This window comes from Thermotoga sp. 2812B (genome assembly GCF_000789335.1).
GTDB classification, from domain to species: domain Bacteria; phylum Thermotogota; class Thermotogae; order Thermotogales; family Thermotogaceae; genus Thermotoga; species Thermotoga maritima.
The window spans coordinates 1544965-1602635 of sequence record NZ_CP003408.1 but is presented as its reverse complement, the minus strand read 5'-3'; the positions used below and the strand labels follow the sequence as shown (position 1 = coordinate 1602635).

At 47.0% G+C, this 57671-nt stretch carries 47 protein-coding genes, 1 tRNA gene and 2 pseudogenes (2 of these 50 only partly in view); 15 read left to right on the top strand and 35 right to left on the bottom strand.

From position 1 onward, the window contains the following. Window positions 1-514: the 3' portion of an acyltransferase family protein gene (locus T2812B_RS08255; RefSeq protein WP_038051082.1), read on the top strand. 497 nt of this gene lie to the left of the window's left edge; the window shows 514 of its 1011 coding nt (coding positions 498-1011); its start codon lies beyond the left edge, outside the window; it ends in the stop codon at window positions 512-514. Between the two features lie 90 nt (window positions 515-604). Continuing rightward, window positions 605-680, top strand: a tRNA-Asn gene (locus tag T2812B_RS08250). A 5-nt stretch (window positions 681-685) separates the two neighbouring features. On the opposite strand, the pseudogene T2812B_RS08245 reads toward T2812B_RS08250, so the two are convergent. The 12 genes and pseudogenes from T2812B_RS08245 to malE all read right to left on the bottom strand — a co-directional run bounded on the left by T2812B_RS08245 (window position 686) and on the right by malE (window position 19749). Beyond that, a pseudogene (locus T2812B_RS08245) lies at window positions 686-1026 on the bottom strand (GGDEF domain-containing protein). 39 nt (window positions 1027-1065) lie between these two features. Next, window positions 1066-2273 (bottom strand): annotated as a pseudogene (locus tag T2812B_RS08240) (RNA-guided endonuclease TnpB family protein). A 221-nt stretch (window positions 2274-2494) separates the two neighbouring features. Next, entirely contained in the window at window positions 2495-3547 is a 1053-nt protein-coding gene (locus tag T2812B_RS08235) for a galactokinase (RefSeq protein WP_008195537.1), read from the bottom strand. Further along, window positions 3544-4500: a galactose-1-phosphate uridylyltransferase gene (gene galT / locus T2812B_RS08230; RefSeq protein WP_008195534.1), complete on the bottom strand. Its 957-nt coding sequence runs from the start codon at window positions 4498-4500 to the stop codon at window positions 3544-3546. The genes T2812B_RS08235 and galT overlap by 4 nt, the downstream gene beginning before the upstream one ends. Continuing rightward, window positions 4497-6155: an alpha-galactosidase gene (gene galA / locus T2812B_RS08225; RefSeq protein ID WP_008195532.1), complete on the bottom strand. Its 1659-nt coding sequence runs from the start codon at window positions 6153-6155 to the stop codon at window positions 4497-4499. The genes galT and galA overlap by 4 nt, the downstream gene beginning before the upstream one ends. Before the next feature lie 5 nt (window positions 6156-6160). Next, window positions 6161-9415: a beta-galactosidase LacZ gene (lacZ, locus tag T2812B_RS08220; protein WP_039454662.1), complete on the bottom strand. Its 3255-nt coding sequence runs from the start codon at window positions 9413-9415 to the stop codon at window positions 6161-6163. Window positions 9416-9454: 39 nt separating this feature from the next. Further along, on the bottom strand, window positions 9455-11398 hold the full coding sequence (locus tag T2812B_RS08215) for a beta-galactosidase (protein ID WP_008195484.1): 1944 nt from the start codon (window positions 11396-11398) through the stop codon (window positions 9455-9457). A 57-nt stretch (window positions 11399-11455) separates the two neighbouring features. Continuing rightward, the gene (locus T2812B_RS08210; RefSeq protein WP_008195481.1) at window positions 11456-12457 is read right to left on the bottom strand and encodes a LacI family DNA-binding transcriptional regulator; all 1002 of its coding nucleotides are present in this window, start codon (window positions 12455-12457) and stop codon (window positions 11456-11458) included. A gap of 15 nt (window positions 12458-12472) precedes the next feature. Beyond that, window positions 12473-14284, bottom strand: a complete 1812-nt coding sequence (locus T2812B_RS08205) for a glycosyl hydrolase 53 family protein (protein WP_227738447.1) — start codon at window positions 14282-14284, stop codon at window positions 12473-12475. A 24-nt stretch (window positions 14285-14308) separates the two neighbouring features. Next, the gene (locus tag T2812B_RS08200) at window positions 14309-16780 is read right to left on the bottom strand and encodes an ABC transporter permease subunit (RefSeq protein ID WP_004080111.1); all 2472 of its coding nucleotides are present in this window, start codon (window positions 16778-16780) and stop codon (window positions 14309-14311) included. Further along, window positions 16780-18513, bottom strand: coding sequence for a DUF4896 domain-containing protein (locus T2812B_RS08195; protein ID WP_004080110.1), 1734 nt, complete (start codon window positions 18511-18513; stop codon window positions 16780-16782). Before T2812B_RS08195 ends, T2812B_RS08200 begins: the two co-directional genes overlap by 1 nt. A gap of 60 nt (window positions 18514-18573) precedes the next feature. Next, window positions 18574-19749, bottom strand: coding sequence for a maltose/maltodextrin ABC transporter substrate-binding protein MalE (gene malE, locus T2812B_RS08190; protein WP_008195479.1), 1176 nt, complete (start codon window positions 19747-19749; stop codon window positions 18574-18576). Between the two features lie 350 nt (window positions 19750-20099). Between malE and T2812B_RS08185 the strand changes: the two genes are divergently transcribed. Genes T2812B_RS08185 through T2812B_RS08125 form a run of 13 tightly spaced genes read left to right on the top strand, consistent with a single transcriptional unit; the run spans window position 20100 to window position 30658 of the window. Then, the gene (locus T2812B_RS08185; protein WP_008195476.1) at window positions 20100-20567 is read left to right on the top strand and encodes a Na+/H+ antiporter subunit E; all 468 of its coding nucleotides are present in this window, start codon (window positions 20100-20102) and stop codon (window positions 20565-20567) included. Further along, window positions 20564-20812, top strand: coding sequence for a cation:proton antiporter (locus T2812B_RS08180; protein WP_008195474.1), 249 nt, complete (start codon window positions 20564-20566; stop codon window positions 20810-20812). Before T2812B_RS08185 ends, T2812B_RS08180 begins: the two co-directional genes overlap by 4 nt. Then, window positions 20809-21132 (top strand): monovalent cation/H(+) antiporter subunit G, encoded by a 324-nt coding sequence (gene mnhG, locus T2812B_RS08175; RefSeq protein ID WP_008195471.1) that lies wholly within the window; start codon window positions 20809-20811, stop codon window positions 21130-21132. Before T2812B_RS08180 ends, mnhG begins: the two co-directional genes overlap by 4 nt. Then, window positions 21129-21371 (top strand): Na(+)/H(+) antiporter subunit B, encoded by a 243-nt coding sequence (locus T2812B_RS08170; protein ID WP_008195468.1) that lies wholly within the window; start codon window positions 21129-21131, stop codon window positions 21369-21371. The genes mnhG and T2812B_RS08170 overlap by 4 nt, the downstream gene beginning before the upstream one ends. Further along, window positions 21368-22132, top strand: coding sequence for a Na(+)/H(+) antiporter subunit B (locus T2812B_RS08165; RefSeq protein ID WP_008195466.1), 765 nt, complete (start codon window positions 21368-21370; stop codon window positions 22130-22132). Before T2812B_RS08170 ends, T2812B_RS08165 begins: the two co-directional genes overlap by 4 nt. Window positions 22133-22138: 6 nt before the next feature. Continuing rightward, window positions 22139-22477, top strand: a complete 339-nt coding sequence (locus T2812B_RS08160; protein ID WP_004080098.1) for a sodium:proton antiporter — start codon at window positions 22139-22141, stop codon at window positions 22475-22477. Beyond that, on the top strand, window positions 22474-23874 hold the full coding sequence (locus T2812B_RS08155; protein WP_008195463.1) for a complex I subunit 5 family protein: 1401 nt from the start codon (window positions 22474-22476) through the stop codon (window positions 23872-23874). Before T2812B_RS08160 ends, T2812B_RS08155 begins: the two co-directional genes overlap by 4 nt. 1 nt (window position 23875) lies before the next feature. Next, window positions 23876-25756, top strand: coding sequence for a proton-conducting transporter membrane subunit (locus T2812B_RS08150; protein ID WP_008195460.1), 1881 nt, complete (start codon window positions 23876-23878; stop codon window positions 25754-25756). A 4-nt stretch (window positions 25757-25760) separates the two neighbouring features. Beyond that, window positions 25761-26642 (top strand): respiratory chain complex I subunit 1 family protein, encoded by an 882-nt coding sequence (locus T2812B_RS08145; RefSeq protein ID WP_008195458.1) that lies wholly within the window; start codon window positions 25761-25763, stop codon window positions 26640-26642. Between the two features lie 12 nt (window positions 26643-26654). Continuing rightward, a complete protein-coding gene (locus tag T2812B_RS08140) occupies window positions 26655-27191 on the top strand; it encodes an NADH-quinone oxidoreductase subunit B family protein (RefSeq protein ID WP_008195456.1) in 537 nt (178 codons plus the stop codon). After that, window positions 27172-27699 carry an NADH-quinone oxidoreductase subunit C gene (locus T2812B_RS08135; RefSeq protein WP_008195453.1) on the top strand — a complete coding sequence of 176 codons (528 nt, stop codon included), beginning with the start codon at window positions 27172-27174 and terminating at the stop codon, window positions 27697-27699. Before T2812B_RS08140 ends, T2812B_RS08135 begins: the two co-directional genes overlap by 20 nt. Further along, window positions 27692-28798 (top strand): NADH-quinone oxidoreductase subunit D, encoded by a 1107-nt coding sequence (locus T2812B_RS08130; protein ID WP_008195451.1) that lies wholly within the window; start codon window positions 27692-27694, stop codon window positions 28796-28798. Before T2812B_RS08135 ends, T2812B_RS08130 begins: the two co-directional genes overlap by 8 nt. Before the next feature lie 12 nt (window positions 28799-28810). Further along, window positions 28811-30658 (top strand): FAD-dependent oxidoreductase, encoded by a 1848-nt coding sequence (locus T2812B_RS08125; protein ID WP_008195450.1) that lies wholly within the window; start codon window positions 28811-28813, stop codon window positions 30656-30658. Between the two features lie 24 nt (window positions 30659-30682). Here the strand turns inward: T2812B_RS08125 and T2812B_RS08120 are convergent, their stop codons facing one another. From T2812B_RS08120 to T2812B_RS08010, 23 genes are all read right to left on the bottom strand, one after another. Continuing rightward, window positions 30683-31669, bottom strand: a complete 987-nt coding sequence (locus T2812B_RS08120) for a LacI family DNA-binding transcriptional regulator (RefSeq protein WP_008195448.1) — start codon at window positions 31667-31669, stop codon at window positions 30683-30685. A 1-nt stretch (window position 31670) separates the two neighbouring features. After that, window positions 31671-32618 carry an ABC transporter ATP-binding protein gene (locus tag T2812B_RS08115; protein ID WP_008195446.1) on the bottom strand — a complete coding sequence of 316 codons (948 nt, stop codon included), beginning with the start codon at window positions 32616-32618 and terminating at the stop codon, window positions 31671-31673. Continuing rightward, window positions 32615-33595, bottom strand: coding sequence for an ABC transporter ATP-binding protein (locus tag T2812B_RS08110; protein ID WP_008195444.1), 981 nt, complete (start codon window positions 33593-33595; stop codon window positions 32615-32617). The genes T2812B_RS08115 and T2812B_RS08110 overlap by 4 nt, the downstream gene beginning before the upstream one ends. Continuing rightward, window positions 33592-34440: an ABC transporter permease gene (locus T2812B_RS08105; protein WP_008195442.1), complete on the bottom strand. Its 849-nt coding sequence runs from the start codon at window positions 34438-34440 to the stop codon at window positions 33592-33594. Before T2812B_RS08105 ends, T2812B_RS08110 begins: the two co-directional genes overlap by 4 nt. A 5-nt stretch (window positions 34441-34445) precedes the next feature. Continuing rightward, the gene (locus tag T2812B_RS08100) at window positions 34446-35435 is read right to left on the bottom strand and encodes an ABC transporter permease (protein ID WP_008195440.1); all 990 of its coding nucleotides are present in this window, start codon (window positions 35433-35435) and stop codon (window positions 34446-34448) included. 57 nt (window positions 35436-35492) lie between these two features. Beyond that, entirely contained in the window at window positions 35493-37172 is a 1680-nt protein-coding gene (locus tag T2812B_RS08095) for an ABC transporter substrate-binding protein (protein ID WP_008195438.1), read from the bottom strand. A 131-nt stretch (window positions 37173-37303) separates the two neighbouring features. Then, a complete protein-coding gene (locus T2812B_RS08090) occupies window positions 37304-38410 on the bottom strand; it encodes an ROK family transcriptional regulator (protein ID WP_008195437.1) in 1107 nt (368 codons plus the stop codon). A gap of 13 nt (window positions 38411-38423) precedes the next feature. Next, on the bottom strand, window positions 38424-39404 hold the full coding sequence (locus T2812B_RS08085; RefSeq protein ID WP_008195435.1) for a glycoside hydrolase family 130 protein: 981 nt from the start codon (window positions 39402-39404) through the stop codon (window positions 38424-38426). 52 nt (window positions 39405-39456) lie between these two features. Next, window positions 39457-41139: an ABC transporter substrate-binding protein gene (locus T2812B_RS08080; protein WP_008195433.1), complete on the bottom strand. Its 1683-nt coding sequence runs from the start codon at window positions 41137-41139 to the stop codon at window positions 39457-39459. A 2-nt stretch (window positions 41140-41141) separates the two neighbouring features. Next, window positions 41142-43151 carry a cellulase family glycosylhydrolase gene (locus tag T2812B_RS08075; RefSeq protein ID WP_008195430.1) on the bottom strand — a complete coding sequence of 670 codons (2010 nt, stop codon included), beginning with the start codon at window positions 43149-43151 and terminating at the stop codon, window positions 41142-41144. Window positions 43152-43309: 158 nt separating this feature from the next. After that, window positions 43310-44110 carry a MurR/RpiR family transcriptional regulator gene (locus T2812B_RS08070; protein ID WP_008195429.1) on the bottom strand — a complete coding sequence of 267 codons (801 nt, stop codon included), beginning with the start codon at window positions 44108-44110 and terminating at the stop codon, window positions 43310-43312. Then, window positions 44094-45236, bottom strand: coding sequence for a glycosyltransferase (locus T2812B_RS08065; RefSeq protein WP_008195427.1), 1143 nt, complete (start codon window positions 45234-45236; stop codon window positions 44094-44096). Before T2812B_RS08065 ends, T2812B_RS08070 begins: the two co-directional genes overlap by 17 nt. Continuing rightward, on the bottom strand, window positions 45233-46516 hold the full coding sequence (gene mggS / locus T2812B_RS08060; RefSeq protein WP_008195425.1) for a mannosylglucosylglycerate synthase: 1284 nt from the start codon (window positions 46514-46516) through the stop codon (window positions 45233-45235). Before mggS ends, T2812B_RS08065 begins: the two co-directional genes overlap by 4 nt. Then, a complete protein-coding gene (locus T2812B_RS08055; RefSeq protein WP_008195423.1) occupies window positions 46513-49011 on the bottom strand; it encodes an alpha-mannosidase in 2499 nt (832 codons plus the stop codon). The genes mggS and T2812B_RS08055 overlap by 4 nt, the downstream gene beginning before the upstream one ends. After that, window positions 49008-50075: an ABC transporter ATP-binding protein gene (locus tag T2812B_RS08050; RefSeq protein ID WP_008195421.1), complete on the bottom strand. Its 1068-nt coding sequence runs from the start codon at window positions 50073-50075 to the stop codon at window positions 49008-49010. Before T2812B_RS08050 ends, T2812B_RS08055 begins: the two co-directional genes overlap by 4 nt. A gap of 13 nt (window positions 50076-50088) precedes the next feature. Next, the gene (locus T2812B_RS08045) at window positions 50089-50886 is read right to left on the bottom strand and encodes a carbohydrate ABC transporter permease (RefSeq protein ID WP_029683028.1); all 798 of its coding nucleotides are present in this window, start codon (window positions 50884-50886) and stop codon (window positions 50089-50091) included. Beyond that, complete coding sequence (locus tag T2812B_RS08040) at window positions 50883-51728, bottom strand: carbohydrate ABC transporter permease (protein ID WP_008195417.1); 846 nt, start codon at window positions 51726-51728, stop codon at window positions 50883-50885. The genes T2812B_RS08045 and T2812B_RS08040 overlap by 4 nt, the downstream gene beginning before the upstream one ends. A gap of 42 nt (window positions 51729-51770) precedes the next feature. Then, complete coding sequence (locus T2812B_RS08035; protein WP_008195415.1) at window positions 51771-53033, bottom strand: ABC transporter substrate-binding protein; 1263 nt, start codon at window positions 53031-53033, stop codon at window positions 51771-51773. A 123-nt stretch (window positions 53034-53156) separates the two neighbouring features. After that, window positions 53157-53930, bottom strand: a complete 774-nt coding sequence (locus T2812B_RS08030; protein WP_008195413.1) for a hypothetical protein — start codon at window positions 53928-53930, stop codon at window positions 53157-53159. A 7-nt stretch (window positions 53931-53937) separates the two neighbouring features. After that, complete coding sequence (locus tag T2812B_RS08025; RefSeq protein ID WP_008195412.1) at window positions 53938-55884, bottom strand: ATP-dependent helicase; 1947 nt, start codon at window positions 55882-55884, stop codon at window positions 53938-53940. Between the two features lie 9 nt (window positions 55885-55893). Next, on the bottom strand, window positions 55894-56262 hold the full coding sequence (locus tag T2812B_RS08020) for a divergent PAP2 family protein (protein ID WP_004080035.1): 369 nt from the start codon (window positions 56260-56262) through the stop codon (window positions 55894-55896). Then, entirely contained in the window at window positions 56255-57337 is a 1083-nt protein-coding gene (ychF, locus tag T2812B_RS08015) for a redox-regulated ATPase YchF (RefSeq protein WP_004080033.1), read from the bottom strand. Before ychF ends, T2812B_RS08020 begins: the two co-directional genes overlap by 8 nt. Before the next feature lie 9 nt (window positions 57338-57346). Further along, window positions 57347-57671: the 3' portion of a hypothetical protein gene (locus tag T2812B_RS08010; protein WP_008195408.1), read on the bottom strand. 113 nt of this gene lie beyond the right edge of the window; the window shows 325 of its 438 coding nt (coding positions 114-438); the start codon falls outside the window, past its right edge; its stop codon occupies window positions 57347-57349.

Sequence of the window (57671 nt, the reverse complement as noted above, 5' to 3'; positions counted from 1 at the left end):
GGACAGACTCCTTCCTCCCATAGAAGGTGCGTTGATCACTTATCTCAATCCTGTTCACTGGCTTTTTCCATTTCTGATGGGATACAAAGACGCTGTCGAGAGAAAGAAGAGAGAACCACGAAAGCTATCTTTGTTCCTATACGTCTTTCTCTTTGCGATCGGATCTCTGGAGTACTGGAACGCGTACGGAAAGTTCCACACACTTTTGGGAGTCGATCAATTTTCCCTCACAGGAGTGCTTCTGGGAATCTACAGTATAGAGGTGTTCACCTGGCTGGCTGAAAAAGTTAATCTGCCTTTTTTGAAAAGGATGGGAAGGTATTCTTTCCTTCTTTTCATGATTCACATGCCGTTTCAATGGATGTTCTACGTGTTTCTCGACTCTTTTGTTGATCTTCCCAAGTGGTGCTGGGTGACTATCATGGTGATGTTTTCTTTAATGTTCATGGAAATTTTGCTGAAACTGGCACGGATCCTTCCAAAACCGGTAAGAAAAATAGTCATTGGGGCCTGATATCAACCTTTTTTTCAATTTTTTCATTCATTTTACCATCAATCCCACTTGAAATTCGAGAGAGTATGTAGTACAATTATCCTTGGAGGTTCCGGCGTAGCTCAATCGGTAGAGCGCCTGGCTGTTAACCAGGTGGTTGCAGGTTCGAGTCCTGCCGCCGGAGCCATTTTTTTATTTCAATGTCCCCTTCTTAACATCCTTCATCCTGTACATCAATTCATCGGCTTCTCTCAGTGTTTTTTCAAGAGTTTCTTTAAAGAGAACCACACCGTAGGAAAACTCCGGCTGAAGAGGATGGCTGTTTTTGAATTCAATCAGTATCTTCTGGAAGATTTCCTGCGCTTTCTCCGGCTTGCATCCTCTCAATATCACGAGAAATTCATCTCCTCCCATTCTCACCACGATATCGGACTGTCTCACGTTCTTCCTTATTGTTTGAACGAGGGCAAAATTTCATCACCGGTTTCGTGTCCATAGGTATCGTTGATCTTTTTGAAATTGTCCAGATCCACGTGAACTACCCCACCTTACAGAAGATGTGGTTTCCCGCTTCAACCCGTGGTGGCTCGTAGACCCCTTTCGGGTTCCGCCGCCAGAGCACGGTCCACGGGCATGAACTCGGACGGTTCCCGCCCTACTGAAAGCATCAAGCCGTACCTGGCAAGATTCTTCGCAGCGTTCACGTCTCTATCGTGATGCGCTCCACATACAGGACACGTCCATTCTCTGACGCTCAGGTCTTTGACTTCTTTGTTTATGTACCCGCATTCACTGCACATCTGACTCGAGGGATAGTATCTGTTTGCTTTTACCACTTCGATCCCACAGCGCTTTGCCTTGTACTCGAGAAGTTCTAAGAATCTCCTCCACGACTGCATGTGGATGTGTTTGGAAAGTCTGTGGTTTTGAACCATACCTTTGATGTTGAGATCTTCCACCACGATCTTTCCAGCTTGGCTTTCGCTGACAAGATCGTGTGTGATCTTGTGAAGCCAGTCGCTTTTTATGTTGACTATTTTCTCGTACAGCTTTGCAAGACGCAAACGTGCTTTCTCCCAGTTCTTTGAACCTCTCTGCTTCCTGGATAATCGTCTGTGAAGTCTTTTGATCTGTCTCTCGTATTTTGAAAGGTCTGGCATTTTATATTTCTTCCATCGCTCAATGTGATCGTGTCCTTGATTCCAAGGTCTATTCCCAAAGCATCTGTTGACTTGTCCTCCACTTCAACGTCTTGGACTTCAAAGACTATCGCAACGTAGTATTTGTTCGTTGGTGTTTTGATGAACGTTGCTTGTTTTATCTTTCCGTCTTTCGGAAGCTTTCTATGCAACCGAACTTTTATGCCTTCTTTGAACTTGGGAACGAATATGTAGCCGTATTTTGGATTGTCTTCTTTGATATACAGCTGAATGTGTTGTGGAATACGAAAGGTTTGGCGGGAGAATTTCTTTTTCTTGAACTTTGGATAGCTGGCTTGCTTTTTGAAGAAATTCTTGAATGCACGTTCTAAATCTTTCAGCGATTGCTGGAGTGCTTGAGAGTTCACTTCGTTGAGCCATGAATATTTGTTTGTCTTTTTGAGTTTTACCAAAACAGATGCCCATTCGTTGTAGTATGTAGGACGTTCCATTACTCTGTAGATGATGTTGGCGTAGTTCAGAAAGAAGTTGTACACGAATCTGGTGTGACCGAAATGTTTGGCCAGTTTTTCTTCTTGTTCCTTCGTAGGGTAAATACGAAATTTGTAGGTTATGAGCATGCTTATCCTTCCTTTGAGATTACTCCTTGAGATTCAAGAACCTTCTTTTTCACTTCTATATGATATATTAACATTTTGGCACAAATTAAATTGCAAATTCATCCCCACCTTATAGAAAATGGTGTCTTCTTTGCACTTTGTTCGATAAACAAAGATCGCAGATCCCCCCGAATCTGGAAATACCAACTTCATTTTAACAAAAAAGGGAGCTCAAGGCTCCCTTAGATTTTTTGAACACCGTCTGAACTCTCTATCTCGTGGAAGGTGAGATCTATCCCGAAACGCTTCTTATAAGACTCCACCAGCTCTTCTTTTATCTTCCCAAAAGCCCCCTTCTTTGAAAGAACGATCACTCCTCCTCCGAATCCACCACCGACCATCCTCGCACCGAGAATACCTTCCTTTTCTCTCAAATAATCCACGATGAAATCCGTTTCCTCGCAGGAAACTTCGTACAGGTCTCTGAGACTCTCGTGAGAAGAAAAGAGCAGTTTTCCAAGGGTTTCAAAATCTCCTTCTTTCAAAGCCTGAACACTTTTCAGGACTCTTTCGTTTTCTTCGAGCACGTGCTGGGCACGTTTTCTCAGGGTGCCTGAGAGTCTTTCGAGATCTTCTTTTGTCACTTCTCGAAAGCTCTTTTTCCCAAGCGTTTTCAGTACCTCTTCGCACTCCTGTCTTCTTCTGTTGTACTCCGAAGAGGAGAGCTCATGTTTCACGTTCGAGTCGACGAGGTTGATCTCGTAACCCTCCAATTTCAGAGGAACGTACTCGTACTCGAGCGTCATCGTGTCCAGAAAGATCGCGTGGTCTTTCTTTCCAAAAACGGCCGTGAACTGGTCCATGATGCCACACCTGACCCCCACGAACTCCACTTCGGCTTCACGGGCGATCTTCACGAGTTCGAGTTTCGGAACGTTGAAACCGAAATATTCTGAAATCGCGTAAGCGGTCGCCACCTCGAGAGCGGCGGAACTGGAAAGACCCGCTCCCATGGGAAGATTGGAAGAAACGGAGATTTTAACAGGAGACACCCTGTAGCCCCTTTTTTCAAAAGAAGCGATGACTCCTGAGATGTAATCCGTCCATTTGTTGAGTTTCTCTATCTTTTCCATCTCCACCGTTTCGTTTACGTTTTCTGAGTGGAAGATGAATCTCTCTGAACCTTCCATCGAGAGAAACACGTATCTGTTCACCGCAAACGGCAGAACGTAACCGTCGTTGTAGTCGGTGTGCTCCCCGATGATGTTTATTCTTCCTGGTGCCTTCACTCTCATATTTCCACCTCCGTCTCTCTGAGCTGTCTCGCTGCTTCTTCGGGAACAACGGGGTTTATGAACGTCCATGTACCCGTCTCGACACTCGCCATCCACTTCAGTTTATCTCTGTCTCGCTTCGGTGGGTTGAACTCCACGTGGAAGTGGAAGAAGTGAGACACGTCCTCTTCGTTGAACGGTGCCTGAAAGAACATCATCATGTAGGGAAACTCCTGATCGAAGAGTTTGTCGTACTTTGCAGTCACCACCTTGAGAACTTTCGCGAACTCTTTCTTTTCTTCTTTCGAAAACTCCAGGAGAGTACTCACGTGTCTCTTCGGATAGATGTGCACTTCGTACGGAAAGCGCGCATAGAAAGGAACGAGAGCAAGGAAATGCTCCGTCTCGTAAACTTTTCTCTCCTCTCCTTCGCTCTCCAGGACCTCGCAGATGGGACACTTCCTTTTCTCTTCGTACCATTTCCTCATCGCGTTTATCTTCACTTCTATTCTCTTTGGAAGGAAAGGAAACGCGTATATCTGACCGTGCGGGTGTGGAAGGGAAGCGCCGACTTCCTTTCCGCGGTTTTCGAAGATAAAGATATATTTCACAAAGTTGTGCTGAGAAAGGTCCCTTGTTCTGTCCACCCACATCTCAACGAGCTTTTCTATCTGCTTCAAAGGCATTCCTGGAAGTGCTGTGTTGTGATCCGAGGTGTAGACGACCACCTCGCAGACACCGCGGGACTCTTCTTTCCTGAAAGGTCCCTTCTCTTTCCAGTCCACAGGAGGTAGATCTTTTTTCAGAGAAGGATACCTGTTCTCGAAGGTGACAAGATCGTACTCCTCGGGAAGTTCGAGGCCTCCAACACAGATGGGACACTCCGTCTTCGATGGCTGTACCGGTCTTTTCTGTGTGGCCGCCGAAACGATCACCCATTCATCTGTGAGTGGATTGTACCTGAGTTCCATCATTCCCTTTCACCCTCTTCGTAAAAGTAGAAGTTTCTTCCGTCTTCTCTTTTGACGACTTTTTTTCTCAGGGAGGACTTTCCTTCTTTTTCCAGGTGGTACTCTCTGCTGTTCAGATCGACTGCGATCTTGACGTTTCCTGAGAGAGTGCCAGACGAGACGATCTCGTACCTCAGACCCTCCGACATGATGTTTTGAACCCGTGGTCTTCCACCGAGAAGTTCGAGCGTTTCTTTCAGAACCTTTCTTCCATGATCCCTGACGAGCGAGAGATCATCGCTTTCTATGATCATGTTGTCGAGCACTCCACACGTGTACGAGTAGAGCTCCTTTTCCTTCTGTGTGAGATCCGTTTTCTCCTCTCTCAGCATCAGACAGTCGGGATCGTTCAGCCAGAACCTGTCGTGCATGAAGTACCTCGTTATGGCGTTTCTCAGCGCCCATCTTGCAGCGGGAGCTCCGTTGTCTTCTATATGTTCTCCCCAGAACGGTGTGGTGTCCGGGCCTATCCTCATGCCGTCGACGTATCCCACCGCGGGAAGAAGGGGAGAGCCGCATCCGAGGATGAAAGAATCTTCTCCCACCGCTTTTCTGATCGTCTCAATCCCTTTTCTGAACGCCTGAATCGGTGTTATGTTCTTTTTTCTCTCCCCCGGAACGGCACCCGCGAAGAGAAAGTCGATCTTGAAATACCTGTAGCCCATCTTTCTCAGAGATGAGAAGAGATCGAAGAGCCAGTTCAGAACCTCATCTTTCGAAAGATCGAGGGCGTATATCTTTTTGTTCCAGTTTCTGTAAGCCATTTTCGGCTCCCCGTTTTCCTTCACTACCCAGTCCGGATGTTCGTTGAATACATCGGAGGTTTCAGAAACACTGAACGGGGCGGTCCATATGCCCGGGATGAAACCGTTTTCCGCTATAACTTTTGCCATCTCTTCCACCGATGGAAAGTCTCCTCTTGTCACGAGCCAGTCACCTATGTCCTTTTCGTAGGCGTCGTCTATCTGGAAGACCTCGAACGGGAAATTCTTCGCGAGCTTCAGGTTCTTGAGGGTCTCTTCCCAGGTGAGATCAAGGAAGTAATGGTACCAGCTGCACCATCCAGTGGGTGTGTGTTTTGGAACTCTCGCGTTGTTTTCCATTCCGACGAGTTCCGCGTATTTCTCCAGAAGAAGGGGTGTGTTGGGATCCTCGAGTACAACGAGAGGTTCAAGAGGAACAAAGTCGTCGAACTCGACATCGAAATATTCGAGGTATGCCACAAGTTCCCCATCTTCCACAGCGAAGAAAGGATGTGCGATTTTCGAACTCAGAAAACCGTACACTTTTCCTTCTTCAGCCACGAAATAGTCGCTCTGGAGGTTCCTTTCAAGTACATCGGGCACCACCGAAGCGGTGTATCTCCAGTTCGGATCTATTTCAGGTGGTTTGAAAGAAAAGGCATCGACCACCCTGCACGGTCCCCAGGACTGCCAGTTGTTCACAAGTACCTTTTCCGGTGCTTTCGTTCGAAGAACCTTGAGCCTTCCCGGACTTCCCTTCACCCTGCCGGAGATCTTCCAGCCAAGGTGTATCTTCTCCACCGCAAACTCAACTGTGAAATTTTTCTCTTCAAGAACGAATCTTCCCTCTCTGAAGGTTTTTCCGAATATTTCCACACAGATCACCTCACATAGATGGTTTTTCTCGTGTTCAGATTAGTATGTATCAGATGTTCTCCCTTCTTCAATCCTTCTACTTTGAACACCAGCTCTTCCTTCTTGAAGGGTGGAATCACCACTCGCCTCACCGAGTATTCGTTTCCATCAACAAAGAGAACCACCTGTTCTTCCTTGCTCAGTGGAGTGTCGTTCAGAAGGGAAAATTTCACTCTCAGGGTGTCTCCTTCGCGTATCATGTCTTCTGAGGACATCTCAACATGGAGCGTTTCAGGGATCGCCGCAAGAACCCTCCAGGATGGAATCTCTTCGCTAATCCTCATTCTGAAAGAAAAGCGATACGGCTTTGGTAGAAGCCTGTATTCCAGATGAGGCATCGCACCCCAGCTGTCGTCTCCTCCAAGGCCCATCTGTCTGAAGTCCACGTTCACGGTGACGAAGTCCCTCTCCGGGAGTTCGCTTATGTGCTGAGCCCTCTCGAGATCCTCCATGGAAAAGGGCCAGACGCTGAAGTCTATCTGCGGCATGCCCGACACAAAGAGTTTTGTTTCACCATCGGAAAGTGCGAACCATCTCACATCCGATCTGTTCCCCGTTTCCTGTGGTCTGACACACCTGTGTATCATCTCACCGACAGCTTTTCTGTACCTTGCGAAAAGACCACTTTCTTTTCTATCCCAGTAAGTCTCGTGCGGTCCCCTTCCGTACCACTCCACGGTGCCGAACTCTTCAGGAACCGTGAACTGAAAGCCAATCCTTGGAATCTCCGGTACATCCTCAGCGGGAATCAGAGAAAGGTCCACAAGGACGTCTCCATTTCCGAAAACGGTGTATGTTGTGTACACCCAGCTGTTTCCCGGAAGCTGAAAAACACTATGGACAGAAACACGATTTTCTTCCTTTTTCCAGTGCATTTTGAAGAGTTTTCTCTCTTTCGATGCCCTCTTCCAGATGGCGAGCCTCTGTGGCATTCTGTTTCCGATGTCGTTGTCGGTTGGAACCCTCCAGAAATTGGGAACAACGGGACTTTTCAGGATCTTTTTTCTTCTGTGAAGGATCTGCTCCAGAAGGCCTGTGAGTTTTGAGAAGACGTACACCGTGTCTTTTGCTTCAACGGTGAGATGTTTCCCATCCTCCCTGAGTGACACTCCATCTGAAATGGATTTTTTCTCAAATGCCGGTGCTTTCAGAAGGAACTGCTCCCACGCCACAACGTGGCCTTTTTCTGCCCAGGGGGTATCCTCAGAAAGGGAGAAACTGATCTCGAGGAAATACTCAGAATCGTCCATTTCTGGGAGTGGTATCTTCAAGAGACGCTTTTCTCCAGGTTCAGCGAAGATCTTGAAGGTTTTTTCTTCGATGACTTCTCCGTCTTTTCTGATTTTCCAGGCGCCATCGAACATCTCAAGGTTCGTGAATAGATACCTGTTTTCCACCTCATAAGTGTCTTTCGATACCTGTCTTATTTTGACGTTCTGATAGACCTTCTTCACCTCGTAAAGTTCCGGCTCAGGTGTTCTATCGGGCAGTACCACACCGTTTATACAGAAGTTTCCGTCATTCGGTGTGTCACCGAAGTCACCACCGTACGCCCAGAATTCTCTTCCGTTCTCGTCTTTCTTTCTTATTCCCTGATCCACCCAGTCCCAGATGCAACCTCCATGAAGGTACGGATACTTTTCTATCACGTCCCAGTAGTCCTTCAGATTTCCCACACTGTTTCCCATCGCGTGGGCATACTCACACATGATGAAGGGCTTTTCCCTCTTCTTTGAAGCGTACTCAAGAAGAACGTCCATCTTCGGATACATGAGAGAGAAAACATCGACGTAGTACGATTCTCCCCTCCTTGTTGTTCCCTCGTAATGGATAAGTCGCGTGTTGTCCCTTTTCTTTATCCAGAGAGCGGCTTTTTCGAAATTCACTCCATCTCCCGCTTCGTTCCCGAGAGACCAGAAGATGATACTGGGATGATTCTTGTCGCGCTCGACCATCCTTTTGATTCTGTCGAAATGTGCCTTCTCCCATTCCCATCTGTTCGCAAGGGTCACTTCAGGATCCCAGTCTATACCGTGGGATTCGATGTTTGCCTCGTCTATCACGTAGAGTCCAAAGTAGTCACACAGATCGTACCACTTCGTCTGGTTCGGATAGTGTGATGTGCGAACCGTGTTTATGTTGTGCTGCTTCATGAGCTTTATGTCCTGAATCATTCTCTCCACTGTCACCGCATGACCCCTGTCGGGATCGAACTCGTGTCTGTTCACTCCCTTTATGTAGAGAGGTTTCCCGTTGAAAAGAAGCGTTCCGTCTTTTATCTCTATCTTCCTGAATCCGAAGTTGACCTTCTTTTCGTCTTCTCTCAGTTTCAGTTTCAAAACGTACAGATGCGGCGTCTCCGCGGACCACTTCTTCGGATCTTTCACGTCAAAGGCAAAGGAAAGGACTCTGTCCTCCGGCTTTACTGTCTCTTTCACGAGTGTTTTTTCGTCTCCATCCGGTGTGATGAGTGTTACTTCAAGGTCTTTTTCTTCTTCCTCACCGAGATTTCTCATCTCTACGTCCAGAAAGATCTTTCCGTTTCTGTAATTTTCATCCAGATCCGTTCTCACGAACACGTCTCTGATGTGAAACTTCGGCAGCGCGTACAGATAAACGTCCCTGTATATCCCCGCAAACCACCACATGTCCTGATCTTCGAGATAGCTTCCATCGCTCCACTTCAGAACCTCAACGGTGATCAGATTCTTCCCTGGTCTTAGAACATCGGTGAGTCTGAATTCAGCGGGCGTGCAGCTGTCTTTGCTGAAACCGATCTTCTTCCCGTTCACCCACAAATAGAAGAAGGATCGAACACCTTCAAAATGCAGAAAGATCTCCTTTTTAAACCAATCCTCAGGTATCTCGATCCACCTTCTGTACACCCCGGTCGGATTGTCGTCTTTTGGAACAAAAGGAGGGTTCGGTTCAAATGGATAAACCACGTTCGTGTAGATGGGCTTTCCATATCCTTTCATCTCCCAGTTGCTTGGAACTTCTATCTCATCCCAGTTCGAGTCGTCGAAGTTCTCCGAAAAGAAATCCTCCGGCACCTCGAAGGGATTTTTCGCGAAGAGAAACCTCCAGTTCCCGTTCAAAGAGATGAATTCCTCAGGGTACTCCCATTCCCCGCTGAACGGGTCCAGATAGGGTATGAAGGAAGCGTGTGACTTCTCCGTTCCTTCACTCACAAGCTGTGGGTTTTCCCATTCGTAGGACATGAACTTAATACCTCCTAATAGGACAGGAATTGAAATGTTTCATTGTTCCATCCATATGACAAAACTATAAGGATCTATTTTCTGATTTCCTAAAACAAATCGAACATCTTCTGGTGTGTCTATTTCCACTACTTGTGGCAAGAAATTGAAAGCGAAAACGTACTTTCCCCTTCTCTGAACCCGAATCCCCTCTGGTAATCTTTTCGTTGCAATTCTCATTTCTTTTGAGAGGTTCTCGAAGAAATCTACAAGAAATTCTCTGTCGGGCCAGAAAGAAAGGTAAAACACGTTGTCTTTCCGGAATACGGCTCCAAAACCATCTTTGAATCTTGCGATCACTTCCGTGATGGTGGGGTCTACATCCTCTCTCCATATCGAGACAGGGTATTCCTTACCGTTCCAAACAAGTGTCTCAACATTATCTCCAAGGCTTTCAACCTGTCTCACTTCAACGGGTATGAGCTCCTTGAGAAGACCTGGGGGCATTTCTGGTGGTATCTGGAATGTCTCTGTTTTGCTTCCGCTTCTTGGGCCAAGTACGAGAAGACCGTCGTATTTTTTGAACGTGTCCAGAACCTCTTCTCTCACGATGGCAAGACTTGGAACAACGACCATTTTGTATCCGTCCAGTGAAGATCCAGGGGATACTATATCCACGTTCAAGCCAAGGCTTCTGAGGGCACTGTAGAATCTGAAGACAAGATCGAGGTAGTTCACCCTCTCGCCGTGCGGTTGTATAGAGAAGACCCACGCCGTTTCATAATCGAAGACAAGTGCCACTTCGCTTTCCACGGGCTCATTGATATCGATGTTTTTGAGCTCCTCGAAAACCTGCTTTACCTCGTGGTATCCGGAAGAAGGAACTGAATCCGGTGCCAGAAGTCCAGAGTGCATTTGTTCCTGTGCGAAGGGGACCTGCCTCCATCTGAAGTAAGAGACCACCTCCGCACCATGTGCGAACGCCTGCCACGTCCAGAGTCTCACTGCTCCTTTGGCGGGCCAGAGATTGTAAGGAGCCCAGTTCACAGGTCCTGCTTGCTGTTCCATCACCCAGAATCTTCCTCTGCCCACTCCCCGGTACAGATCGTGCGAGAATGAGATGATGTCCGGGTGTCCCACTCTGTCGAACGGATTTTTTGTCTCACCCTTCATTCTCAGAAAAACGAGGGTGTGTCCAAGCGGATAGTTGTCCCAGGATGCAAAATCCAAGTCCTTTGAGAGTTTGTAATGGTCAAAATCCGTGAAACCAGACATGAAATTGTGAGTGATGAATCTTCCAGGAGAATACTCCCTTATGATTTCCACCTGAAGCTTGTTGAACTCCACCACCTGGTCGGAAGCGAACCTGTAGTAATCGAGAAGATGCGACGGATTCGGGTCGGCAGGGGTGAGATTCGGAAGCTCTATTTCGTTGAAGGATCGATACTCCTGGCTCCAGAACACTGTTCCCCACGCTTCATTCAATTTCTTTATGTCGCCCTCGTACTTTCTTTCCAGCCATTTTTGGAAGGCTTTTTTGCACCTCGGACAGTAGCACCTCACTGTATCGTGACAGCCGTACTCGTTGTCCGTCTGCCAGCCTGCGACTGCCGGGTGTTTTCCGTACCTTTTCGCTATGATGGTGACGATTCTTTTCACTTCCTCTCTATAAACAGGGCTGGAGAAGCAGTAATGTCTTCTGGAACCAAAATTTTTCACCCTGCCATCTTTATCAACGGGAAGGATCTCCGGGTGTTCATCGATGAGCCATTTCGGAGGTGTGGCGGTGGGAGTTCCCAGCACGATCTTGAGCCCCATCTTCTCTGCCAGCTCAAGCGTTTTGTCGAGCCAGTCCCAGTTGAACTTTCCACGCTTCGGCTCTATCCTGCTCCAGGCGAACTCTCCAATCCTCACGTACTCTATCCCGAGCTCTTTCATCCTTCTGAAGTCTTCTTCCACTCTCTCTATTCCCCAGTGTTCAGGGTAGTAACAGACTCCGAGCATACATATCACCCCTCGTGAACGTTCACGGAAAGATAAAGAAAAAAAATCGATCAAGCATCAGCCACTTTCCCTCACAACGAGCTCCACGTCCAATATCACTCGCTTTCTTTTCTTTCTTCGTCCTTTCAATCTTTGAAGAAGCATCCTGAAGGCCTCAAAACCCATTTCGAACTTCTTTATCCTCACCGTTGACAGAGACGGGCAGACAAAGGAGGAGTAAACAATGTCATCATAACCAACAACAGCCACATCTTCTGGTATACGATATCCACGCTCTTTCAACGCTTTCATCACACCGAAAGCGAGCAGATCATTGTAGCAGAAGACCGCATCGAATTCAAGTCCCTTTTCAATTGCTTCCCGCATCGCTCGATATCCACTCTCTATATCGATGTCTGTTTCAATGATCATTTTTTCACTGAATGGAATTCCGTACTCTTTCAAAGCCTTTCTGTATCCTTCAAGTCGCATGTAGGCAGCCGATTTGAACAGATATCCGCTGATCATAATGATGTTTTTTCTTCCTCTTTCTATGAGATGTCTGGTTGCAAGATACCCTCCTTTTACCTCATCACTGTGGATCTCATCCACTTCTAACTCTTCGAAGTGTCTGCCGACTATGACAAAGGGAACTTTTCTTTCGATCAAAGCTTTTATGTCGTCTGATCTGTCCTGAACAGGTGTTATGAGAAGACCATCGACTCTCCTCTGGAGAAGTACCTCTATAGCCTTCTCTTCATTTTCGTAGATTCTTTCGGTGTTCATGAGCATGATCTGATAGCCGTACTTTCTCGAAGCGGCTTCTATTCCCTTCAAGACCTCCGCGTAGAACGGGTTGGCACTGTCGGCTATGATGACTCCCACGATGTTCGTTTGCTTGCTCCTCAAAGAGGAAGCGGTGGCATTTTTAACATATCCCAGTTCTTGTGCAATTTTCAGTATCTTTCTTCTGGTTTCTTCACTGATGTCGGGCTTGTTGTTGAGTGCCCTTGAGACTGTGTTTATGGAAACACCCGCTTTCTCTGCTATGTCTCTGATCGTAACGTACTTTTTCTTCATGTTCTAACCCTCCGGTTACTCTTCCCTGAAAAGATAGAAATCATCAATGAACCCCCAGTCACCTGCCCTTCCCTCGACAGAAACGGTGATCTTTATTCTTCCTGTTTCAACTTTTATGTTCCTTATCTCCGGGTTCTTCCATTCGAGCCAGCCCGTTGTTTCAACTTCTACAGATCGCTCATTCCCTCCGTAATCACTTACCTTCAAAGCAATCTTTACACCTTTTTCTCCATGGGTCCAGAACCCTACTCTGTACACACCTGCTGGAAGTTCCACTTCTTGTGACAGTTCGAAACTGAAGGATTCATCGAGCCAGAAATTCACTGCGTACTCTCCCTGGTGCGCATTGCTTGAAGGATTGGCTTTCACAACTTTCACCGCTTTTTTGTCTCCCGAGACCCGCCAAGGCGAAAATTCTCCTGTTTCAAAGCCCGGATTTTTCAGATAGTTTCTGCTACCCTTCACGGTGAGTGTCGCGAAAATTTTCCGGTCAATGTCTTTAATGTAGCCTTCCACTTTGTAAACACCGGATTCTTCAACAAGGGCAGAATCAAAGTTCCATTCGACGGGTAAAGATCTGATGGAATCGTCGCTGAACAGAACTTTCACAGCATCTGGAAATTTTGGAACCTCTCCCAGGTTGGTTGTAACCTCCACAGGAAGGATCTCTTTTATCGCAATCTCCACTGGCGACGATGTTTTCACCAGTTTGAAAACATTCAGTGATGGGAGAGCGTTCCCACTGAAATCGAACATAGCCTGGTTGTCCCAGGGGTTTCCTTCCCCGGTTTTCCATCCAGCCCCCCTCACAGGGATCCAGTCTCCTTCCCAGTAGAAAATCCCGAGTCCATGGCCGTTGGGAACGCTGTTTACCACTTCTATGAGATCTCTCAGAAATGTTGCCTGTCCTTGAACGGTTGCCTTGTAGCCACCTGTTAGTTCCATCTCTTCACCATTGAAGATGTTGGGATAACCATCTCCATCCTCGAGTGTCCAGGCGTAAGCTGTTTCAACAACGAGCACATCCTTGTTATATCTTGTGGCTATGTCGTAGAGGTTGTTTTTCAGATCCTCGAGGGTTCCGTGCCAGTACGGGTAGTAAGATACACCTATTACATCGAAGTCCACGTTTCTTCTTGTGATCTCGTCGAAGAACCATCTGAAGAGAGAGTTGTTTCCACCTTCCGCCAGATGAATAACGATCTTTATATCCGGATCAACCTCTCTAACGGCCTTGATGGCAGCTTTCAAAAGTCTTGTGAATCCGTCGAAACCACCTGCACCTTCTCCAGAAATCTTGCCGTCAGGCCAGAGAAAACCGTTGTTCACCTCATTTCCCACCTGGACCATATCTGGTAGTGCCCCGTTTCTTCGCATGTGGTTCAGTACAAGTTTCGTGTAGGAGTAAACCGCCCTCTCCAGAAGTTCTCCATGAAGATATTCCCACTCTTTTGGTTTGTTCTGCTTTCCAGGATCCGCCCACCAGTCGCTGTAATGGAAGTCAAGAAGCACTTTCATTCCGAGATTCTTTGCCCTTTTAGCGATTTCTGTCATCTTCAGGTAATCGCAGTTTCCTCCTCCGAGAGGATTTCCATTCTCGTCTCTCGGATCATTCCACACCCTCAACCTGATCCAGTTTATTCCATGATTCTTCAGTATTTCAAGACAATCTTTTTCCACACCATTCTCGAAATATTTCCCACCAAGCTGCTCGATCTCGTAGAGCATAGAAACATCCATTCCAAAGATGAAATCCTCGCGCAGGTTTTCCACCGGGTTGACTATCAAACCAAAGGCCATGGAAGAAATCATCAGCACGAAAAGCACCCCTCTCAATCAAACCAACCTCCTTCATTCTTTAACTGCACCCCTTGTAAGACCACTCACGAGATACCTCTGGAGTGAGAGGAACAAAATCACCATCGGTGTCATTCCAAGAAGGGCTGCCGCTGTGAAAAGTCCCCATTCCGTTTCATATGGACCTGTGGCGAACGCTTGAAGACCAAGAGCGTACGTGTAGTGCCTCACATTTTGAAGGATTATCCTCGCAACAACGTATTCGTTGAACGTTCCAATGAAGACCAGCAGGAACACCACCGTGAGAATTGGTCTTGCAAGTGGAATTATGATCTTGTAGAAACTCTGGAAGCGCGTTGCTCCATCGACGATGGCTGCCTCCTCAAGCGAGGTGGGAATCGTGTCGTAGAAACCTTTTATCAAGTACATGTTGTAGGCGATGTTGGTGAGGTATGCGAAGATCAATCCACCGAGAGTGTCAATTCCTATGAATGGAATGTACTTTCCCATGAAGTTCAGAAGGTCGTATATGGCAATCATGAAGATCACACCCGGGAACATCTGTATCAGAAGGAGTGCCATGATTCCGTAACGCCTTCCAAAGAACCTCATTCTGCTGAATGGATAAGCCGCTATAGCACACACGGTCGTTGTTATGAATGCCACTATCAGGGATACAATCACGGAGTTGAGAACCCACAGCCAGAAATAGTGTTTCGTTTTCTGTTTCCAGATCTGGTCTATTCTGAAAAGCTCTCTGTCTATATTTCTCAGGTCTTTCTTAACTTCGGAGAACGGTACAAGGTCAATCAGGTTACCGGCCCGCCTCGATGCAACTGACATGTTCGCCCTGACTTTGTTGACGAAATCCATCTTCACAATGTCGTACATTCTGCTCAGAACACTCGAAGACACGTACACTCCCTGAGATGAAAGGGATATGAAATCACCGTAAGATCTTTCGAGGTCGCTTAGTGAGGTGTGCATTTCTTCCAGTATTGCTTTCAGATTCTCTGGGAAAACATCGAATTTGCTTGCAAAATCTCTGTACTCTTCTATCCACCGCATCTCCTTTACCGCTCTGGATATTCTGCTGTAGAGTTCGTCTTTCTTCCAGTAAGAATTCATAAAATTGCGAAGAGTCTTCAAAGCGGAGGAGTATCTGAGAAGATCAGTTTTTTTGAAAGCTTTAACTCTTTCAAGTGAGGAAATTGTTTTCTCAAGCTCGTATCTGAAGACGATCAGGTTCAATGTTCTCTGAGGCTCCAATAGTTTCTGCTGAACCTCAGAAATTTTCTGCTGATACTCAGAAATTTTCGCAGTTAGATCCTTTTCCTGGATTTCAAGATCTTTTAGACGCTCATTGAGAACGTTCAGAACCGCTATTCTGTCTTTTATGCTGGCAATAGTCTCGGCGGTTTCTTTCAGAATTCTGATGAGTCTTGGATGCAACTCTTCGTAAATTTTCACAAGATCGGAGAAAAGGAGACGGTTTCTCAAGTCTTCGCTTCCTTCGGAGAGTTTTGTAAGCTCCTTTTTCAATTCTACAAGTGAATTTTTCAACGAATCGTATTCAGCGAAAGAGCCCATTTCATTGAGGAATTTATTCAGCATCTGAACAGCTTCTGAGACGTTTCGTGAGAATTCTTCATCATTCACAGGAAACGGGCTGCGCAACGCAGTTTGTCTTATTTGTTCCCTGAGATTGTTGAGTTCTGAAAGTGAGATCTTTATTCTTTCCAGCTCCGGTATTATGTCTTTTTCGATCACGAGATTGGCTTCCATTACATTATCCTGAAGAGCGCTATACTGTTGTCTGAGAGAAGACATCTCCTCCTTCACAGCATTCAGTTCTCTTTGAGTTTCTTTAATGAGTCCATCGTATCCATCAGCCAATTTTTCGTAGCTTTCTTTCAGACTCTCTATCGCTTTTTCGTATCCGTCTCTTGTACCGGTGTCAACACCCGTGAACCTTTCCAGTAACTCTTTCAACGCCTTGTGAGCTGTTGAATTGTATCTTTCCTTTGAAAGAACGAGATAAAGAGCCGCTCTGTTTTCTACCGAATCACTCAGATCCGGTATCTGGATGGATGAAAGAAGTTCTCTCATTTCCTCGATCGTTCTGTTTTTTATCTCTTCGGAGTGATCGTTCAAAAAAGCATCAACTTTTTCAAAGGAATTCACAGCGTCGTTCAATCTAGTCTCCGTCTCTGACAGATAGGCTTTCACTTTTTCGATAGAACTCTCTACAGCGTCTTTGAGTTCTTCCTCAGACCAGGTATCGTAAGGTTTTACCTTTGAAATCATTGCCTGGAGATCCTGCACTAGAAAAGGAAGATTCTTTTCGGGTGCCACAAGATCCCTGTAGTGTTGCAGAGTCAGTCGTGATGTGAACAGTTTTGATGAAAAGGCCGCTTCATCTCTTCTGAGAGACGTTGTTACTACCCAGACAACGGGAAACAAAATCACCGCAATTATAAAAATGAGAAAGATGTGTGTAAAGATATTCCCTCTTCTCTGCACCATTATCTGCTCACCTCTTCGAATGCACCGGACAGCTTGAAGTTTACGAAGCTGATTCCTCCAACTAGGAAGAAGATGAGTATTGAAATGGCACTGGCAAAACCGAAATCCTGTCCCTGACCACCTTCAAACGCCAGTTTGTAGACGTAAGAGATCAAAATGTCCGTGTATCCTGTTGGAGTGGTCGAGTTAGGAATTGGAGGCCCACCACCCGTAATCAGATATATGATTGTGAAGTTGTTGAAACTGAAAGCGAAACTGCTGACGAGGAGTGGTGCAATGATGGTCATAAGGAGTGGGAAGGTGATGTGTACGAATCTCCTGAATCTTCCTGCACCATCTATTGCCGCCACCTCGTAGAGCTCTGGTGGAATGCTCTGAAGGGCACCGAGTGAGATCGTCATCATGTACGGGAACGTGAGCCAGACGTTGACGAGAAGGACCCCCACACGTGCCCAGAAGGGATCGTTGAACCATTTTATTGGTTCAAGGCCAAAAAGAGGTAAAAGGAACTTGTTGATCACACCGTAAGACTCGTTCAGAAGTCCATTGCGCCAGACCAGAGCCGAAATGAAAACTGGAATGGCCCAGGGAATGATCAGAAGCGTCCTGTAGAGGTTTCTTCCCTTGAGTCTTGGATTGTTCAAAACGAGCGCAAACGGAAGTCCCACAGCGAGGGAAAGGACCACGCTGAGAACAGCCCACACGAAAGTCCAGAGAAATATTCTGAAGAAAGGACCGGAAACCTTTGGATCTTTAACGATCCTCAGGAAGTTTTTCCATCCCACAAAATCTATGAATCCAACAAGGAACGTCTCGTTCCCATTTTCGTCCACATCATAGAAAGCACCTTCACGTTCTACCACTTCTCTTCCCGTGAGATTGTTCACCACTGTGGTTGTTATCTTCATTTTCACACCGTCGTATATCTCTTTGTAAGCCAATCTGTAGAGTCTCTCCACGTACATGAATCTCCATTCTCCATCCGGAGCAATTCTCAGGGCCAATTTTTTTCCATCGGGAAGCACGTATTCTGCGTTCACCAGATAACCCTGAGCTATTCTGCTCTTGAAGTAAGGTGCATTCAACCTCAGAATCTCGTCATCGGGTGAGTAGAAGCTCTTGTAGGTCTTCTCACCACGTACTACAAGATTGATCTCCGAGAGATCCGCAGGCCATGGAACGATCCTGAAGGTGTCGCCGTTCAGTGAGATCGTTTCACCCGTGATCGGAACCAGATTGAACTGACTCAGGAGGACCTCCTGACCTCGTGCAACAACTGGTTTCGGTCTTTCACCAAGGAAAATGGTATCTCCCGTTTTGAAAAGTATTAGGAAGTCATCAGTGGGAGAGAGACCATCGTACACCACAAACACCTTATATGAAACAGGAGTCGAATCTACCACATAAGAAAAATTTGGGTCATAGAGAAGTCTCTCTATAGCTTCCTGTCTCGACATGAAGTGGCCCGTTCCATAATTGGTGAATGCCACTTTGAAGGTGAAGTATATCGGATAGAGTACAAGAACAAAAAGCAGAATAAGAGCAGGTATGGTGTATCTGTAAGGATATCCCCTTGGGTTGATGATGAAGAAATCTATTAGAACTAACAGAGAGAAAAGCACTATCGAAAGTTCGTAATACTCGTTCTGGAAAAGAAAAACACCTGCCCAGAAAAGAGCGATGTTCAGAATGGCAAGAAGAAACCAGAGAAACAATTTAACGATGTTTTTCACTGTTTTCCCTCCCTGAACGTATGGAAGGGGCTGGGGACCCAGCCCCGTAAAAGTTTTATGTTACTGAATCTGAGCTTTGATTCTTTCAACGGCGTTTTTGAGCGCTTCTTCGACCGTTGCTTTTCCATTCACAACGAGATTGAGCGCATCGTTCATAGCGGCCCAGACAGCGGCCATCTGTGGAACGTTGGGCATTGGAATACCGTTGGCTGCGCTCAGTGTGAAACCAACTACGTCTGGGTTATCTTTCACAAGTTCGAGCACGTCCTTTCTGGAGGGAAGTCTTGGATCTCCAAGGTAGATCCTGTACATCGTTTCCTTTTTTGCAATGAAACTGGTCAGGAATTCGATGGCAAGGAGTTTGTTTGGTGATTTTGCGTTTACCATGAAACCCTGGACTCCAACGAAAGGTCTTGCAGGAACGCCAGGTTCCAGATCGGGGATTGGGGCTACACCGTAGTCTATTCCTGCATCCTTGTACGCCTTAACGGCCCATGGTCCGTTGATGATCATCGCCGCCTGGCCTTCTCTGAACATGGAATCCATGATCTGATAGTTGTCACTGGGATCCAGTATTCCCTCATCAACCAATCTCTTGAGGAGTTTCACACCCTTGATGGCTCCTTCGTTGGCCAGTCCAATATCGTTGACGTCTAGTCCTTTCTCTGTCTGTTTGAATACGTATCCACCGTATCCGAAAATGAAAGGAGCGGCGTAGTAAAACTCGGCCGCTGAGGTGATGAAACCTCTCACTTCTCCTCCAAATTCTTCATCGATCTGTTTTGCTATTTCTATGAGTTCGTCCATGGTCTTTGGGGGTTCAGGAACATAGTCCTTGTTGTAGATGAGTGCGATCGCTTCCATGGCGTAAGGAATACCGTAGAGTTTTCCACCGTAAGAGAACGCGTTGAGAGCGGTTTCATAGAAGTTTTTCAGGTCACTAAAGTTTGGAATGGGTTCGATCAAACCGTTGACTGCGAGTTCACCTACCCAGTCGTGTGCTCCAACGATGATGTCTGCACCCTGTCCCTCAGGAGCTGCTGTTAGGAACTTAGACTTGATGTCTTGGAAGTTCACGTACTGCACTTCAACCTCTACGCCGTACTTCGCCTTGAACTCCTCTCCGAGTTTCTGAAGGATGTCAACCTGCTTCTCAGAGCACCAGATGGTGAGTTTCGGTTGGGCGAGGACAACTAGAGAAACGACAAGCAAAGCGATCACCAGAAATTTTTTCATACCACCTTCACCTCCTTAGATATCGAGTGTTCCCATATCATCCAGATAGATATTACCATACGTAAACGTTACCGTGAAAGTTACCGTAATGTCAAGCGTCATCCCGAAGAGATTTTTGATGTTATTTCCAAATAATTTCCTGAAATCGACTTTTACAACCAGAAAACGTATATTTCTGTGTTTCGTTTACATAATCTGGACTGTTTTGGTCTAAATTTCCCTCTTCGTTCTCTTCGAAACTGGTTTTTATTTCTACTAATTAGGTTGACATTACCGATTCGAAAGAGTAGAATTACTCTTGTGTTGTGATTGTGAAAACTTTCTCTTTCAATCCCGAGGAGGTGTAAAGAGTGAGCGTTTTTCTGACAAGTTTGATTTTATGGCTTGTGATCACCAGATTTTCCTACTCGGAACTGCTCGCAGGAATTGTGGTTTCTCTGGCTGTGTCTTTGATTTTTCGAAAGTACCACGGTATCAGATTCGATGCGAAACTACCACTGAGGATCGTCAGGTACGTGGTGATGTTCCTTCCCATCTTCATCATAGAGATGGTGAAAGCCAACATCGATGTTGCCTTAAGGGTCTTGAATCCACGCCTTCCGCTCAAACCGGGCTTTGTTGAAGTAAAAACGAATCTGAAAAAAGACGCTTCTCGTCTCTTTCTTGCCAACAGCATAACCCTCACTCCTGGAACACTCAGTGTGGATGTGAAAGACGACAGGATCTTTGTCCACTGGATCGAAGTGAAATCCACTAAAGAGAAAGAAAGACACATTTCTGGAAAGTTCGAGAGACTCGTCAAGGGGGTGTTCGAATGAGTCTCTTGTTCTTCGTTCTCGTTGGAGCCGGTGTTCTGCTTTCATTCATCAGGGTAATAATAGGTCCCACTTCCTCTGACAGGGTGGCAGCTCTCGACGCGATGAATGTTATGCTAACAGGCCTCATAGTCTTCCTTGCTTACGTTTTCGACAGAGCGATTTATATGGATATCGCCCTTGTTTACGCCCTTCTTTCTTTTCTGGAAACGATCATCGTATCCCGTTATCTGGAGGGGAGAAAATGAACGAGGTTATCGGAGAGGTACTGATAGCGATAGGGGCGTTTTTTTACTTTCTCGGAGGCCTCGGTGTTTTCAGAATGTCTGACGTTTACAACAGACTTCAGGCGGGTACCAAGGCCACGACTCTCGGAACCTTCTCAACTGTACTGGGAATCGGTATCGCAAAACCGGAATTTCTTCTGAAAGCCATCGTTATCATCACGTTCATCGCCCTTACAAATCCTGTTGGAAGCTCTGTGCTGGCCAGAGCTTCCTATCTTTCGGGTGTGAAACCGTGTGAGTGCACTGTTATCGACGAATACAAAGGTGGTGATGAAAGATGAACCTACTGATATGGCTGACTGGAGGAATGATGCTGATCGCTGCTTTCTTTGCAGTTGAAGCGAGAAAAATTCTGGACAGCGTCATAGCTCTCTCATCGCTCAGTCTCCTTTCGGTGTTTCTCTTCATCATCATGAAAGCTCCCGACGTTGCCATAACGGAAGCGTCGGTTGGTGCGGGTCTCACAACGGCTGTTCTTCTCATCACACTCTTCAAAATGGGAAAGGATGATGAAAGATGAGAAGATTCTTCGCCATTCTGATATCGGCCGCGTTCGTTTACGTGATGCTTTCGTTCATCGCCACTCTGGAACCATTTGGAAAGATCGATCTCTCCAGAAGAGTCTCCGTTCACTACCTGGCGAAGGATGTAAACACTGTTGATTCCAGAGAATGGATCGAAGGAAACTTGCAAATACCTTCTGAAAGAAGAATATACGGCGAATCGAATTTAGAAGACGGAAGTGCCAACGTGGTGACATCAATTGTCGTCAACTACAGATCTTTCGACACTCTGGGAGAAGTGACTGTGCTTCTTGCCGCTGCCATCGGTGTGGGAACGATCCTTCGAGGAAGCGGGAGGATGAAATACGGAAGAGAGCCGAATTTCATTCTCAAGGTGAGCACAGGAATCCTTCTGCCTTTGATCCTGATGTTCGGTGTTTACATATTTGTTCACGGCCACCTCTCACCTGGTGGTGGATTTCCCGGAGGTACCGTCATAGCCGCGGCGATTCTGCTTTTATACCTCTCGAACGAAGAATTCACATTGAACGAAGGAAGAGCAAAGCTCCTCGAAGGTTCGATGGGTGCTCTCTACGTTCTTGTGGGACTGATCGGTCTGCTCACCGGCGGTGCTTTCCTTTACAACTTTCTGTCTACGGGAAGAGTAGGAGATCTCTTCAGTGCCGGTGTGGTTCCCGTTGTTTACATCATCATCGGTCTCAAAGTCGGATCGGAACTCTCCGGAGTTATATCAGAGATACACCGGAAGGGAGAGTGATTCGAGATGATCTATGTGATATCCATTCTCCTCGCAGGAATAGGAATTTACGGCTTGCTTACGCAGAAAAATCTCTTCAAACATCTCGTTTCACTCACAATCATCGATACGGCCGTTAACCTGTTCATAATAGCGCTTGGTTACAGAGAAGGAGACGCACCCATATACACAGACAGAGTCATGAACTTCTCACTGAACTTCGTTGACCCTCTACCACAGGCTCTCGTTCTCACAGCGATCGTCATAGGTGTTGGTGTGCTGGCACTCGGAGCTTCTCTTCTCGTTCGGATCAAAGAAAAACACTCCTCACTTGATCTCGAAGAGATGAAGGGAGTGAAAGAATGATCAGCCTGCTCGTGGCTGTGCCACTCCTCGCGGCTTTCGTTTCGCTTTTCTGGAAAAAGGCGTCAGGTGTTCTGTTCTCGCTGGTGGCTCTGTTCAACGTGATCGTAGTTCTCAGCAAGTGGTTTCCGGGCGTCGTGGAGATTCATGCCATGGGAAACTGGAAACCGCCGTTTGGTATAAACCTCGTTCTGGACGATGCCAGTTTTTACGCTGCTTTGATCGTGAATCTCATCTTTTTAATGGTTTCGTTTCTTCCGGTGGAGACAAAGAAAGGATACGAAACCTCTCTCACGCTCCTTCTGGGGGCCACGAACGGATTCGTTCTGACGGGAGATCTCTTCAACTCGTTCGTCTTCATGGAAATAATCACGATAACGGCGGTCACGATAGCCGCGAAGAGAGAAAATTTCTACAACGCTTACAAATACCTGATACTCGGTGGCATTGCTGGATCGTTCTATCTTCTGGCAACGATCTTCGCCTACGGCGCAGCGGGAAGTTTGAATATGGCGCACATCGCAATGGTTGGATTTTCTGGAAGCTCTCTACTTGCGGTGACCATGCTTTACACGATCGGTCTTGGAGTTGAGGCGAAACTGTTCCCGTTGAACGGATGGGTCCCCGGAGTTTATGGTGGAAACGAAGTCTCTCCGATCGTTCTCGGAACGGCCGTTTCGTTCGCGGCTCTTTACATGCTCGGAAGACTCTTTGGAACGGTATTCCATGGCAGTGGATTGAACACTCTGTACGTTCTCTCCCTCGTTACGATCCTGACCGGTGAGATGGCAGCACTCAGAGAGTCCAGACTGTTGAGAACTTTCGCTTATTCGAGTGTCGCACAAGCCGGAGTTGTGGCTGCGATGATATCTGAGGGAACGGAAAATGCCTTGAATCTTGCGTATTTTCATCTCACGAACGATGTTATAGCGAAGTTCGTGATCTTTCTCGTGGCAGGTTTTCTGGTTTACAGTTACAGAGATCTGAATGGAGTTTTCAGAAAACACAAATTGCTTGGAATTTTTTTCAGCATGGCCACGTTTTCTCTGGTAGGGTTTCCGATGTTCGCAGGCTTTCAGAGCAAGATCAGAATGATCATGGAAGCTTTTTCAATGAAAGATTTCCTGTTTCCAGCTGTGCTTCTCATAGCGACCGCCATCGAAGTTGGATACGTGATCAGATGGAACGTGAGGCTCTGGTTCGAAGAAGAAACCGTTGAGGAAAGATCGAAAGTATCTCTCATGATCGGGTTTTTCTCTTTTGCCCTCGCGATCCTTCTCGTTGTCGTCTTTCTGCAGCCCGATGTGTTTCTTGAAGGAACACAAAAGATGGCAAAAGCCCTTCTGGACACAGAAAGCTATGTGAGCGGTGTCTTTTCTGCGGTGAAGGGAGGGATGTGACGTGGCAATGGGTCTTCTCCCATTAGTTCTCCTCACACTTTCCGTTTTCATCTACCTCGTCTCGAAAATGAGCTGGAAAGCAGGAGCGTTTCTGAATTTTCTGGCAGGGCTCTTCACTATTCTGTACGTCTTCACATTGAAGGTGGGCACTTTTGAGAAGTTAGATCTGTTCGGTTTAAAAGTCCAGTTCGAATGGACGAACGTATCTTTCTATTTCTCTTTTGTCAGTCTTCTGGTGATTGTATCCGTGATGCTCTTTTCCACGAAATGGCTCGAGACTCAAAAGTATCGAGCAAGCTACAATATGTTCCTGCTCATGGTAACGGCAGGATCACTCGGTGTCTTCATGGCTGCCGATCTAATCACGCTCTACGTCTTCTGGGAGATAGCAGTCCTCTCTTCGCTACTGATCGTTCCCATGGAAAAGAAAGAGGCACGAAAAGCAGTCGTTGTGTACGCGGTTATGAGTGCTGTGGGAACGTACGCTTTCCTCTACGGAACGTTTCTCGCGTATCAGAGATACGGAACGCTGAACATACACGGCATAGCACAGGGTATGCTCAACGACACTTCGATAGGATTCAAAATGGCCGTGTTTTTGCTCTTGAGCGCGGCCGGTATAGCAAAAAGTGGGATATTTCCATTACACATCTGGCTTAGAGAGACTTATGGTCTTGCACCAAATGCGTTTTCTTCCGTACTTTCCGGACAGTTCAGCAAACTCGGAAACTACATCTTTTTACTCGTTCTTTCCGTTATACCTTCTTTGAAAGTCTTCTCAGAAGTCACCGTTTATTCGGGAATCCCTCTTCCAAACTACATCCTCATCGCTCTTGGAAACGTGTCGATCGTGATAGGAACACTCATGGCAATAAAGCAGGACGATATGAAGATGCTCATGGCTTATTCCTCGGTTGCGAACGGAGGTTACATCCTGATAGGAATCGGCACCATGGACCCACTGGGCTTCGAAGGAGGAATGTTCCACATCTTCAACCACGCAGTCGCTTCTGCGGTTATATTCATGGCTTTCGCTGCGGTCATTTACAGAACGAAAACACAGAAGATCAGCGAAATGGGTGGTCTGATCCACAAAATGCCCATTACCTTCCTGGCTTATCTCTTTTCCATCATCTCTCTTGCCGGAATTCCTCCGATGAGTGGCTTCATCTCGAAGTGGATGATCTACCAGGCACTGGTCAGAAAGGGAATGTTCATAACTGCCTTCTTGGCTTTCTTTGGATCGATAGGATCTTTCCTGTACGTATTCAGGCCACTCGCAGGGGTGTTCCTGGGACAGCTTCCCGGAAAGTACAGGGACGTGAAAGAAGCCCCTGCTGTGATGCTGACACCCATGGTTCTCCTTGTTCTCATCAGTTTCTTTCTGGGTGTATGGCCTTTCCCCATTCTCCAGACGATCGAAAAAATCAGGGTGGATCTGGATGTCGCACCTTCATTCAAAATATCTGATCCGGAGAACTGGCTTGTGAAGGGATTTGCGGGAAGTTGGAACCCCGTGATCGTCTTCGGTCTATTTCTTGTGGGCTTCATCGTTGCTTACATCCTTTACTCTCTCTTTCCAAAACCAAGGAAGGTGGACCTTCTGGCACCTCACAGGGAGGAGGGAACACCCATCAACATCTACACGGGCGGAGAGTTCATATATAATCCAGATCTCTACCACTACAATACCAAATTCTACGCAGGTTTTGAAAGAATGTACGAAAAACATCCATCGTGGGAGAAACTCCTCAAAATGTCCGGGAAGCTGTTCCACGACGCTGGAGAATGGATACACAGCTGGTTCTTTGAACCTTCCTCCTCGGCTTACACCTTCTGGGTTGTCGTGACTCTACTCCTCGTATTCTGGGTGAGGTGGTGAAAGGATGATAAAAGCACTGTTCAACCTCGTTCTTGCCTTTTTTCTCGTTCTATCTCTTGAGGGAATCGCAAGGAAAATAATCGCGAGGATCCAGAGGAGAATAGGACCTCCTTGGTACCAAAACTTCATAGATGTCTTCAAGGCACTGTCGAAGCATCCCTTCAGCAACGGATGGATCTTCGATTTTGGAGTCCTGATGGCACTCGGGGGATCCATCGCAACGGCCATGCTCATGCCTCTCGGCTCCTTGAAGTGGACTCCGTTCCCGAACACAGATAACTTCTTCGTAATCACGTACCTGTTCACCGTTGGTGCCCTCGGCATGGCGATGGGAATGGTGGGAAGCGGAAACCCCTGGGCTTCCATAGGTATAAGCAGGGCGCTCACACAGATGCTCGGCTACGAACTACCGTTCCTGGTCGTTATGGCATCCGTCATATTCAATTATAAAACCGCGTCGATACACCAGTTGATAACCCTTCAAGGAGAGAAATGGAACCTGTTCAGTATGCCTCTTGGTGCGATTGTGGCGTTCATTTCACTCATCGGAATGATGGGAAAGAAACCCTTCGACATCGCTATCGCTCCCGCTGAAATAGCCTCCGGTCCCATGGTGGAATTGTCCGGAAAGTACCTCGGCCTTCTCCAGATCATGCATGACTTCTCACTGTTCGTGGAAATCTCCCTCTTTGTGAACGTGTTTCTCGGTGGTGGGAGCCTCGGCTGGTTCCTCGTGAAATTCGTGACCGTCTGGGTCGTAGCAGTTCTCATCTCTTCTGTTCTTCCGAGGTTCAGAATAGAACAGATGCTGAAGTTCTACTGGGGTGTTCCTCTTGGACTTGCCTTTTTGAACGCACTCTTTGTGGTGCTCGGTTTGACACTCTGAGGAGGTGATCCGATGAAAGAAAGAAGCATTTGGGAAAGAATAGCAGACAATCTAAGATCGCGTTCCATATGGATGCTCCATTACTGTACTGGATGCGGTGCTGTTGAACTTCCTCCTTCCATGACCTCGAGATTCGACATGGAAAGGTTCGGCATAGCCCCCATGGCAACGCCGAGGCAGGCCGATATCCTTCTCATCACAGGATACCTGAACACGAAGACCCTCAGGAGAGTGATATACACCTACGAACAGATGTCCGATCCAAAGTACGTCGTGGGCTTTGGAAGCTGCACCATAAACGGCGGTATATACTTCGACTCCTACGCTACGGTGAACAGGCTCGATTACTACATACCCGTCGATGTGTATATAGCCGGCTGCATGCCAAGACCAGAAGCGATTCTTGAGGCCTTCAACTACCTGATGGAAAAGATCAGAAAAGGTGAAGCGGACGGCTGGAAGAGGTACAGGGAAAACTACGAGTGGTACAAGCAGAATCAGATCCGCTCCCTCGGGGAGGTGTATGTACATGACGAATTCCATGAGTGATGCGTTGAAAACTCTGGAAATTTTCCGTCCAGAGGTTGAAGAAATAGACGAAAGGGAAGTGAAGCTGTCTGTCGCACCGGATAGAGTTGTTGCTGTGCTGGAAACGTTGAAATCTCTTGGATACTCTCATCTTTCGTTGATGACCTGCATAGACTGGATCGAGGACAGTCAGTTCGAGCTGGTGTACATCCTTTTCTCGTGGGAAGACGGTGGGAAATTCATCGTTACAACGAGGATAGACAGAAACAATCCGCAGTTCGTAACAGTAAAGGAAATATGGCCTGTTGCGAGGTTCTACGAGAGAGAAATCCACGAGTTCTTCGGCGTGAAGTTCTCTGGAAACGAGGATATGAAGCCGCTCTTCTTAGAACTCTGGGACGACAAACCACCCCTCAGAAAGGACTTCGATCCTCTCGAGTACTCCAGAAGAAAATTCCCCGGGAGGGAGTACCAGAAAGACGTGATAGACGAGGCGAAGAAGATATTCAGAGGTGAGATCAATGGGTGAAACGAAACTCTTTTTCGGACCGAATCACCCGGGAATGCACGGAAATTTCTCCGTTCACATGTACGTGGAAGGAGACATCGTAAAGAAGGCAAGACCGGTACCCGGTTTTCTTCACAGAGGATTTGAAAAACTCATGGAAAGGCGTTACTGGTATTCCAACATCTCACTCATACCGAGAATCTGTGTTCCCGAGCCGGACATCAACGAAATATGCTACGCTATGGCAATTGAGAAGATAGCAAAGGTCGAAGTTCCAGAAAGGGCCCAGTGGATACGGATGATCGTTCTGGAACTTGCAAGGATAGCGAATCACATCTGGACCGTTGGAGGAATAGGAGGTCCCCTCGGACTGTACACGGCGTCTTACTGGGGAGTGGCTGATAGAGACAGAATTCTCGATATATTCGAGGCACTGAGCGGTGCGAGAGTGTACCATATGTACATCATTCCCGGCGGTGTGAGAAAGAACATGACACCAAAGATAGAAGAAATGATCTGGAAGACACTCGACTACATAGAGTCAAGACTGCCCGATTATGAAAACCTGATCTTCAAAAACAGGATCGTCCATTCGAGGCTCAGGGGAAGACTCATTCTCACAAGAGAACAGGCTGTGGAGATGGGGGTCACCGGCGTTGGTTTGAGAGCCACCGGCGTGGAGTACGACATAAGGAAGGTGGATCCTTACCTGTTCTACGACAGGGTGGAGTTTGATGTTCCAACGGCAACAGACGGAGACGCTTTCAGCAGGGTCTATCTGAAGTTCAAAGAGATACCTCAGAGTATAAAAATCATCAGACAGGCTCTGGAAAAGATGCCACAGGCTGACAGAGTGAACGTTCCTATCGGTCGTGGGAACGGTCTCAGAAGAATCGTTCCAAAGGGTATGGCTTACGCGCATGTGGAATCGACAAGAGGCGAATACGGATTCTTTGTCGTCTCCGATGGAAAGAACAAACCTTACAGGGTGGCGGTGAGGGGAGCTTCTTATCCTCAGGGACTCTACGGAATAGAAAAGTACCTTCCAGGAACGAGGATAGAAGACGTCCCCATCTGGCTCGCTACGATGGACGTCTGCGCACCTGAAATAGACAGGTGAGGGGTGAGAAAAATGGCAGTCCAGAAGCTACCAGAAAAGGATTTCTTTGCTCCTCTGAAGGCATGGAAATTTCTCGTCAGAAAACCGGTTACAATAGAGGTTCCAAACAAAACCAGAAGAGAAGCTTCGGAAAGATACAGAGGATTCCACGTGAACGACTGGGGAAAGTGCATAGGGTGCGGTACATGCGCAAAGATCTGTCCAACCGATGCCATAACCATGGTGGAGGTCCCAGATCTCACTCAAGAAGATGGAAAGCTTCCGCAAAGACCCGTCATAGATTACGGCAGATGTTCTTTCTGTGCACTCTGCGTTGACATCTGTACAACGGGTTCGCTCAAGATGACAAGGGAATACATCCACATTTCGGAAGATCCGGAAGACTTCATCTTCATGCCAACGGATAAGGGATTGAACGCGAAAAAAGGTCTCTACGAATTCGGAAAGGCACCCCTCGGCTGGGTGAGGGATGAGAACTCTGAGCTGCTCGATCTCGAAAGAATAGAAATGCCCATGGAACCACCGGAAGTCAGGATCAAATCTTTCATAGAAATCGTGAAAGGATACAGCAAGGAACAGGCCATGCAGGAGGCCGCCAGGTGTGTGGAGTGCGGTGTGTGTACCTACACCTGTCCCGAACACATGGACATACCCCAGTACATAAAATCCGTGTACGAGGACAATCTGGAAGAAGGACTGAGATGGCTCTACAGAACGAATCCTCTCTCAATGGTCTGTGGAAGGGTCTGTACTCACAGGTGTGAAACCGCCTGTTCTGTGGGAGTCAGAGGAGAACCCGTTGCGATTCAGTGGTTGAAAAGGTACATAGTGGACAGCATTCCTCTCGAGAGATACGGAGAGATCCTGGACATAAAACCGGAGAGAAAAGGAAAGAGTGTGGGAATCATAGGATCGGGTCCTGCTGGGCTTGCCGCAGCCTACTTTCTTGCCACCATGGGATACGATGTTACCATATACGAGTCGGAATCAAAACCTGGTGGAGTGATGAGGTACGGTATTCCAAAATACCGACTTCCCGATGAAGCGCTGGACAAGGATATCGCATTCATCGAGGCGCTCGGGGTGAAAATTCTACTCAACACGAGAGTCGGCCAGGATGTGTCTTTCGAAGATGTCAGAAAGAGACACGATGTTGTCTTTCTTGCAACAGGCTTCGGTCTTGGAAGGTCAACGGGTGTTCCGGGGACCGATCACCCAGATGTGAAACAGGCACTCCCCTTGCTCAAGATGATAAGGGACTACCTGAGGGGAGATGGTCCAAAGCCACCGGTCCCAGAGAGACTCGTTGTCATCGGTGGAGGAAACGTCGCGATGGATATCTCCAGGTCAATGGCAAGACTTCAGTTCATGGAGTACGGAAGGGTGAACGTTCAGGTGCTCTCACTCGAAGGATGCTTCGAGGACATGCCGGCCGACATGGAAGAAATAGAAGAGGCTCTCGAAGAGGGTATCGTCATAAATCCGGGATGGGGGCCGATGGAAGTCGTGATAGAGAACGACAGGATAAAGGGTGTGAAATTCAAAAAATGCGTCAGGGTATTCGACGACGAAGGACGATTTGATCCACAGTTTGACGAAAAAGAACAAATCTTTGTAGAAGCGGACATGGTTGTGGAAGCGATCGGACAGGCACCAGATTATTCTTACTTGCCCGAAGAAATACGAAGCAAACTCGAATTCGTCAGGGGAAGGATCAAAACAAACGAGTACAATCAGACCTCTGTGGAATGGTTGTTTGCAGGAGGAGACATCGTTCACGGACCGGATATCATTCACGGTATTGCAGATGGATACGCCGCGGCAAAAGGGATAGACATGTACCTGAGAAAGGAAAAATGAAAAAGCCCCTCTCCGGAGGGGCTTTTATAACTGTTTAACGGATTCTCTCTCAACGATCTCAACGGGTAGAACGACTCTTCTCGCAACGCCTTTCTTTCCAGAAAGTCTCTCGTAAAGAATCTCAAAGGCCACTCTTCCCATCTCTTCCCTCGGTTGCCTCACCGTGGTGAGTGGAGGAATGGTATAGCTCGATATAGGGTCATCGTCGAATCCCATGACAGAAACTTCATCGGGAACGAGTACACCGAGATCGTGTAGTGCCTTGAGCGCGCCGAAGGCCGAAAGATCGTTTATTGCAAAGATCGCAGTGAAACCCCTGCCGTGTTTTTTCAGGTACCTTTCCACCGCGTGGTAGCCGTGTTCAGCAAAATAACCGCACGGTGTGACTTTCACGTCTATTCCGTGTCTCGTGCTGTAATCTATGAAACCTCTTTCTCTGTCAGAAAAAGAGTAAACATCCCTTCTACCCTTCAAAAGGAGAACCTTCCTGTGACCCTTTTCCAGAAGGTACTTCGCACACATCCTTCCAGCGGCGTAGTTGTCGATGCCAACGTTGTCGAGCCTGATCTCCGGTTCTTCCCTGTCCACCACAACAACTGGAATGGCACTCTTTATCAATCTTTCGAGTTGTTCCTCGTCCTTTTTCGACGAGCAGACTATGATACCATCCACTCTTTTTGCAAAGAAAACTTCCAGTCTTTCCAGCTCCACAGAAGTCCTGTGAAGTGTTGTTGAAATCATGAGGGTGAAGTCTCTCTTTATCGCTTCTTTTTCTATGCCCGTCAATATCTCGTTGTAGTGAAAGCCCCCGAAATTGGGAACGAGAACTCCAATAGTTCTCTTTAAAACAGCCCCCTTCACAGCATACACGGGGTGATAGTTGAGCTTTCTGATGGCATCGATTACCTTCTTTCTCGTCTCTTCCGAGACGTTGTTGTAGCCGTTTATCACACGTGAGACGGTTGCTATAGAAACACCTGCGAGCTTTGCTACATCTTTGATGGAGGCCATTTCAATCCCCTGCCTTCAAACAGAGTACTTTATGGTTCTCCTCTACCTCTACCATCTCTGGCTTTTGAACGAGACACCTTTCATCCCTTATGGGACACCTGTCGTAGTACTTACACGGTGCGTTAGACGAAGCAACAAGTTCCGGGATGAATCTCTTGCTGAGATCCCACTTCCTGTCTATCTCCGGAACGGATTCAAGGAGCATCTTAGTATAAGGATGAATCGGGTTGTGAAAGACCTTTTCGGTGTCTCCCATTTCCACTATGTTGCCCCTGTACATGATGAAGGTCTCATCGCTGATGTAATAGCCAAGAGAGAGGTCGTGGGTGATAAAGATAACGGACATTCCTCTCTCACGCAGATCACCGAGAAGGTTCAGTATGTCTACCCTCGTGGAAGCGTCGAGCATGCTGATGATCTCATCGGCTATCAGAAGTTCCACGTTGAGAAGGAGCGTTCTCGCAATGAGTATTCTCTGAAGTTGTCCTCCACTGAGCTGATGCGGGTATTTTCCTAAGATTTCACGTGGGTTCATTCCAACCGAAGCGATAACCTCTTCCATTCTGGAACGCTTCTCAGAAGCTGGCATGTCTGGGAAGAACTCTTCGAACACCATGTTCAGAACCCTGTCTATTTTGTATATGGGATTGAAAGATGAGAACGGATCCTGAAAGACTCCCTGTACTTTTCTGTAGTACTCTCTGAGTTCTCTTCCTTTTATTTGAGTTATGTCTCTTCCGTTGAACAGTATCTGACCAGATGAAGGTCTTATGAGTTTCAGGATGAGCTTACCCACAGTGGTTTTTCCGCTTCCGCTCTCCCCTATGAGAGATACGATCCTGGATCGTTCTATTTCAAAAGAAACGTCATCAACCGCTTTGAGCTTTTCCTTACCGAAGAAACCCAGAGGGAACTCCTTCGTCAAATTTTGAACCTTCAGAAGACTCAATTTGCATCACCTCTTTCGAAAAGCCAGCATGAGACCTTTCTCCCATCAACGTCGAACACTGGAGGATCCTGTTCGCACTTTTCGAACGCGTAAGGACACCTGTCTCTGAATCTACATCCCGGTCCTATGTTGAGAAGACTGGGTGGATATCCCGGAATTCCCTTGAGCTTCGTCTGGGAATATCTGACACCTATCTTTGGAAGTGAGGAAAGAAGCATCTTGGTGTAAGGGTGAAGGGGTTCCTGGATGATGTCTTCCATCGGAGAGATTTCCGCCACTCTTCCCGCGTAGAGCACCATCACCTTGTCTGCGATCTGATAAAGGACCGAGAGATCGTGTGTTATGAACGCGAGTGATCCCATGATTTCCTTTTCTCTCATCTCATAAAGCATCTGTATAACCGCTCTTTGGGAACTCACATCCAGGGCTGATGTGATTTCATCGGCTATGAGGACATCGGGGTTCATCAATGTAGAGATCACCATCACCATTCTCTGCTTCATTCCTCCAGAGAGTTCGATCGGATACATGTTGAGAACTTTCTTTCCAAGGTTGACGATCTCGAGTCTTTCTTCGATAACGTCTTTTTTTCTATCAAAACTTTCTCCGTGTTCGTGCAGAAGATCGTCTATGATCTGTTTTATCTTCTTCGTCGGGTTCATAGCATCCATGGCGTACTGTGGTATGATGGAGATCTTCTCGTACCTCACCTTCCTGAGCTCTCTTGAAGACAGCGTCATGATGTTTTTTCCATCGAGGATCGCTTCTCCTCCTATGTACTTCATGGGAGGTTTCAAAAGGATCAAGCCGTTTCCAAGAGTGGACTTTCCACAGCCAGATTCACCCGCAATTCCAAGGATTTCTCCTCTCTTTATATCGAAACTCACCCCATCGACGGCCTTCACGTAGCCGTAGAGGGTTCTGTAATAAATTCTCAGATCTCTGACATCCAGTACCACTTCAGCCACGCCTATCACATCTCCCTGAGCTTAGGATTGAAGACTTCATCAAGACCAGCATTCATAACGTAAAGAGTTGCAACCATGAGAGTGATCACCGCACCAGGAGTGATCGCCCACCACCACATGCCAAGCTGTATTGCATTCCAGAGAGTGGCCTGCTGCATCATGATTCCGAGGGAGATACCCCTTGTTGGACCAAGACCGATGAAGTCGAGCCCTGTAGCTGCAAGAATAGCACCGCCGAACTGGAGAATGAACACCATGAAAACATAGGACATCATGTTGGGCATGATCTCACCGAAAATTATTTTCATAGGTTTCCTCGCGGTGATTCTTGCAAGATCTACGAACTCTCTTGTTTTCAAGGAAAGAGTCTGCGCCCTGACAGCTCTCGCGGTCCAGGGCCAGGCGGTGAGACCGATTATGATACTCTCGATGAACACTCCCCTGTAGGGAAGGTACGCCGCTATGATGATGAGGAGCGCAAGTGTTGGTATCACCATGAGTATGTTGGTGAACATCATCAGAAGTTCATCGAACCAACCACCTTTGTATCCCGCAACAAAACCAACAAGAAGTCCAATAACCGTCGCCAGAGTCCCTCCAAGGAGTCCTACGAACAAGGAGCTTCTGAGACCGTAGACGAGCTGTGTGAAAATGTCCTGTCCGAAGGTGTTGGTCCCGAGCCAGTGGTCTTTGCTCGGAGGTTGATATCCAGGTCCCACAAAAGCAAGGGGATCTTTATAAGGTGAAAGATAAGGTCCTACCAGAGCTAAGATGATCAATCCAGCGTACACACATATGGCAAAGATGACCTTTTTATTTTTTAAGAAGAAATGGACGAATTCTTTTCTCGTCATGGCTATCAAACCTCTCCCGAATAGGATTTTCTGATTCTGGGATCTATGATCACGTAGAAGATATCAACGAGGAAATTGGCAAGAAGCACTCCAAGGATGATGAACAAAAAGCACCCCTGAATCAGGAAATAATCCTGGTTCAAAATTCCCTGCATGAGGATGTACCCTATACCGGGGTAAGAAAAGACGATTTCCGTTGTGAGAGCACCTGCAACCACCGTTCCGAGCTGGATGGCAAGACCGGTGATCTGCGGGAGGATGGCGTTTCTGTAAGCGTATTTCCTGATGAGTCTCTGAGACGATCCTAGTGCCTCGAGATATCTGGAATAGTTCGCTTCCAGTTCGTAGATGATCATGTTCCTCATACCTATTGCCCAGCCCCCAAGCATCACAAGGAACAGAGAACCAAACGGAAGTACCCAGTGGTGCAGAAAATCGAGTATGAAATCCCAGGAGAATGAAGGTGTTATTCCAAAGCTGTAAGCACCTGCGAGGGGAAACAGAGGTATAACCACACCGAATATCCAGGCAAGAAGGATACCGAACCAGAAATAAGGAGATGCTGTCAGAGTGTAAAAAACAGGTAGCGCAAAGTTATCGAGTCTCTTCTTCCTTGCAACGAAAGCTCCGAATCTGTTTCCTATCGCAAAACTCAGGAGAACGGCCGGAAGAAGCACTATCAGCGAGTAAGGCAAAGCACGGGCTATCACTTTCGCAACGGGTTGAGGATACATGTAGATGCTTATACCAAGGTCTCCTTTGAAAAGCGCTTTCCAGAAATTGATGTACTGCTCCCAAAGGGGTTTGTCGAGACCAAAAGCCTGAGTGAAGTAGCTCTGAAGGACCTTGACGGAATCTGGAAGTCCGGCGAACCTTGAGAGCAGAAAATTGATAGGGTTTCCTGGCATGAATCGAGGGATAGCCCAATCAATTGTGACAGCGAAAAAGAAGGTCAGGATGTAGATCAGGATCTTCTTTGTAAGATACTTTCTCAAGACTCCTACCTCCTTCTTTTTTAAAGCCCCGCCCCGAGGGGCGGGGTCATCATCACCTTACTTCGATTTTGGTTCGATACCGAAGAGTGTCTTGATTCCTGTGAGCTGCCACCAGCCGTTCCAGCCTATCGGGACAGCGTACGGATTCTTCTCCGTTGGCCAGTTGGTCCACACAGCTTCAGAGGCCTGGAACCATGCACCGTTGTACCACAGAGGAATGAACGGTAGATCCTTGAGCAGTATCTCTGACAGTTTGGCTACTACTTCCTTAATTTTAGCATCATCATTGCTTCTGTTGAGTTCGTCGAGAAGAGTCTCAACTTCAGGGTTGGCGTACTTTCCGAAGTTTCCAGAGTAGGAGTACTCGGATTCTACTGCATCTGGATAGAACACACCGTTGAAATAGGACCAGATGGTAGCGGAAACACCGGTTGTAAAGTTGTTGAGTATGAGATCGAACTTTCCACCGTAGAGATCGTCCGCGTATTTGGAGTAGTCGGGGTATTTGGGTTCGACGTTGATTCCAACTTTCACTAGATCTTCTGCAATGGACTGGATAGAAACCATCCAGTCGGTCCATCCGTACGGACACTCAATCGTGAGCTTGAACGGTTTTCCGTTAGGATCTTCCCTGAATCCATCCTTGTTCACATCTTTGAATCCCAGCTCGTCGAGGATCTTCTTTGCCATCTCTGGATCGTACTTGAATCCGTACTTATCAACAACTTCTTTCGGATAGTACTTCATGTAACCGGGAAGCGGCAGGATTCCAGCGGGATTGGCAGCCGTCACCATGTTCTCGTAAGCTCTGGTGACGATCTTCTCGGGATTGATAGCGTAAGCCATTGCTCTTCTGAATTCAGGTATGCTGAGAGGATACTTGTTCACGTTAACAAACACGCCCGCGGTGTTTGCTGGAAGCATGTAAGGAGCGTTTTCATACCAGGTGACGATTCCGTACGCTTTCTTCAAAACCGGAACACCCGGCAGGAAGAAGTTGCTCCAGTCGAGTTCTCCTTTCATGAGCATTCCAACCGCGACATTGTTGCTGAGCACTCTCAGTTCCACGATTCTTTCAGGTTTGGGATCGTAACCGAGTTCTCTGATACCCCACCAGTTCTCGTTCTTCTTGAATACACATCTGTCGTCTGCCCAGCTTTCAACGTAGTACGGACCGGATCCAACTGGATTTTCGTTAGCCGCCTGAAGGACTTCTTCCTCTGTTTTGTTTTCCCAGATGTGCTTTGGTACGATCGGTGTGTTGATGAGCATCTGTTTCCATTCCTGGTACCTTGGGTCGGAGAAGACGAACTTCAGCGTTCGTTCATCGACCCTTTCGATCCTGTCGAGCCAGTTCCACACAGGACTGTAGCTGATACCAGTGTACTTCTTGGCGATTTCGAAGGTGAAAACCACATCGTCTGCCGTGAGAGGAACCCCGTCCTGCCATCTGAGACCTTTTCTGAGCGTGAGTACGTACTCGTTGTCGCTGACCCATTCTCCTTTTTCTGCAAGCCACGGTTCAAACTTGTCGTTCAGAGGATCGTAGAGAAACAGAGGTTCATAGACAAGACCGATGGTTCCCGCAACCGCGTTCCATGGTGTGAATGGGTTCCAGTTGGATGGAGGAGACCACAGCGCTCCACCCCAGTAGAGCGTTTTGTTTCTCTCGAAGGCCTGTCCGAAAACCGAAACCAGTGCCAGGACCAGAACGAGAACGACTAAAAACCTTTTCATAAGAACACCCCCTTAAAAGAGTATGAGATCACTATTTCCACGTGTAAATGTACAGTGAAAATGTTTACATTCCAAATCCAGTCTCCTGGGATTATCAAGATTTATTTCTGATTATTTGCAACAACTTTTCTTTAACTCGTTGTTACTCTCTCGAGATAATTTTCCAGTGCGTGTACGGCTGCTCCAAAAGCGATCACCGGTTCCTGCACTTTCGAAAAACTCATGTCCACACTGTGTTTGTAAAGAAGGTGTGTTTCCACTTCGATTTTGATCTTTTTCAGAAAATTCTCACCGAGTTCTTTGAAAAACCCTCCTATGACGATCTTCGATATCCCAAAAAGATGTATCAAATTCAAAAGGCCTATACTGAAATACCTCGCTATTTCATCAAAGTACTCCTTCATGCGAACATCACCAGAATCTCTCGCTTCAGCCAGAGAGCTGAATCCCATAGAACGAACGCACCCCAGAACAACATTTTCGTTGCACACATCTTCCAGGAAGACGTACTCGTTTCCATTGAAAACTCTGGTGTATCCGATTTCCCCAGCATATCCGTTTTCTCCCCGGTAGAGTTCTCCATCGATGATGATGCCAGCTCCTATTCCCTTTCCTGTCAGGATCCAGGCGAAAGAGTCATCCCGCTTTGTGTACCACTTTTCTCCCACGGCTCCCATGTCCGCGTCGTTTTCCACCCAGACTTCGATGCCGTACTTCTCTTTCAAAAGGTTCGCCAGAGGAATCTGTGAAAGTGGAAAGTTTCTCGGATCTATGATGATGCCTCTTTCAGTATCTATCGGTCCAGGTGCTGCCACTGTCAGCGCTGAAAGTTTACTGCCGAGTTTTTCCATCATATCTTTTGCGCGGTCTATAATTCTGTACATGACATTCAACGTTTCCTCTCTATCGCTTTGAGATGGAAGAGGATGTGCTTCGTGTGCGAGAATGTTCATACTGGCATCTATGAGACAGGCGGCTATTTCGTCCCTCGTCACCTCTATACCGAGAACATAAGCACAATTCGGTGAGATTTTCAAAGATTTTGTGGGTCTTCCCACCCCCTTCGGAGAATCTTTCTCTTCAACGACGATCCCCTTCTCCAGGAATATCTTTGCGATCTCACCAACTGTGGTCTTGGTGAGACCGAGTTCCTCCGCGAGTTCTACACGCGACACGGGTGATTTCATTATTCGTTTCAGAATCCTTGATATGTTTTTGGCTCTCACTGATTTCGGCAAGTTCTCACTTCCTTCACATAGAATTTCTTTTCACGAAATCCACGATCTCATCGATGTATCCAAATGCAAGGGCCACGTGAGTGTCTGCCGCACCGTAGTATATTGCTACTCTTCCTGTGTCGGCGTCGCAGAGCGCGGCACACGGAAAGACAACGTTTGGAACGAAGCCCACCGTTTCGTACTCTTCTTCCGGCGTCAGAAGATAGTACTTCGATTTGTAGAGAACCTTGCTGGGATCATCGAGATCGAGGAGAGCTGCTCCAAAACTGTACACGTAGCCGTTGCAGGTGAGTGTCACACCGTGGTAGATGAGCAGCCATCCTTCGCTGGTTTCTATTGGATACGGTCCCGCTCCTATCTTCAGATTCTCCCACCAGTTGTAACTGCTTCTTCCCAAGACGAACCTGTGGTTACCCCAGTGTATCATATCGGGGCTTTCACTGAGGAATATGTCTCCAAACGGGGTGTGACCGTTGTCGCTCGGTCTGTTGAGCATCACATATTTCCCATTTATCTTCCTTGGGAAGAGAACTCCATTTCTGTTGAATGGAACATAAGCGTTCGGAAGTCGAACGAACGTTTTGAAATCCTTGGTCATGCCCACTCCAATCGTGGGGCCGTGGTCGTCTGTACAGAAGGTTATGTAGTAAGTATCCTCTATCTTCACCACCCTTGGATCGTAAGCGTAACTCGGCTGGAACGGTTCTCCATTCACATCCACCCACTGTATCTCTTCTGGCTCTATTTCCCAGTTTATTCCGTCTTTACTCCTTCCGAAGTGAAGGAAGGGCCTTGTGTTCTTGTGATCGATCCTGAACACCCCTACAAACTCTCCGTTGTACGGTACAACTGCGGAGTTGAAGACTCTTGCCCCCTTTGGAACCGGGTTTCTTCCAATTATCGGGTTTTTGCTGTATCTCCACACAGGACCAGTGTAGCCTTCCGGCTTTTCTTCCCAGGGAATGTTTGGAATTTTCTCCGTAAACACTTTCATCCATGCTTCCCTCCTTAGATTTAGAGCCCCACCCAAGAGGGTGGGGGAAAATTTATTTTGCCGGTTTAAGATTAAATAGAATTTTCAAGGCACCAGTTTGCCACCAGTTGGCCCAACCACATGGCCAGGCATATGGATTATGTTCGTTAGGCCAGTTAGTCCAAACGTTATCTTGTGTTATAAACGCCATCGCTCCATACCAGAGAGGGATGAAAGGTAGATCTTTTAAAAGGATCTCTCCAAGTTTTCCACAGAGTTCGGTGACTTTCTCAACATTGTCAAGTGGTGTTCTGTTGAGTTCTTCAAGTAAACTTTCCACCTCGGGATTCTGGTATCTTCCATAATTTCCTGTGTAAGAGAATTCAGATTCTAAAGCATCAGGATAGAAAATAGTATTGAAATATGTCCAGGGAGTGCTGCTTATACCTGTTCCATTGGCATTCATTTCTATATCGAATTCTCCTTTGTACATGTTTTCATAGTATTTGGAAGAATCCGGGAAGTATGGTTCAGCGTTTATTCCAACCACCTTGAGTTGATCTACTATCACCTGAATTGCCTGCATCCAGTCGGTCCATCCATACGGACACTCGATGGTGAGCTTAATGGGTTTTCCATCTGGGGCTTCTCTGAAACCATCTCCATTTACATCCCTGAATCCAAGTTTATCAAGAATACTTTTCGCCTCTTCAGGATCGTATTTGAAACCATACTTTTCTACAACTTCTTTTGGATAGTACTTCATCCAAACAGAATTCGGAAGAAAACCAAGGGGATCTGCTTTTAAGACGGCTCCTTCATAGACTCTTTGAACTATTGGATCTACATTTATCGACATAGCAATTGCTCTTCTGAACTCGGGAAGGCTAAGAGGATATTTTCGTGCATTGAGGAAAAGACCAACAACCGTTGATGAGAGGTGATACGGTGGTTCGTCGTACCATGTATTGAGATTATAAACTTTTTTCAAAATGGGAACACCTGGGAGCATGAAATTACTGAAGTCCAGTTCTCCTTTCATCAACATGCCGAGCGCCACGTTGTTACTGAGGACTCTCACTATAACAACGTATTTCGGAGCAGGTTTCACACCCATAACTTTTGTTCCCCACCAGTTCTCAAAACGCTCGAAAATCATTTTATTCTGGTCCCACGAGTGAGCAACATATGGGCCTGATCCCAATGGATACTCATTTGATGATTGAAGTATAGTGGTTTCATCTTTTTCTTCCCAAATATGTTTTGGAACAATTGGAAGTGTATAGAGGAGTTCATTCCATTCATGATATCGAGAATCTTTGAACACAAAAATGACGGTTCTGTTGTCGGGTGTTTCAATATGATCAAGCCATTCCCAAACACTACTGTAATGTATTCCCCTGTACTTCTTAGCTATTTCGAAGGTGAATCGAACGTCTTCTGATGTCAATGGAACATTATCATGCCAGTATATACCTTCTCTCAATACAATCCTGTAAGTCTTACTGTCTAACCATTCACCTTTTTCTGCAAGCCATGGATCAAAATTTCCAGTGAGTGGATCGTAAAAGAACATTGTTTCATAGACAAGTCCAGTTGTTCCTGGTACTGCATTCCACGGAGTGAACGGATTCCAATTAGAAGGAGGAGACCACAGAGAACCTCCATAGTACATAGTTTCGTTTCGTTCTAAAACTTGGGAGAACAGACTTGAGAAAAGAAAAACAACCACGAATACCAGTAAAAATCTTTTCATATTCACATACCTCCTGTTCTTTTATAAAGTCTCACATTATCGATGAAAATCGGTCCATCGTACCTCAGATGATCACCGACAATTCCTATGTGAAGTTCTTTCACCCCCGCTGTTTTGTCGAATTCAATTCTCACGTGGAATCTTCTGTACTCTTTTCCACCGAAAGCGACGATCTCCGCACTTTCCACGTTCGCGTTGTTCATGTCGAGGCCTATCTTCACCCAGCCGGGGTTCAGAACCGCGTACGGCCTCAGCCTTCCCTTGAGTCCCTCGACGTTTGGAATGTAGATGTCGTACTCGAGGATCTCGCATTCTGAGAGTTTTTCGAACTTCCTTGCTACTCTCACTTCTTCCCAGTCGCTCTTTCCGGGCAGTTTCACGTTCAGCTGCAGTGCTCCATTTCCCACCTCGCCGTTCCATTCAATGTCAGGTGACACGAACTCTGCTTGCCAGGTTCCGCTGTTCCACCAGCTTTTCATCTCCTCTGGAGAGGAAAAATCAACCTCCTCTGCGAGCACGTACCGCGCTTCGTTCACCACTTTTGCTTTGATAGAATCTTTCACCGTTTTTCCCTGAAAGTGGCCTTCAAGGAACATTTCATGTTCTCCATCCGGGATCCGGGTTGTGTCGAGATCGAAGCCGTAGATTCCGTATCCGAGATGCTCTATCTCATTTTCAAAAACCAGATCTTCAACTTTGACAGACAACTTTTCAAACGTGTTGCTGTAGTCGAAAACACCAGCCCTCACTTTCACGGTCTTTTTGATCTCCATGCCGTCTTTTGGAAGGATGAAAGAACAGGTGTCTTCTCTTCTGTCTTCACCTGTGTTGAACAGCTTTGCGTACTCTTTGATCAGTTTCGCCTCCGGGCTGTCGTCGTTCACTATTCTGAAACCATCGTAGTCCGGATAGTATCCTCTCTCGTCTCTGTCCGAACCTTCCCCGATTCCCGCGAGCATCCAGAACATCGCTCCATCTCCACCGAGATCGTAGACCAGATCGTTCCAGAGTCTGTAGATGGCCGTTCTGTTAACAGGTGCGCTCTCTGGAATTCCATATTCTTCCAGAACAACGGGTTTTCCGATCTCTTTTGCGATCTTTATGTGGTCTTCTATCCACTTCGCTCCCCACTGGGCATAGTTCTCTGGACTGACACCCCAGTGGGACGGATAGAGGTGGAACGTACCGAAGTCCACCGTCTCTATCGAAAGGAGCTTCTTCCAGTCAACACCGGACCAGCCGTTGTAGGCCCACTCGGCTTCTCCTCCGTAAGGTTTGAATCCTTCGTAGTTGTTGAAGAATCCTTCGTCCCCCACAGCCACGAGGTGGTTGGGATCCAGACTCTTTATGTAGGAGCTCATCTCTTTCACCCACTCAACGAGCGTGTTCCCCGATTTGTCCGTCTCACAGCGCGGTTCGTTTGCAAGCTCCCAGGCCATGATGGCGGGCTCTTCCCTGTAAGGAACTCCCGTGTAGGTATTGACATGGTTTACGAGGAAGGAGACGTACTTTTTGTACTCTTCTTTGATCTTCTCATCTCTGTAGAAATCGTCGTGATGGGTTCCTCCAAACCACCTCACGTACTGGTTCATTCCACCGAAGTCGTCCCAGTTGTTCACAAGAACGATGATGAGCTTTATACCGAGTTCTTTCGCTTTCGCAATCGTATAGTCGAGTCTTTCGAAACCGCTCTGGACGTTCGATATTCCTTCTGGCACCCCGAAAACACCGGGCTCAGGATGCATGTAGGTGTTCTTGTCTCTGCAGTAACTCTCCCCGTCGAGGAAACCCCAGATTCTGAGCACCTTTATACCCATGTCTCTGGCACTCTCCAGAACACTGTCTATCATTCTGTTGCTCTTGTAGTGCATGTAGTAGTTGTTACTTCCGATGAATCTGAATTCTTTTCCGTTCAGAACGAATTTTCCGTTTTCCACTTTCACGAACTCGTCACTTGCAAAGAGAACGAAAGAGAGTTCAACGATCAATAAAATGAACATAAATCTACGCATATCGATCCCTCCTGTTAATTAGTAAACTTTACTTATTTATCAGGGTCATCGAGAAAAAATGTACCATTCGGACTTCTGCAAAGTCAAGTCCTATTTTTCGTGATTTTCGAGTTTTATTTGTGAAGGCGAGCAATTATTTCCGATTAGAATCCAAAATCTCAGAATCTCTTCGGTTTGAACACTCCTTCCAGGTTCTCGAAGTGTTTCTTCCTCTCCCGGTATATTCTCTGGAACGTTTCCTTGAAGAGCACATCCACAACGGCGATCTCTCCGATGTTCTCCCTGAGGAATTCGTAGGTGTCGTACTTCACGGGCGGGCTTTGAAGCACCAGATGAACCACCTTGGCGAGTTCGGACTGCCCGTTCGTTGTGATTGCGATCGTCTTCGCTCCCATGTCTTTTGCCACCTGGGTGGATTTCACGGTGTCTCTGATGTTTCCCGTGTGACTGATCGAGATCACCAGGTCTTCACCGGTCAGATTCACGGCCTCTATCACCTGAACGTGCGGGTCGTTGGAAAAGAACGTGTGAAAGCCAAGAAGAGAGAACTTCAGGCTCGCGTACTCAGAAACCACTCCCGAGAGTCCCACACCGAAGAAAAGAATGCGGTGGGCGGAGAGTATCCACTCCACCGCTTTTTCCACGTTCTTCATATCGAGGGTGTCCTTGAGCCTTCTGAGGATGTCTATTTCCTCGTCTATGAAATCTCTTCTTTCTATGGTTTCTTCGATCCCGCTGAGTTCTCTTGCGAGTGCGATCTTGAAGGCCTGGTAGCCTTCGAAATCGAGCTTTTTGATCATCCTGTGAATCGTGGTTTCGCTCACACCCACGATCTTTGCGAATTCTGTGATCGAGTAGTGGATGACATCGTCCGGTCTTTCGAGCACGTAATCCGCGACTCTGCGCTCTGCGGGACTGAACTGCGTGTAGACGTTCAGAATCTTATCTCTTATCTTCAACTTCCCATTCCTCCCTGAACGAGTGTTTCTTCTCCAGAAACACACCGAGCTGTTCGTACACGTACCTTTCTGCCTCTTCATCCGATAGAGATTTTACCTCTTCCGCAAAACGTGCGGTTCTCGCGAAGTAGAACGGTAGAAGATTTTCCACCACTTTTTTGTCCCTTGTTTTCCTGTACTGAACAGCGCTCCTGTAGAGGGTGTCGACCCAGGAAGAGAGGCTCAGTGTACCGCTCTCTTTCACTTCCGACAGGATACCGCGATCTATGTATTCCACTTCTTCAAGGGTTTCTCTTGCGAGTTTTTTGAGGTTTTCGATGTCTATACTCATAGGAGGAACTTCCTCTTGAGGAGTTTCACCATAGATGGGAACGTCTTCTATCTTCCATACTTCTTTCCAGACGTTTTCGTAGGTGATCACAAGTTCGAAGAGCGTTCCCACGACCTGAAGGAACATTCCTTTAAGATGTTTTCCCGGGTCCTTCACGTCGTGCACCTTGGTTCCAAGAGCTGCTTGAACAATCTTTCCAGATTCGTTTATGGCGGTTGTGGTCATCCATATGTCGATCCCGAATCTTGCAACGTCCGTGTTCCAGATCTCTTTTGGCTTTCCCAGATAAATCTCGAGGAGCTTTCTTCCTACACCGAAATCCCCACCGATGGGCTGGCGCACCTTTTTACCGTAGAGAACGGCCGTCAGAGGAAAACACACGTTGTTCGTGATCGTGCCGTCGAACCTGTGCCTCAGATAGAAGGGAGTGACGTAATCTGCCTCCCCTTTCAAAACAGGTCCTGCGAGTCTTTCGATCCACCAGGGTTTGACGCTTCGAAGATCCGCGTCGAGAAAGACGACCGCCTCCGCATCCTGCTTCAGGGCAAACTCCATGATCGCTCTCATCGCGCTTCCCTTTCCGGGAATGCCCTCATAAACGAAGCTCTCTTTGGGAAGACCTAAAGTATCGGTCTCCATGAATCGCTCTCTTGTCCCATCCGTTGATCCTCCATCGGAGTTCACGATCATACCATCACCATCGAAGAAATCTACAATTCCCTGCGCCGCTGTTTTTGCAACGTGAGAAATCGTTTCGGCGTTGTTGTAACTCGGTATCCCCACAACGACCTTCATGGTAATACCTCCCTGCTCAGTATGTCTTCCAGTCTCTCTAAACTGAAGTGTTTCTTTCCCACTTCAAAGTTGTGTTCGACAGTTTCCCTGTAAAGAGACGGATCGAAGAGGAGGCGAGAAATTTCCTCGACGGCCTTTTTCAAAATCCTCTCGTCCACCTTTACAAGGCCGTTCTCTCTGAAGTATCGATCTCCAAGACTGACGTATTTCAGGCCGGCTGGTTTTATATCTGATTTGAAGACTTCGTACTCGAAGAGCACCACGGGCTTTTTGGCTGCGATCGCTTCCAGAAGCTGATTCCCCCATCCCTCAAGTATCGATGGATACGTGACAAAATCGGCGGCATTGTAGAGCTTCCAGAACAAAGAGGTGTTTTTTCTCACTGCCTCGCTCAGGACAAGAAGCGATACTCCTTTTGAAGAAGCGTATTCTTTGAGTTCTTCCAGATACCCTCCGTCTTCGCAGATACCGGAAAAGAGGAGGATCACTTCTCCGCTGTATCTCTCTCCGTTGTAGAGAACAGTTCCTTTTTTCGATGTCAGTGTTTCCTTCAGAAGTGACACCACATCTATCGAAAGTTCGATCGCTTTTCTCCTATCGATTCTGGTTGCCTGGAGAGCCACAATCGTGCCAGGCGCTATCCGAAGCTCTTCTCTCACCCTGTGGTACATCTCTTCAGAAGTGATGGGGGAGGTGAAATCCATGACGTTCGGTACAACGACGGAATCGATGTTTCTGCATCTTTTGAGCTCTTTCTGAGCGATTGTGTTTATAACAACGTGTTTCACGTTTGGAAGATCTGGAGGAAAGTGTCTCTCGAGGATCTCTCTGAATCTTCTGTTTTCCGGAATCAGATGTTTCCTCTCCCACCAGAAATCGTGGTGATGCGCGACGAAGTTCTTTTCCAATCTCGAAAGGGCAAGGCCCAGGGGCGGAAAGAGTCCAAGGGACCAGATGTTGTTGGGAACGATGAGATCGTAATCTTTCAAGGCTTCGTTCAGGATGTGGAAGAGCTCTTCCTCTTTTTCTTTCAAGAAATCGAGAAACTCTTTTTCACTGAGGAAATCTTTTATTCCTCCGAAGAAGTTCCTGTTCACCCTTTCAAAATCTGGATTTTCAAAACCGATCTCCTCCAAAGTGAGATCGACTCCCTCTTTCTTGTTTCCGGCAACGATATGGACTTCGTGGCCCATCTTTGTGAGAACCTTCTTCCACTTTTCCATCTCGAGTGAGACACCATCCATGAGACCTCCCCGGTAGTGAAGAAGCGCTATCTTCATTCTCTCTCCTCGCTTTCAAGGAGTTCCACCACGTAGTCGTAGGTTCTTCTCTTCATTCGAAGCTCGTTCAGCTCTCTCGCTGTTTTCTCGACATCGATCAGATACTGAAGGGAAAGTTCTATTTCCTTTTTCGTTCTCAGAAGAGAGAAGAGTCGATGCTTCGATCGAGGATCGTCCTTTCCCTCAAGATCGGTAATTTCATCTTCGAGGCTGGAGAGCGTTTCTTTCAAAAATTCGATCACTTCACCTTCTGGGTTCTTTTCCACGGAAACAACGGGAAACTCCGGGAAATTCAAAATGTTCAGTCTTGAAACAGAGCAGTGTTTCTCTGAGAGAGACTCTATCGATTTCTCACCTATCTGAAGCGGTCTCAGACCTTCTATTTCTTCGAGGTACGGATTGTACACCCAGAGGTGATACCGATCCTTCACACCGGCCCAGGGGAGAGAAGAGAAGAAGAAAGTTTTCTCCTTTTCGGTGCCGTCAGCTTCAACATCTAAAAGAAGAGGGGGATTATCGAAGAGAAGGTACCATCTGAAGAACTCTTCGCTACGTGGATGAACCGGCAGTTCCATGAACGCAAGGTCCACTGTGAAAACTCCTTCACACTTTGCCCCCGGAACGTACATCATGGGTCCCGCGTCACCAACTCTGTTTTTAACCTCTTTTGCAATCCACTCAACGGACCTGCTCAAAGTGACGTGTACTTTTCCTTTTTCCATCCAGTACTCCCTAAGACCTCTTGCGAGAATGGTCTTTGAGCTTTCTTCACTCCAGACGGACACAAACCCCTGAAACGGAAACTCCTTCACTTCACCTGTTTCTCTCGCTGCAAGCAAAATCCCTTTCAGTTCCTCAGGAGGTGTTTCAGGAAGAAGGTAGGAGTCCTTTTCCTTCCTTTTCACCACGTCAAAAGGCATCTTCGCGAAGATTTCGCCACTTCCCGTTTCATAAACCATTGAAAGCTTGTAGTTTTCCCCCTTTGTCTTCAACGCGATACGCCACTTCACGAGCGGGGTTTCATCGAAGATCACGCGTTCTTTCGTCTCGATCAGGCACTGCGAAGAACGTATCGTTCTTTCCAGTTCCACCACCATCGAGTGTTTCGTCTGCAAAACTGTTCTCATCTTTTCCAGAGAGATCGAAAAATCAGTTTCTTCAACAGAGGTGGTGTAAGCGTCACCATCTTCTTTGAACAGTTTCAAAACACCCGCTTTCCTGTTGTTCAGAACGAGTGTGCCGTCTCCTTCAAAATAGGCTCTGTAGTATTCGTTTTCCCAGGTGAGTTCCTTCACTTCTTTCTTCTCGTCGGCAACTTCTGTTTTGAACAGTCCTGCACCGTTTGTTTTCAACAGGAATGTCCTCTCGCCATCACAGAAGTGATGGTTGTAGGAGAAGGGCGATAGGGAGAGCACGTAGGTTCCCTTTTCGAGATCCGAACGTTCCACAATATGTCTCAGCCTGGATTCAACAGAAGATTTCACAAGGAAATAAATATTTCTGTACGTTCTCTCCATTTTTTCGTGGACGGGGTCAGCACAAACACCGCAGATGTTGTCGTGCGCGAGAGTTTTCAGATAATCCCTCCAGAAAAGATCACTTAACTCCTCTCCGTTCAGAACAGAGAGAAGATCGTTCATTTTCAAAAGCCTCTCTACAAGATCACTTTCAAGCTTCAGATAAGTCCTCGTGGAGAGTGTCCCTGGAAAGACACAGGCGTACCTTCCAGAAAGGAGCTCTCCGGAAAGAGTGGGGGCATCTTCAGGGAATCTCTCGGGAAACTCTTCTGGTGAGACGATCTCAACGTTCAGATAATCGCTGGGATCCTCGGGAGAGAGATCTATATCGTATCCGTCGAGAAGAAGAATTTCTCCAGATCTCGAGAATTTTGCGAGTTTTTCCACCTCGTGTTTCAGTCTCTTCTCAGCGATATCCCGCGTTTCCTTCAAATTGTAGAGGTTCCTGTATCCTCCCACGAGGAAAACACCCTGGACAGCTGTTCCATCGCTTCCTTTCCAGAAAAACTCCTGGGAGATCCCGTCGTTTTCGAAGGAAATTCCCCTCCACAGAAAGACCTTTTCTATTCCAAAGATTCTGTGCAGCTGAGGTTCCTGTGATATGTGACCGAAACTGTCGAGAAGCCAACCAGCATTCATGCGTTGCCCAAAGCGATTCGCGTCTTTTTCTCCTATCTCGAAATTTTTCAAAATGGAAGCCTCACCCGGGATTCTCCAGTCTATCTGGATGTAATACGGACCAACAAGAAGTCTTCCAGATCTCACAAGCTCTCTGAGATCTTCTTCGAGGTCCGGATGGTAAACGAGGAGATCCTCAGCTACGGCGGTTTGACCGTCCAGAACGTACACGAATTCTGGATTCTTCTGAACAAGCTCTTTCACTCTGAGAAAAACTTCTTTCAGCCATTTAGAGGTCACTTCAGAAGTGGTGAACCACTCTCTGTCCCAGTGGTTGTGAACAACCACCTTCACTATCATGAAATCCTCTCTCCCGTTTCAGGGTGAAAGAGATGGATCTTTTCAACATCCAGGAAAAACGTGATCTTCTCACCGCTTCTAAAATCCACATCCCCTGGAATTTTTGCGACGATCTTCTCACTTCCAACGTTGAGGTGAAGGATCGTATCCGACATGAGTTTCTCGGCGAAATAAACCTCTCCTTCCAGCTTCAAAGTGTTCGGCTTTTCCTCCAGATAGACGTTCTCCGGTCGAATACCAAGGATCACCTTTTTTGCACCTGGATCGGTCTTCGCGGGAATCTTTATCTCACCGTTTTGGAGGACAACGCTATTTCCTTCCGATCTCACTTCCATCTCTAAGAAGTTCATCTGCGGTGATCCCACAAAACCAGCGACGAAGATGTTCACCGGATGGTGATAGATCTCAGAGGGCGTTCCAACCTGCTGAAGCTTTCCCTGGTTCATCACCGCGATTCTGTCTCCCATCGTCATGGCCTCTGTCTGGTCATGAGTCACATAGATGGTGGTGACTCCAATTCTTTCCTGAAGCTTTTTCAGCTCGCTTCTCATCTTCACCCTCAAAAGTGCGTCCAGGTTCGAGAGAGGTTCGTCCATCAGGAGCACTTCGGGTTCATGAACGATCGCTCGGGCAACGGCAACCCTCTGTCTCTGACCTCCGGAGAGCTGTGCTGGGTACCTGTCGAGGAGTTCGGAGATGTGAAGGAGATCCGCTGCCCACTTTACCCTCTTTTCTATCTCTTCTTTCGGGACCTTTTTCAGTTTCAGAGGATACGCGATGTTGTCGTACACCTTCATGTGGGGCCACACCGCGTAGCTCTGGAAGACCATCGAAATGTTCCTGTCCTTTGGAGGAAGGTTCGTCACGTCGCGATCGTTGAAAAAGATCTTTCCCCCGGTCACCTGTTCGAGACCCGCTATACACCTCAGAAGGGTCGTCTTTCCACAACCAGATGGACCGAGAAGAACGAGGAACTCCCCTTCGTTCACGACAAGGTCGATTCCATCGAGAACCCTCACATTCCCGAAATATTTCTTCACTCCGTCTATTCTCACCTGCGCCAAGATCGATCACCTCTCATTTCAGGGTGATACCCCACATGCTTACAAGATATTTTCTTATGAAGAATATAAAGACCATCGCAGGAACGGCCATGATCGTTCCCGCGGCGAACTTGAAGTAATCCGGTGATGCCATGGCGGTGTTCAGAATGTGTGCTGGAAGTGTTCTGTTCGTGAGTGTGAGGATCGAAGCAGCGAAGACTTCGTTCCAGGACATGATGAAGGCGAATATGGCAGATGCGGCGAGGCCAGGAAGAGCAAGAGGCAGCGTAATCCTTATAAACGCCTGGAATCTGCTGAGACCGAAAACCATCCCCGCTTCTTCGTATTCGACAGAGATTCCGGAGAAAACACTGGATGTGATGAGAACGACGAACGGAAGTATCATGGAAGCGTGGGCCAGTGCCACACCAAGCGTGGTATCCGCGAGGTTAAACCTCATGTAAAGAACCACAAGAGGTACCGCCACCACAATTAACGGAATCGATCTTGTCATGAGCATGGAAAGCCTGATGATGTTTTTTCCCGGAAACACGTACCTTGTGAGGGCGTATCCAGCTGGAAGCCCCAGCAGGAAAGAGATTCCTATCGAGATGAGCGCCACCTGCACACTGACCAGAGTGGCTTTTCCACCTCCGAGGGTGACGAACAGCTTGTAGAGATGTTCCAGTGTGAGACTACTCGGAAAGATCCTGCTGGGATTGTAGTAATCCGAGGACGGTGTTAGAGACGCGAGAACAATGAAGAAAACTGGTGTCAGAAACCACAGGGAAATGATCACCGAAAGAAAAATTATGAAAAACTTCTTCATCATCGAGCCCCCTCCAGATGTTTTGCACTGAGGAAGGTGATGTAAAACCAGCTAACCACGATGGTAACAAGAGCGATCACGAGAGCGTACGCGCTGGCCATCTTTGGGTCGTTCATGAAGGTGTACCAGTAGTAGGTCTCACCAGCGAGAACGGGAATGTCTCTTCCCGCAAGAAGCCACACCACACCGAATATCTGGAACGCGAAGAGAGTCCTCAGAAGGAGCGCCGACATGATCGATGGTTTCAAGAGTGGAAGTATGATCTTCGTGAATTTCTTCCATCTTGAAAAACCGAAGAGATCTGCAGCTTCGAGATACTCTTTGTTTATCGACTGAAGACCCGCCAGGAGAATGATGAAAACAAGGGGGGTAGCCCTCCACACCTCCGTGAGAACGATCACCCAGAATTCCCTCGCTTTGAACATGTATCCAAAGAAATAAATGGGTCTTTCTATCAGATGCAAATTCATGAGAATTTTGTTGAGATAGCCGTTTGGAGAAAATATAGTGTAACTCATGAGCGCCGCTGTAACATCACTCAGAGCCAGTGGGATCGCTATAAAGTAAAGTACCGTAGTGTAGCCTTTGAACTTCTGATTGACGAAAAGAGCGAGTCCCAGCGCTAGTATGAGTTGAAGGGGGACGATCACCGCTGTGAGAAGGAGAGTGTTTTTCATGGCGTTCCAGAAACCACCATTCTCCACAAGGCGCTTGAAATTTCCAAGGAAACCTTCATCGCTTGTAAAAGCGAGTCTGAACGTTTCGAAGAGAGGATATCCCATCAACAAAACGAGATAAAGAACAGCTGGAAGGATCAAAAGAAAAGGAATCCATTTCCCTCTCATGGCGCACCCCCGGAAAAGGGGTGGGGATCCCCACCCCGGGTATCAGAAGAGACTTGCGTCGGGTTCTGGAAGTTCCGCTCCGGATTCTTTGAACAACTGTCTGATTCGCTCACCGAGTTCCTTCACTACCTTCGCTGGGTCTTCACCCTGGAAGACGATTCTCGTGAAGGCCATTCTGTAGGTTTCGGTGAACTCTCCGCTCTTTGGTCCAAGACTCGGTATGAAGGAAACGATAGAATCCTTCGTGGCGGACTGATTTATCACACCTTCTGCGAGCACTTTGAGGGCACCTTCTGGCACGGCACCAACGGCTTCCTGAACCACTGGGAAGAAACCGACATTCTTGAGGATTTCAACCTGCATCTCTGGAGAAGTGAGGAAGTCTATCACTTTCGCGGGTTCTTCGAAGTCCGCACCCTTCGGTATGGCAAGACCCACAAGCACTATGATGTACCCTCTACCCATCGGCCCTCTTGGAACCGGTACAACAACGAAATCGTTGGGTTTTTCAACAATCGCGGGTTTGAGTCTTGCAGTGTGATCCCAGGCGATCCAGACTTCTTCCCTCAGGAGAGGATCGGCCATTCCGTCCCAGGTGGAGCTTGCCGGATGCACGTATTTGAAGAGCTCCTTCAGATAGTTCCACATTTCAACGGCCCTCACACTGTCGAACTTCAGAGCCTGCGCTCCCGTGAAGGATGGATAGATGTAGCCGTGAAGGAATCTGTGCCAGAGTCCCTTCGGGCCAATCGGGAAGCCAAGAAGGGGTTGTTTCGTCTTCTCGTAGATGTTCTTTGCCCACTCGAGCAGAGCATCGTAAGTCCATTTCTCCGTTCCCTTGATGACGTCTTCTTTCGAAAGACCACGCGGCAGGTAGTCAAACGCCTTTTTGTTAACAGCCATCACGTAAGTTGCCTGGAGCCAGGGAATGAACACCTTTTCACCTTTCACATAAGCGAACTTCTCAAGCGTCTCGATGAAGGTTTTTCCTTCGAATTTGAGATCCTTGAGATCACTGAGGAATCCTTCAGAGGCCATTATGTAGAGGTTTCCCTGGAGGTCTGCGATCAGGTTCAGCGTATTTTTACCGGCTCTGATCTCCGCCTGGAGCCTGCTGTAGAGCTGTGGATACTCGAAGTTGAGGAACTCCACATCGATACCGGTCTTCTTCGAGAACTCCGCGAGTTTGTTGAGCATGAACTCCCTTTCAGCAGCGGGCGTCATCTGTGTAGAAGCGAAGTTTACCTTTCCGAACATGAGACCCGCAACGATCAGAAGAACCATGAAAAACAACCACTTTCTCACCTTGAACACCCCCTTGAAAAGATTTTTCAAAATTGGATATGTGATAGAAAATTTTCTACATCCATATCATAATAAAAAATTGCTCCCTTTGTCAAGAGGTGTTAACATACTCATTAAAACTCTCTAGAAACTCGCCATTCTATTGAATAGATCTTCTATATTTATCAGCAATTCTGGTTCTTTGTCGCCAAGAAATTCTATGAATCGTGACCCACCTTCATAGAAAGTTATTCTGCTGAAAGGTCTCTGGCCTCCGAAATGATTCTCAGGAAGACCGAGACTTATCCTGATCAGATTTTCAATGTAACGCGCGAATCCTTCTTTCCACTCTTGCCACACCATGTATTCAAAGTCTTTTTCGTTAAGAATGTTCCTCAACTGCCTGCGACATTGATAAATACTATCTGGATCTTTGTATTCCAAAGCTTTTAAAAATCTATAGTAGATTTCACTGAAGTTTTCATTTTCATAAGGAAATGGATGAGTTAATTCCCACATATAATCTCCGTTTTTCATGGCTTCTTTAGCTACTTCCAATCTCCGTTTGAGCTTTAACTCACAGATTTCCCATTGTTGACAGTGAATGAACTCATGAAAAATGACCGCATAGCCTTCAAGAGAATCAAAAGCATCCGGTGTCACCACGCAGGTCATCTTGTTATCGTAAAAATCAAGAGGAAAAGCTGCTCTTAAACCTTCTGGAATTTCCCATTCCGCGGGAAATTTCCGGATAAACACAAAATCTTTCTTTTCATGATCGAATTCAAAAACAAAAAGGTTTCCATCTGTGGCAACTACTACCGGAAAAATTCTCTCAAGAAAAGGGTGGATATCTTTTATTCGTTCCTGGATCTCAATAATCTTTCGTAATTCTCTTTTGAAGGTCGACGGTTCCATACCACGTTCACCTCACTTCCCACAACTCAACGAGTTCGAGCGGTATCCTGTCAATGAAATTTTCTCCGCTTCTCATGATGAACCTATTTCCGCGGTATGGGTAGGAAGTTCCAGTGACCTGGTAGGAAATATACAGCTGTTCCTTAGCCCTCGTTATGGCAACGTAGAAGATTCTCTCTTCCTCATCGAGATTCCCTTCGGATATCGCGAAATAATTCGGAAAGTCTCCGGGATTCACAGAGATGACAAAAACAGCTCTCCACTCAAGCCCTTTTGCTTGATGAACGGTGGTGAGAGTGACCTTTCCCTCTTTTTGAGAGATTTCTCTTTCTATTTCAACGTTTTCCGTCACAGCAAGATCCGTCAGGAAGGATTCGAGACTTGTGTAGCGAGACGCTATTTCAACGAGCCTCTCCAGATCCATCTCCCTTTCACGGAAATCAGGATACCTCGCTTCCAGATATTCGGAATAAAAAGAAGACAGGACATGCTCTATCATTTCCCCAGGAGAATCGAGCTTTCTGATCTGATTGAGAATATCGATGAACCTGCTGTACTCACCACTGAAACTCACTTTCTTCAGTTCCTGGAAGGGATCCAGACCTTCTTCCACGTAAGCGCTGGCGAGATCCGCGATCTTCGAAGCCGTTCTGTCACCGATTCCGTAGAAGAGTTTTGCAGCCCTCAACCAGGCGGATTTGTCTCTCGGATTTTGAACTATTCTGAGAAAAGAAAGAACGTCCTTCACGTGGGCGCTCTCGGTGAATCTGGGACCAGACAGCACACGGAAATCTATTCTACTTCGAACGAGTTCCATCTGAAGTTCCAGAGAGTGCGAATGTGATCTGTAGAGAACGGCGATTTCTTCTGGTTTGAACCCTTCTTCTATTAACTCGAGAATCCTCTGAGACACGAACCTCGCTTCTTCATATCTATCCCAGGTCTTGACAACAACGGGTTTCATGCCATCTTTCTTTACCGGCTTCAGTTCTTTTGGAACGGATTTTCTCGGGAGCATGGCGTTTATGAATTTCACAATACTTTCCGTGCTTCTGTAGTTCGTCTGGATCTTGAAGATCTTCGTTCCGGGAACTCTTATGAAATCCTCGACGTTTTCGTATCTTGCCCCTCGAAAGGAGTAAATACTCTGGGCGTCGTCTCCAACCGCCAGGATGTTGCCGTGTTTCGACGAGAGGTGTTCCACTATCTTGTACTGAACGTAGTTGGTGTCTTGGAACTCATCCACGAGTATCCAAAGGAATCTTTCCGCCTCTCGATCTCTTATTTCTTTGTTCTCTTCGAAGAGTCTGTAAGCGTAGAAGAGAAGGTCTTCGTAGTCCACCACGTTCTGAGAGCGTTTTTCCTGCTCGTAGAGATCGAAGATCTCCGAGATTTCTTCCTTCAAGTCCAGAAACTTTGGATTCTTCACTACGATACTTTCCCTCAAAGATTTGAGAGTATTTTTCATGTAAGAATATATAGCCATCAAAACAGAGGGCTGGGGAAAGTTTTTTCTCTCTTCTTTACTCTTTCTTTCGAGGTACTTGCTTCTTGCATGCCTCATGAGGCTCTCCGCGTCTTCTCTGTCTAGGATAGAGTAATTTCGTTCCAAACCCACGTAAGGTGCGTACTTTCTCAAGAAGTGGTTGCACACATGATGGAACGTTCCGGCGAGCATCTCAGAAAGCTCTCTTCCGGTCACCGCCTTTGCCCTCTCCACCATTTCCCGCGCCGCTGCTCTGGTGAACGTGACCAGAAGAATCCTGGAAGGATCCACACCGTTCGCCAGAAGATAGGCGATCTTGTACGTGATAACCCGGGTTTTCCCAGACCCCGGGCCTGCTATTACGATGCATCTTCCCTCTGATTCAACGACTGCTCTTCTCTGTTCCTCATCCAGATCTTCCAGAAAAGAAAGATTCGCTTCCCTGGGTCTTATCCGGTATTCTTTCATCCCTTCACCTCACCAGAGATGGAGCCGCGCGGGGAAAATGTGGGCGATGAGCATTCCGAGTCCAAGGCCAGCGAGCGCCTCCAGAAAGTTGTGCCCCAGATCCTTCTTCACAGCCGGTCTCAGAACAATAGCGTCCATGAATATGATCACAAGGAAAATGGCGGCGATGGAGGTGTAGGGAGAGTCGAATCCCGTGCTCCGGGCGAGTGACCACGCAAGGCCAGAAACGGTGGCTACATGACCGCTGGGCATACCACCGTAACTCTTCAGCATCTTCACGTCTCTTTTGATCAGAAACTTTATGAACTGAGCTGTCAGAAAAGAAATAACAGCCGTGGTGAACGGCGTGCTCCGAAAGATCTTCCAGACGTCAAGCACGGAATAGGAAATGGATCACATCCCCCTCTCTTACAATGTAATCTTTTCCATGTGTTTCCACAGCTCCAGCTTCACGTGCTTTTTTCAGAGAACCAAACTCTACGTATCTTTCGAAAGGAATAACTTCAACCTTTATGAACCCTTTCTGTATGTCTGAATGAATCAGACCCGCCGCTTCATAGGCAGTGGATCCTTTCTTTATAGTCCAGCTTCTCGCCTCGTTCTGTGTCGCTGTCAAAAATCTTATAAGGTTCAGAAGTTTCAAAACCTTCTCGAAAAACTCCTTCCTTTTGTCACCGAAAAGGTTGTACTCTCTTCTGAAAACTTCCGCCTCTTCTTCCGGGAGAAATTTCAATTCTTCTTCGAGCTTCACGTTTATTATAATGTATTCCTCGTCCTTTTCTTTGACGATTTCTTCTATCAGTTTTCTTTTTTCTTCGTCCAATTCATCGACGTTGAAAACCAGTATCTGAGGTTTATCTGTGAGGAGGAATAGGGATTCGATCACCTCTTCCTCGAATCTGTCGTGCCTTGGAAATTTCGAGGCCTTTTTACCCTGAGAGAGAAACTCCCGAAGATTCTGGAGGAGTTCTACCTCTCTCTTTGCTTCCTTGTCTCCCGTTCTTGCAACTTTCATCCGCTTTTCGAGACGCTTTTGAACGGTTTCGAGATCCTTGAGTATGAGCTCGGTTTCGACTATTTCTATGTCTCTTTTTGGATCCACGTTCTGATACGGATGAGAAACTCTTCCATCTTCGAAGAGACGGACAACATGGGCTATAACATCCACCTTGCTTATGTGGTCAAGGAACTGATTTCCAAGTCCTTCTCCTTTGCTGGCTCCCTTGACGAGTCCCGCTATGTCCACAACCTCCACGAAAGGATGAACCACCTTTTTCGATCCTTCGTTCTTCGCGAGAATCTCTATCCTTTCATCCGGCACAACGAGAATCCCCACGTTCGGCTCAATCGTGCAAAAAGGAAAACTTTCCGCAGGTACGCTGTTGTCGGTCAGGAAGTTGAAAAAGGAAGATTTCCCCGCGTTGGGAAGACCTACTATTCCCACCCTCTCCAAAGTATCACCTCAGTATTCATCTTCTTCGTCAAAGAAATCCTCTTCTTCTTCCTCTTCGAAGAAATCCTCTTCGTTGAAAAGATCAAAATCTTCTTCATCCTCATCGTATTCTTCTTCTTCCTCTTCTTCCTCATGCTTTCGTTCAGTTTCCGTCTGATGAATGGACAGGGGCTTTCTTGGATCAAGCATGCCGTCGAACACTTTCCTTTCCTTGCCGTTGACTACAAGGTATCCTTCCGCTTTGGCAGGTTTTCCATAGGCAGTGATCACCATCATGATGAGATCTTCATCCACATCGTAACCCGGTTCTGACTCGATCACCAGAGCGTTGTCG

Bases quoted from the DNA above. Each gene is read 5' to 3' on its own strand.
- malE (WP_008195479.1), bottom strand. From the start codon at position 19,749: ATGAAAAAATTTCTGGTGATCGCTTTGCTTGTCGTTTCTCTAGTTGTC.
- T2812B_RS08160 (WP_004080098.1), top strand. From the start codon at position 22,139: ATGATCTATGTGATATCCATTCTCCTCGCAGGAATAGGAATTTACGGC.
- T2812B_RS08140 (WP_008195456.1), top strand. From the start codon at position 26,655: ATGAAAGAAAGAAGCATTTGGGAAAGAATAGCAGACAATCTAAGATCG.
- T2812B_RS08055 (WP_008195423.1), bottom strand. From the start codon at position 49,011: ATGATAGTGAAGGTGGTTGTTCACAACCACTGGGACAGAGAGTGGTTC.
- T2812B_RS08065 (WP_008195427.1), bottom strand. From the start codon at position 45,236: ATGAAGGTCGTTGTGGGGATACCGAGTTACAACAACGCCGAAACGATT.
- T2812B_RS08025 (WP_008195412.1), bottom strand. From the start codon at position 55,884: ATGAAAGAATACCGGATAAGACCCAGGGAAGCGAATCTTTCTTTTCTG.
- T2812B_RS08155 (WP_008195463.1), top strand. From the start codon at position 22,474: ATGATCAGCCTGCTCGTGGCTGTGCCACTCCTCGCGGCTTTCGTTTCG.
- mnhG (WP_008195471.1), top strand. From the start codon at position 20,809: ATGAACGAGGTTATCGGAGAGGTACTGATAGCGATAGGGGCGTTTTTT.
- T2812B_RS08030 (WP_008195413.1), bottom strand. From the start codon at position 53,930: ATGGAACCGTCGACCTTCAAAAGAGAATTACGAAAGATTATTGAGATC.
- T2812B_RS08180 (WP_008195474.1), top strand. From the start codon at position 20,564: ATGAGTCTCTTGTTCTTCGTTCTCGTTGGAGCCGGTGTTCTGCTTTCA.
- T2812B_RS08215 (WP_008195484.1), bottom strand. From the start codon at position 11,398: ATGCTCGGAGTCTGTTACTACCCTGAACACTGGGGAATAGAGAGAGTG.
- T2812B_RS08200 (WP_004080111.1), bottom strand. From the start codon at position 16,780: ATGGTGCAGAGAAGAGGGAATATCTTTACACACATCTTTCTCATTTTT.
- T2812B_RS08080 (WP_008195433.1), bottom strand. From the start codon at position 41,139: ATGAAAAGATTTTTACTGGTATTCGTGGTTGTTTTTCTTTTCTCAAGT.
- T2812B_RS08130 (WP_008195451.1), top strand. From the start codon at position 27,692: ATGGGTGAAACGAAACTCTTTTTCGGACCGAATCACCCGGGAATGCAC.
- T2812B_RS08040 (WP_008195417.1), bottom strand. From the start codon at position 51,728: ATGAGAGGGAAATGGATTCCTTTTCTTTTGATCCTTCCAGCTGTTCTT.
- T2812B_RS08235 (WP_008195537.1), bottom strand. From the start codon at position 3,547: ATGAGAGTGAAGGCACCAGGAAGAATAAACATCATCGGGGAGCACACC.
- T2812B_RS08095 (WP_008195438.1), bottom strand. From the start codon at position 37,172: ATGAAAAGGTTTTTAGTCGTTCTCGTTCTGGTCCTGGCACTGGTTTCG.
- T2812B_RS08125 (WP_008195450.1), top strand. From the start codon at position 28,811: ATGGCAGTCCAGAAGCTACCAGAAAAGGATTTCTTTGCTCCTCTGAAG.
- T2812B_RS08170 (WP_008195468.1), top strand. From the start codon at position 21,129: ATGAACCTACTGATATGGCTGACTGGAGGAATGATGCTGATCGCTGCT.
- mggS (WP_008195425.1), bottom strand. From the start codon at position 46,516: ATGAAGATAGCGCTTCTTCACTACCGGGGAGGTCTCATGGATGGTGTC.
- T2812B_RS08210 (WP_008195481.1), bottom strand. From the start codon at position 12,457: ATGAAGAAAAAGTACGTTACGATCAGAGACATAGCAGAGAAAGCGGGT.
- T2812B_RS08085 (WP_008195435.1), bottom strand. From the start codon at position 39,404: ATGAAAGTGTTTACGGAGAAAATTCCAAACATTCCCTGGGAAGAAAAG.
- T2812B_RS08045 (WP_029683028.1), bottom strand. From the start codon at position 50,886: ATGATGAAGAAGTTTTTCATAATTTTTCTTTCGGTGATCATTTCCCTG.
- T2812B_RS08145 (WP_008195458.1), top strand. From the start codon at position 25,761: ATGATAAAAGCACTGTTCAACCTCGTTCTTGCCTTTTTTCTCGTTCTA.
- lacZ (WP_039454662.1), bottom strand. From the start codon at position 9,415: ATGTCCTACGAATGGGAAAACCCACAGCTTGTGAGTGAAGGAACGGAG.
- galT (WP_008195534.1), bottom strand. From the start codon at position 4,500: ATGATGGAACTCAGGTACAATCCACTCACAGATGAATGGGTGATCGTT.
- T2812B_RS08075 (WP_008195430.1), bottom strand. From the start codon at position 43,151: ATGCGTAGATTTATGTTCATTTTATTGATCGTTGAACTCTCTTTCGTT.
- T2812B_RS08135 (WP_008195453.1), top strand. From the start codon at position 27,172: ATGACGAATTCCATGAGTGATGCGTTGAAAACTCTGGAAATTTTCCGT.
- T2812B_RS08105 (WP_008195442.1), bottom strand. From the start codon at position 34,440: ATGACGAGAAAAGAATTCGTCCATTTCTTCTTAAAAAATAAAAAGGTC.
- T2812B_RS08120 (WP_008195448.1), bottom strand. From the start codon at position 31,669: ATGGCCTCCATCAAAGATGTAGCAAAGCTCGCAGGTGTTTCTATAGCA.
- T2812B_RS08165 (WP_008195466.1), top strand. From the start codon at position 21,368: ATGAGAAGATTCTTCGCCATTCTGATATCGGCCGCGTTCGTTTACGTG.